The following is a 57,671-nucleotide window of genomic DNA, read 5'->3' as shown; positions in this document are numbered from 1 at the left end:
GATTTATAAAGAAAACACCCCGCGACAAAGCGCAGGGCGTGGTGAAATTAACTAACTTTTGGTGAAAACTTAACGCTTGTCTGCCACCAGCTTCAGCGCATGCTCCAGAACGTTAATATCTGCCCCGGCTTTATGTGCATTCTCGCTCAGATAGCGACGCCACTGACGGGCACCAGGGATGCCCTGAAACAGCCCCAACATATGGCGTGTCACATGTCCCAAATAGGTTCCCTTACTCAGTTCACGCTCAATATACGGGTACATGGCACGCACCACGGCGACTGGATCGGAATCTTTGGTGGTAGCTGCAAAAATCTCGCGGTCAACGGACGCCAGAATGCCTGGGTTTTGATACGCCTCACGCCCCACCATCACGCCATCCATATGTTGCAGATGAATGTTCGCTTCTTCCAACGATTTAATGCCGCCGTTGATCGACATCGTCAGATGCGGAAAATCACGCTTTAACTGATAAACACGGTCATAATCCAGCGGTGGAATTTCGCGGTTTTCTTTCGGGCTTAACCCGGACAGCCAGGCCTTGCGGGCGTGAATGATAAACATCTCACATTCGCCTTTGCCAGATACCGTGTTGATGAAATCGCAGAGGAATTCGTAGCTGTCCTGGTCATCAATGCCGATACGAGTTTTCACCGTTACCGGAATCGACACCACGTCGCGCATTGCTTTGATGCAATCGGCGACCAGTTGCGCATTCCCCATCAGGCAGGCGCCAAACATGCCATTCTGTACGCGATCGGAAGGACAACCCACGTTGAGGTTAATTTCGTCGTAGCCCCGCTGTTCAGCGAGCTTTGCGCACTGCGCCAGCGCCGCAGGATCGCTCCCGCCCAGTTGCAATGCGACCGGATGTTCTTCTTCGCTATACGCCAGATAATCGCCTTTACCATGAATGATTGCCCCAGTGGTTACCATCTCCGTATAGAGCAGCGTCTGGCTGGACAGTAAGCGCAAAAAGTAGCGGCAGTGTCTGTCCGTCCAGTCGAGCATCGGCGCGATAGAAAAACGATGAGCGGGAAAAGCGGTAGACTGAGATTCAGGCAGCATGGCGAATATTCAAGCATCCGGTTAAAAAAGGGGCGCTACTATAGCATAGACCGTTACGATAGTGAGCCACATCCTCGCGGCTCACTCCCCCTGACCCTAAACAAAAGCTATTTACGCCCCGGTTTTCCGTCGTGAGATCCAAAAAACTGCGGCGGATGGTCGACCCAGCGATCCTCACGTGTAGCGGCGTAGACCGGGTTAAGCGGATAATAAATGCGGTTGTATTTTTTGTTCGCCTCACCCACGACTAACAGGCGCACCTCTTCACTGGTGTTATTGATAAAGGTATGGCACACGCCTGTACCTGCCGGGAAACCGACGCTGTCGCCCGGTTCCAGCTTCCATAAATACCCGTTAATCCAGGCCTCAGGATAACCTTCCAGCACGTAGATAAATTCTTCTTCATCGCTTTCAGCGTGCGGGTACGACGTGCGCCGACCCGGCGGCAGGCGTTCATGATGAATGCCGAGTCGTCCTAACCCCAACTTGCGGGCAAGCGGCGCGCCAATAGCAAATAGCTCATCGCTGTCAGGATAAGTGGAGTCATCAGCCCCCTCAACCTCACGCCAGTGGCGAATACAATCGGGTCTTTTCATGGTTATTTTCCAGTATTGCGATGCGTCAGGTATAGCACACCACGGTGGATCTCGGCGTTTTAAGCAGAACATGTTAAAGTAAGGGATTAACCTTCCACGCAAATCGAGGCGCCAAATGGACAAAACCACTACGCAAGAGTTATTGGCTCAAGCTGAAAAACTCTGCGCGCAACGCAACGTGCGGCTTACGCCACAACGCCTCGAAGTACTGCGCCTGATGAGCCTGCAGGAAGGTGCGATCAGCGCCTATGACCTGCTCGACCTGTTGCGGGAAACTGAGCCACAGGCTAAACCACCTACCGTATATCGTGCGCTCGATTTTCTGCTGGAACAAGGTTTCGTGCACAAGGTGGAATCCACCAACAGCTATGTGCTTTGTCATCTGTTCGATCAGCCAACCCACAGTTCCGCAATGTTCATTTGCGACCGCTGTGGCGTGGTAAAAGAAGAGTGTGCGGAAGGCGTGGAAGACATTATGCATACGCTGGCGGCAAAAATGGGCTTTGCACTGCGGCATAACGTTATTGAAGCCCACGGGCTGTGTCCGGCCTGTGTGGAAGTTGAATCTTGCCGCCATCCTGGCGAGTGCCAGCATGACCATACGATTCAGGTGAAGAAGAAAGTTGGGCGCTAGGTAAGCGGGAGAGCGTACATCCTTGTACTCTCAGGAGGGAAGGGTTAATTACCAGCGGTAATCATTACGTTTTTCCCAATCGTTAACTTCTTTCTCCGCCTGATCTTTCGCGTAACCGTAACGCTCCTGGACTTTACCGACCAGTTGGTCACGTTTACCTTCAATGACCGTCATATCATCATCGGTCAGTTTGCCCCATTGCTCTTTCACTTTACCTTTAAACTGCTTCCAGTTGCCGCCGACTTCGTCTTTATTCATCATCAAGTCCTCATCGTTAGGTTGTGAATAGCGAGAGTGCCATGTCCAGACACATGCTGTTTTTGCTGGACGTGAGAATAAGTGTAGTCAGTGATTCTGGGTTTTATTTACTATTCGGAATTTTTAACCATCCCGCTCAGGCAAACCAGGTTCCATTACGCCAGTGACGTCGCCAGATAAAGGCCAGTGAAAGCCCGCGCAACGCCAGGAAAACGGTTAACGCCAACCACAAGCCATGGTTTCCCAGCCACGGCAAAGTCAGCAGCGTTAATGCGAATCCTGTGGCAGCAACGGCCATACTGTTGCGCATTTCTGCCGCGCGCGTCGCGCCAATAAACATTCCGTCTAGCAGATAACACCAGACACCCACCAGCGGTAACACCACCTGCCAGAAAAGATAGCGATCGGCCAGCTGTTGGATCTGCGGCAGCGAGGTCAGCAGCGCAACAATCTGCTCGCCAAACAGGGCATAAACCAGCGAAAACAAAATAGCCACAATACCGGACTGTCGGCAGGCCGCCCGCCAGACGTCCAGCAACTGGCTACCGTCTCGCGCCCCATAGGCCTGGCCCGAATGCGCTTCCACGGCATAGGCAAATCCATCCAGCGCGTAGGCGGTAAAGGTTAACAGGGTCATCAGAACGGCATTAACCGCAATGATATCGCCTCCCAGACGCGCACCCAGCACCGTGATTGCGCCAAAACAGAGCTGCAGCAGTAGCGAGCGCAACATGATGTCACGGTTAAGCGCCAGCAAACGGCGGAAGTTGCCACGCCACGCCTGCTTCAGCATTGCCAGCGAAATTCCGCGCATATGCAGGACTTTGCGCACCATCATCAGGCCGATCAGCAAGGTGGCATATTCAGCAATCACCGTTGCCAGTGCCGCACCCTGCACGTTCATATGCAGGCCCATCACCAGCCATATATCGAGCACAATGTTGAGAATATTACCGACAATCAACAAGATAACCGGCGCACGCGCATACTGAACGCCAAGCAGCCAGCCGAGCAGCACCAGATTCGCCAGCGAGGCGGGTGCGCTTAACCAGCGAATTTCGAGGAAACGTCGGGCCTGCTCCAATACCGCTTCACTTCCGCCAACAATGTGCAGAGCCAGATCGATAATCGGCGTACGAAAAAGTGCGATAAGCAACCCTGCTCCCAGCGCCAGCATGAGCGGCTGCACCAGTGCGCGCGCCAGCGCCTGCGGATTTTTCGCACCAAATGCCTGGGCGGTAAGACCGGTGGTGCTCATGCGCAAAAAAAGCAGCAGCATAAAAAGAAAACTGGTTGCCGTAGCACCAACCGCAACACCGCCAAGATAGACCGGACTATCCAGATGACCAATCACCGCGGTATCCACCAGTCCCAGCAGGGGAACGGTGATATTGGAAAAGATCATGGGTAAGGCGAGGTGCCAGAGTGCTTTATCAGAAGAGGTAAAGAAAGGCATACAGGAGGGCCTGAGAAGAAGTTAGACGTACTGGATAATGTGATGCAGGCCCGGCAAGCGCAGCGCTACCGGGCACGTTGCCGGATGGCGACGTCATCGTCTTATCCGGCCTACGGGGATTCAACAGAAAATTACAGCCATTCACCGTTACGGATGACGCCTACTGCCAGCCCTTCAATAGTGAAGTTTTGTTCGCGCAGGTCGACAACGATGGGTTTGAATTCGCTGTTTTCTGGCAGGAGTTCAACCTTGTTTCCCTGCTTTTTCAGGCGCTTAACCGTAACTTCGTCATCAATACGGGCAACAACAACCTGGCCGTTACGCACGTCCTGGGTTTTATGCACAGCGAGTAAGTCACCGTCCATAATCCCGATATCTTTCATCGACATACCGCTAACGCGCAGAAGAAAATCGGCGTTCGGTTTGAACAGTGAAGGATCGACCTGATAGTGGCCTTCGATGTGCTGCTGCGCCAGAAGTGGCTCACCGGCTGCCACGCGACCAACAAGCGGTAACCCTTCTTCTTCTTCCTGCAACAGTCGAATACCGCGCGATGCGCCGGATACAATTTCCAGCACACCTTTACGCGCCAGCGCTTTCAGGTGTTCTTCAGCTGCGTTTGGGGAACGGAACCCCAAACGCTGCGCGATCTCCGCACGCGTCGGTGGCATACCTGTCTGGCTGATGTGATCTCTAATGAGATCAAACACCTCTTGTTGCCTGGCCGTTAACGCTTTCATTCCGCCCCCTGGGTGTATATACAGTTATGCTGTGAGTATATACAGCTAAAGGCGAATTTGGAACCGCAAACTGCACAAAAAACAGGAGATTTATGCAGTTGTGGAAGCCTTATCGCAAATGCGACCACAACAGGATGCCCCAGGTGATTAGAGCGACAAAAATAGACAGCAATACCGCAGCCGACCCCATATCTTTCGCCCGACCGGAAAGTTCGTGGTACTCAGAACCAATACGATCAACTACCGCTTCAATCGCACTGTTGAGGATTTCAACGATCATCACCAGCATCACAGAACCGATCAACAACACGCGGGTAATTGCATCAACATCCAGCCAGCAGGCGATGGCGACGCCCAGCAGGACGGCAACACTTTCCTGACGGAATGCCGCCTCATTAATCCATGCGGCGCGAAAACCTTTCCAGGAATAACCTGCAGCTTTGATAATTCGGGTGAATCCAGTGGTATTATTGGCCATCAAAAAGAACCTTTTTACATTATTAGCGTCAATGTCATTGTAACGTTACCCCGTTTGTTCAGGGTGTGGCAAAGCAGCGCGAAGTATGACCGGATACCACAGAAATTCACTAAACTTTCTGATATCCTTGCAGCGCATTTGCATTATTAACCAGAGGCTTTACATCGTTTATGTCCGGCTGGCCACGAATTTACTACAAATTACTGAATTTACCATTAAGCGTCCTGGTAAAAAGCAAGTCTATTCCAGCAGAACCTGCTCCGGAATTGGGACTCGATACTTCGCGTCCCATTATGTACGTCCTACCGTACAATTCGAAAGCTGACTTGCTGACGCTGCGTGCCCAATGTCTGGTGCACGACCTCCCCGATCCCCTGGAACCACTAGAGATAGACGGAACGCTGTTACCGCGCTACGTGTTTATTCACGGCGGTCCGCGTGTATTCACCTATTACACGCCGAAAGAAGAGTCCATCAAGCTGTTCCACAACTATCTCGACTTGCATCGCAGCAATCCAGATCTGGATGTGCAGATGGTGCCAGTTTCGGTGATGTTTGGCCGTGCGCCAGGGCGTGAAAAAGGCGAGGTCAATCCGCCGTTACGTATGCTAAACGGCGTACAGAAATTCTTTGCGGTGTCCTGGTTGGGTCGCGACAGTTTTGTCCGCTTCTCCCCGTCGGTCTCTCTGCGCCGTATGGCGGATGAACACGGTACGGATAAGATCATCGCTCAGAAGCTGGCACGCGTGGCGCGTATGCACTTTGCTCGCCAGCGCCTGGCCGCTGTCGGCCCGCGCCTCCCTGCCCGCCAGGATCTGTTTAATAAGCTGTTAGCTTCAAAAGCGATCGCTCGTGCGGTAGAAGATGAAGCGCGCAGTAAAAAAATCTCCCACGAAAAAGCGCAGCAAAATGCCATTGCGCTGATGGAAGAGATTGCCGCCAACTTCTCCTACGAAATGATTCGTCTGACGGACCGTATTCTGGGCTTTACCTGGAACCGTCTGTATCAGGGGATTAACGTTCATAATGCTGAACGTGTACGCCAGTTGGCGCACGATGGGCATGAAATCGTGTACGTTCCGTGCCACCGCAGCCATATGGACTATATGCTGCTGTCGTACGTTCTGTACCATCAGGGTCTGGTGCCGCCGCACATCGCAGCCGGTATCAACCTGAACTTCTGGCCAGCGGGTCCGATTTTCCGCCGTCTGGGCGCGTTCTTTATTCGTCGTACCTTCAAGGGCAACAAGCTCTATTCCACCGTTTTCCGCGAATACCTGGGCGAGCTGTTCAGCCGCGGCTACTCGGTTGAGTACTTTGTCGAAGGGGGCCGTTCACGTACCGGTCGTCTGCTCGACCCGAAAACCGGCACGCTGTCGATGACTATTCAGGCGATGCTGCGCGGCGGTACACGTCCGATTACCCTCGTTCCTATTTACATCGGCTATGAGCACGTAATGGAAGTGGGCACCTACGCAAAAGAGCTGCGTGGCGCGACGAAAGAGAAAGAAAGTCTGCCGCAAATGCTGCGTGGCTTAAGCAAGCTGCGTAATCTGGGTCAGGGCTACGTCAACTTTGGTGAACCAATGCCATTGATGACTTACCTCAACCAGCATGTGCCGGAGTGGCGTGAATCTATTGACCCTATCGAGTCTATCCGCCCGGCCTGGCTGACGCCGACGGTGAATAACATTGCCGCCGATTTGATGGTGCGCATTAACAACGCAGGCGCGGCCAACGCCATGAACCTGTGCTGTACTGCTTTACTGGCCTCCCGCCAGCGCTCTCTGACCCGTGAACAGCTGACCGAACAACTCGACTGCTACCTGAGCCTGCTGCGCAATGTGCCTTATGCTGCGGATTCGACGGTGCCTGCACAGAGCGCCAGTGAACTGATCGACCACGCCTTGCAGATGAACAAGTTTGAGGTCGAGAAAGACACCATCGGTGACATCATTATTCTGCCGCGCGAGCAGGCGGTCTTGATGACTTACTACCGCAATAACATTGCGCATATGCTGGTTCTGCCTTCGTTGATGGCAGCCATTGTGACTCAGCATCGTCGTATTTCACGCGCCGCGTTGCAGCAGCATATTGATGCGCTGTACCCGATGTTAAAAGCGGAGCTGTTCTTACGCTGGGAGCGTGATGAGCTTGCCGGAGTGATTGACGAACTGGCCAGCGAAATGCAGCGCCAGGGACTCATCACCCTGACCGATGACGAACTGCATATCAATCCAGTCCGCTCCCGCACGCTACAGCTGCTGGCGGCAGGTGCTCGCGAGACGTTGCAGCGCTACGCCATTACCTTCTGGCTGCTGAGCGCGAACCCGTCCATCAACCGTGGCACGCTGGAGAAAGAAAGCCGCACCGTGGCGCAACGCCTCTCAGTGTTGCACGGCATTAACGCGCCGGAATTCTTCGATAAAGCCGTGTTCAGCTCTCTGGTGCTGACGCTGCGTGACGAGGGATTCATCAGCGATACCGGAGATGCCGAACCGGAAGAGACGATGAAGATCTATCAGATGCTGGCCGAACTGGTCACGTCAGATGTGCGTCTGACCATCGAGAGCGCCACTCAGGGCGAGTAAGCATAAAAAAACCGGTCGGAATGACCGGTTTTTTATTTTGCAGGCTAAGCCAAAATCAAAAATGCCAGTAGCTCATTGCCAGGCCTAAGAACAGCACCAGGCCGACGTAGTTATTGTTCATAAACGCTTTAAAGCAGGCATCACGTTCACGGTTAACGATCAGTTTCTGCTGATAGACAAACAGCGCGCCCGCCACCAGCAGAGACCAGTAATAGCCCAGTCCCAACCCGTTTAACCAGCCCACCAGCGCCATCAGCACCAGCACGCCTACCTGCAAAATACCAATAATCAGCTTGTCGTTCTGACCGAACAGGATCGCGGTCGATTTAATGCCGATCTTCAGGTCATCATCCCGGTCAACCATGGCGTACTGCGTATCATAGGCCACCGCCCAGAGAATATTCGCAAGGAACATCAGCCAGCAACTCAGCGGTACGGATTCACTCACGGCGGCGAACGCCATCGGGATCGACCAGCCAAACGCCGCCCCCAGCACCACCTGCGGCAGATGCGTATAGCGCTTCATAAACGGGTAAACCCACGCTAATGCTAATGCCGCAACGGACAACAAAATGGTCATCGTGTTGAGGGTCAAAACCAGCAGGAAGGCCAGCAGCACCAGTACCACAAACAGCGTTCGGGCTTCTTTCTCGGTGACAGCCCCGCTCGGCAGCGGTCGATTCGCGGTGCGTTTGACGTGCCCGTCAAATTTCCTGTCGGCATAATCATTCACCACGCATCCGGCGGCGCGCATTAACCAAACGCCAGCGACAAAAACCGCCAGGATCCACAGTTGCGGCATGCCTGGGGTCGCCACCCACAGAGCCCACAGCGTAGGCCAGAGCAGCAGTAAGGCGCCGATTGGCTTATCCGTACGCATCAAGCGGTGAAACGCCAGCAGCTTATTCTGCGTCAGACTCCACTCCATCTTTATCTTCCTCTCAGTACAACGGCGACGCAGGCAGAAAAAGCTCGGTAAGCATCAGTGGCTTACCGCTCAGCCGCAGGCGGGAACGACGCCCCCACAGCGCTGCATCGCGGCCAATCTCAATAAAATCTCGGGTCAATGTCGATGACGTAAACAGGTAGCGTCCGAGCGGGGTTTTCCCCAGGTTCTGTAAGGCCAGTTCAGGGCCGCACAAGGTTGATTCAGGCACCACAGTCCGTCCGGCAAGCCAGGGTTCACCATCCGCGCATAACAGGATTTCACGTAACCAATAACGAGACTCTTTAGGCAGCAGCGTCAGTTCTTCAGCCACCTCATTTTGCCCAACGAATTCTTCGCGAATCAACGTTACGGTGACCTTTTTCCCCTGCTGCTCAAAACGTTTGGTCATGGAATCTTCCAGTAACAACCAGTCGAGCAGTTGGGCGTCCAGCGCCGGGATCGCATCAAAATAACGCAGCGCACGCAGTTGCGTTAACGCAGGGTGTGGCATGCCTTACTCTCCGATTTATAACCTGAAGGCATTGTATCGCAGAAAAGGCATTACGGGGTGAGCAAACACGATTAAGTGATCGGCAGGGCAACATAAGTGTAACAATTAGCACCGAAGGATAAAAAAAGGTGCGCCAGGAGACGCACCAGTTGTTGCAAAATCAACAATGTGGGGAGATGTTTACCCCTTGCCTTTTACACTGCTGATAAAGGTGGATCGGGCAGATTTGGATCCCAGACGTTCCGCTTCATCAAGCAGCTTCAGCGCTTTATCAACATCGCCTTTTGCAACTGCATCCTTAATCGCCTGATTAAAATAGCTTTCCGTGTCGTTCAGCATTGGCTCGCTTTTCTTCACGGGTTGTGGTGCCGGAGCAGCAACGGCCACTGCAGGTGCGGCGGTATTACCAACCGTAACAGGGCCAGGGCCGGAAGAACCAAACAGCGGCCCGACCAGCACGCTGGAGGAGGAGCTGGTTTTAACTTTCAGATGCAGCAGACCGTCGGTGGTGTGGCGGGCGATCGGGTCCGGAATATCCGGAACAGCGTTACCTACCCCCTTGGCATAGGCTTTTGCCGGGTCGAGCAGGGTCGTGGTCTGCTGGAGATCTTTATCTGTGGTAAAGACCAGAACATACAGTTTTTGCTGGCCCAGCGCTGGCGTCAGACGCATTACGCCTTCCAGACGATCGGCACTCATCACGCCGGGCTCCTGGTAGGTGAAATAGCTGCTGGGGAAGAACGCAGATGGCGTCATGTTTTGGTCAAGAATTAAGACGTTTGGCGCAAATACGCTGGTTTGTTTGTTGACTTCACTGGACAGCGTCAGGGTCAGTTCGCCAATGTTCGCCGGTACGCTATAGGCCGCGACCGGGCCAGTAATACCAGCAACATCTAAACGCTGACCTGCATTGGCAAGCTGTGTGGACTGAGTTTTAGATTGATCAACCGGCGTCCAGGTTAACTGTTGCAGCGCAGCAGTGGGGATTGTTGGGGCCGCGGTGGTGTTCTGCGGAACAATATTTACATCAGCCAGGCTGATGCCAGGCGCGCTGGCAAATAACCCTGCAGATAAACAAAGGGCAACGAGACTTTTCTTCATTTTCATTGTTATCACCTCAGATAGCATGGGTTCAGCGGTGGCCAGGCAATAGCGCGCTAAACCGTAATCAAGAGGGGCTTGCGCCCCTCTTTCGGTCTTTACGTCAGGTTAGTGCTGAATTACCACCAGATTTCCATCTGAGCACCGAAGGACCACTCATCGCTGTCGCCACGGCTGGTTGTGCTGATACCAGAGTTCGTTGCAGCTGCGTATTTAGATACGTTGTTACCATTTTTGATGTAACCCCACTCTTCATCCCATTTTGCATAGGTTGCGAAGACACGGATTGCCGGACGAGACCAGATGCTGTCGCCAGCCTGCCATTGTTGAGCCAGGGTGATTTTGTACTGGCTGTTGCGATCGCTGGTCTGCTGAGATTTGACGTTGTCGTAGCCGACTTCCAGCAGGGTGCTCATGATTGGCGTCCATTTATACATCGGGCGAATACCGACGGTGTACCATTCGGTCCCCAGGTCGTTATCCATATCGAGGTTCTGGTACATACCGACGTACATCAGGTCCCATTTGTCGCCAAGGGAAATTGCACCGTGGTCAAGCACGCGGAACAGGCTACCGTTGTTATTCACAACATTGTTGGCATAGTTCACGCCATCAATAGTAATGCTAGATGAGCCGTAGGAACCTTGAGACAGGCCTTTGCCCTGAGTGGTCATGGAATCTGTCGCGTACTGAACCACAAACTTGTTGTAGCCCTTCAGCATGCTCTGGGTATGTTCAGCGGTGAACATCCAACCGTCTTTAGATGCGCCGTCTGCCAGGCTGTAGTCGTCGGTGGTGTTAGCACGACCGTAGTCGACGCCCAGCTCCAACATACCATCCGGGTTAGTAGCCATCTGCGCTAAACGAACGTCAAATACATCGTTCGCGGTGTCTTTGGTACGGTCATAGATATTCTGGCTGCTGAACGCGTATGAACCGCCCGCTTCCTGAGAACGGGTTGCTGCCAGAGATAGTTTACCGAAGCCCAGATCGATGTTTTCAATACCAGCACCAGGACCTGAAATATCCCAGTAGTAGAAGTCGATCATGTGGACGTCATGACGCTGATAGAAGCGCTTACCGGCCCAGATAGTGGAGCCTGGCAGCCATTCAATCAGGTTTTTACCCTGCACGTTGGCTTCACGGAAGGCCGGGTCAGTCCCTTCCCAGTCATTTTGCTGTGCAACGGAGTAGGCAACGTTAGTGTCGAAGTAGAAGCTCTTATCGCCCTCTTTCCACACTTCCTGACCTAATTTAATTTCCGCATAGGTTTCACATTCGTTACCAAGACGGTATTTACTTTGTGCACCTGTTGCCTGGAAACATTGTTGTTCACCGCCGCTACCTGTCCAGCCAATGCCGGAACGAGCATAACCATGGAAATCCACAGCCATTGCCTGAACAGACATAATGCCTGCTGCTACAGCAACCGCCAGAGGGAGTTTGCGCAGAGTAATCATCGTTCTATCTCCTGAGATCATTGCTTTTCTTTAAACGCTGCCACCTTCTAAAACTGCGAATGGTTTTGCGTTTCGTTTTTTTATGGGGGCCTTAAACGCCCGGCTCTTGGTGCAACCGACGACATGCAGTGCCATCCTCACGGAACAGATGGCAACGCTCTGGCGGCAGGCCGATAGCGAATGTGGCACCCTCTTCTACCAACACCACGTCGTTCTGGCGGTAAACCAGGTTTTGACGGATGGCGGGGATCTGGATATGAATTTGTGTTTCGTGACCAAGCTGCTCGACCACCTGCACTTCACCTTCGAGGGTGACATCGGCGATATCGCTGGGCAGCAGATGTTCCGGGCGGATACCTAAAGACATGTTGGCGCCAACCTGTACCGCATGGCTGTCTACCGGGAGCCAGACTTGCTGGCGGTTGGGCAGTTCAACCTGCACCTGATCAATCGCCGTTGCGGTAACTTTCACCGGCAGGAAGTTCATTTTTGGCGAACCGATAAAGCCCGCGACAAAGCGGTCAGCCGGGTAGTGATACAGTTCCAGAGGCCTACCAACCTGCGCGACGCGACCGGCATCCAGCACCACAATTTTGTCGGCCAGCGTCATCGCTTCGACCTGATCGTGGGTGACGTAAATCATCGTGCGGCCAAGACGTTTATGCAGGCGGGAGATTTCAATGCGCATCTGCACGCGCAGAGCGGCGTCGAGGTTCGACAGTGGTTCGTCCAGCAGGAATACGCGCGGTTCGGCGACCAGCGTACGGCCAATCGCCACACGCTGACGTTGTCCACCGGAAAGCGCTTTCGGTTTACGCTCCAGCAGGTGTGCCAGTTGCAGAACTTCCGCAACCTGATTCACGCGCTGGTTCATCACCTCTTTTTTCGCTCCGGCCAGTTTGAGGCCGAACGACATGTTCTCCGCGACGGACAAATGGGGATACAACGCGTAGGACTGAAAGACCATGCCCACACCGCGTTCGGCGGGCGGAATGTCGTTCATTCGGGTCTCCCCGATAAACAGGTCGCCACTGGTGATGGTTTCAAGTCCGGCGATCATACGCAGCAAGGTCGACTTACCGCAGCCTGACGGTCCGACAAACACCACGAATTCCCCTTCGTGAATGTCGAGATTGATATCTTTCGATACCACCACGTCACCCCAGGCTTTCGTTACATTTCGTAGCTGTACGCTCGCCATGCCCTTCTCCCTTCGTTACAACCTGTCATCGACAGCAACATTCATGATGGGCTGACTATGCGCGATCCCTTGACTGCGTGAATCCTCCACCCCCCGGCTTTTTTATGGGGGAGGAGGCGGGAGGATGAGAGAGCAGCGTCTGAGACCCGGGCCACCAGCCTCAGAGGAATTTCGTGATGCAGCCTGCAAAAATCGGTGGGTTTTTATGTGCGCCAGTACGCAATACTCACATTTATGTAACACAGATCACATAAAGAGCGGGTGGGGCGTAGGGGTAAGGAGGATGGAAAGAGGTTGTCGTATAAAGAAACTAGTAACCGTTAAGCCACCTCTGCAAAATCACCAAACAGGATGGGAACTATGAAAATCAAAACTGGCGCACGCATCCTCGCATTGTCTGCATTAACGACGATGATGTTTTCCGCCTCGGCTCTCGCCAAGATTGAAGAAGGTAAGCTGGTTATCTGGATTAACGGCGACAAAGGCTATAACGGCCTCGCTGAAGTGGGCAAAAAATTCGAGAAAGACACCGGGATCAAAGTCACTATTGAGCACCCTGACAAACTGGAAGAGAAATTCCCGCAGGTTGCCGCGACTGGCGACGGTCCGGACATCATCTTCTGGGCACATGACCGTTTTGGCGGCTACGCTCAGTCTGGCCTGCTGGCTGAAATCACGCCTGACAAAGCGTTCCAGGACAAGCTCTATCCGTTCACCTGGGATGCCGTACGCTATAACGGCAAACTGATTGCCTACCCGATCGCGGTTGAAGCGCTGTCGCTGATTTACAACAAAGACCTCGTTCCAAATCCACCGAAAACCTGGGAAGAAATTCCTGCACTGGATAAAGAGCTGAAGGCGAAAGGTAAATCCGCGCTGATGTTCAACCTGCAAGAACCGTACTTCACCTGGCCGCTGATTGCCGCCGACGGCGGTTACGCGTTCAAGTTTGAAAACGGCAAGTACGACGTGAAAGATGTTGGCGTGGATAGCGCTGGCGCGAAAGCGGGTCTGACCTTCCTGGTTGATCTGATCAAGAACAAACACATGAACGCGGATACCGATTACTCCATCGCCGAAGCGGCCTTTAACAAAGGCGATACCGCGATGACCATCAACGGTCCGTGGGCGTGGTCCAACATCGATAAGAGCAAAATCAACTACGGCGTCACGCTACTGCCAACCTTCAAAGGCAAAGCGTCTAAACCGTTTGTTGGCGTTCTGAGCGCCGGTATCAACGCCGCCAGCCCGAACAAAGAACTGGCGAAAGAGTTCCTCGAAAACTACCTGCTGACCGATCAAGGTCTGGATGAAGTGAACAAGGACAAACCGCTGGGCGCCGTTGCGCTGAAATCCTTCCAGGATCAGTTAGCGAAAGACCCACGTATCGCCGCCACCATGGATAACGCCCAGAAAGGCGAAATCATGCCGAACATCCCACAGATGTCCGCATTCTGGTATGCCGTTCGTACCGCAGTGATCAACGCAGCCAGCGGCCGTCAGACCGTCGATGCCGCACTGAAGGACGCGCAGGGTCGTATCACCAAGTAATGCAGTTGTGAACGTGCCGGATGGCGGCATAAATGCCTTATCCGGCCTACAGGGTATGTAGGCCTGATAAGCGCAGCGCCATCAGGCACGCTGACCAACAGGTTTTCATTGTTGTTGAGGATTGAACCCCATGGATGTCATTAAAAAGAAACACTGGTGGCAAAGCGACACGCTGAAATGGTCAGTGATGGGTCTGCTTGGGCTGCTGGTCGGTTACCTTGTTGTTTTGATGTACGCTCAGGGGGAGTACCTGTTTGCCATCATGACGCTGATTTTAAGCTCTGCTGGCCTGTATATTTTCGCTAACCGTAAAGCCTATGCCTGGCGCTATGTTTACCCGGGCGTTGCCGGTATGGGGCTGTTTGTCCTGTTTCCGCTGGTTTGTACGATCGCCATTGCTTTTACCAACTACAGCAGTACCAACCAGCTGACATTTGAACGTGCTCAGGAAGTCCTGATGGATCGTTCGTACCAGGCTGGCAAAACCTACAACTTTGGCCTGTATCCGGCGGGTGATGAGTGGCAACTGGCCCTCACCGACGGTGAAACCGGCAAGAATTACCTTTCTGACGCCTTTAAATTTGGCGGCGAGCAGAAACTGCAACTGAAAGAAGCCGAGGCGCTACCGGCAGGCGAACGTGCAACGCTGCGTATCATCACGCAGAATCGCCAGGCGCTTACCCAATTGACCGCCATCCTGCCGGATGAAAGCAAAGTTACCATGAGTTCGCTGCGCCAGTTTTCCGGCACGCAGCCACTTTATACACTCACTGAAGACGGCACTCTCACCAACAGCCAGAGCGGCGTAAAATACCGCGCCAACAACGATATTGGTTATTATCAGGCGATTAACGCTGACGGTAGCTGGGGTAGCGAAAAACTCAGCCCGGGCTACACCGTTGCCATCGGCTGGGATAACTTCACCCGCGTGTTTACCGACGAAGGCATCCAGAAACCATTCTTCGCCATCTTCGTCTGGACGGTGGTCTTCTCGGTACTGACCGTTATTTTGACCGTTGCCGTGGGCATGGTGCTGGCCTGTCTCGTACAGTGGGAGTCTCTCAAAGGCAAAGCGATTTACCGCGTCCTGCTGATTCTTCCGTATGCCGTACCGTCGTTTATCTCGATTCTGATTTTCAAGGGCTTATTCAACCAGAGCTTTGGTGAAATCAACATGATGCTGAGCGCGCTGTTTGGCATCAAACCGGCCTGGTTCAGCGACCCAACCACCGCGCGTTCGATGATTATTATCGTCAACACCTGGCTCGGTTATCCATACATGATGATCCTGTGCATGGGTCTGCTGAAAGCGATTCCTGACGACCTATATGAAGCCTCGGCGATGGATGGCGCAGGTCCGTTCCAGAACTTCTTTAAGATTACGCTACCGCTGCTGATTAAGCCGCTGACGCCGCTGATGATCGCCAGCTTCGCCTTTAACTTTAACAACTTCGTGCTGATTCAGCTGTTGACCAACGGTGGTCCGGACCGTCTTGGTACCACCACACCAGCCGGTTATACCGACCTGCTCGTGAGCTACACCTACCGTATCGCCTTTGAAGGCGGCGGTGGTCAGGACTTCGGTCTGGCGGCGGCGATTGCCACGCTGATCTTCCTGCTGGTTGGTGCGCTGGCGATTGTGAACCTGAAAGCCACACGTATGAAGTTTGATTAAGGGAGATAACGACAATGGCTATGGTCCAACCGAAATCACAAAAGTTACGTTTATTCGCAACGCACTTAGGGCTGCTGATTTTTATCGCGGCGATCATGTTCCCGCTGCTGATGGTTATCGCTATCTCGCTGCGCGAAGGTAACTTTGCCACCGGCAGCCTGATCCCGGAAAACATCTCCTGGGAACACTGGAAACTGGCGCTGGGCTTTAGCGTTGAACACGCGGATGGCCGCGTGACGCCACCGCCGTTCCCGGTACTGTTATGGCTGTGGAACTCGGTGAAAGTGGCCAGCATTACCGCGATCGGTATCGTGACGCTTTCCACTACCTGTGCTTACGCCTTTGCTCGTATGCGTTTCCCGGGCAAAGCAACCCTGCTGAAAGGGATGCTGATTTTCCAGATGTTCCCGGCGGTGCTGTCTCTGGTCGCGTTGTATGCTTTGTTTGATCGCCTGGGCCAGTACATTCCGTTTATCGGCCTGAACACGCACGGCGGCGTGATCTTCGCCTACCTCGGCGGTATTGCGCTGCATGTATGGACGATTAAGGGCTATTTCGAAACTATCGACGGCTCACTGGAAGAAGCGGCCGCGCTGGATGGCGCTACGCCGTGGCAGGCATTCCGCCTGGTGCTGCTGCCGCTTTCCGTTCCGATTCTGGCGGTCGTGTTTATTCTGTCTTTCATTGCCGCTATTACCGAAGTACCGGTCGCGTCACTGCTGCTGCGTGATGTGAACAGCTATACCCTTGCGGTAGGTATGCAGCAGTACCTCAACCCACAGAACTATTTGTGGGGCGACTTTGCCGCCGCGGCTGTACTTTCAGCCATTCCGATCACTCTGGTGTTCTTGCTGGCGCAGCGCTGGCTAGTCAACGGTCTGACCGCGGGTGGTGTGAAAGGTTAAGTTTTACCGAAGTACCTGCCCGGCAACGGGCAATGCCACTGCAACCCTCAACTTATGTTATCCCAACCTGTGACTGTTATTCGGCGCTCTACGGAGCGCCCTTTTTTTATGTTATTTTGCATCACTGTTACGATTATTTCCTTTCGTGCTCTCCATCACTGCAATTCTATTTCCTGTCTGAATATAGATAAATTAAACAGAATTAAGATCACAGAAAAGACAAAACGTAATTGCAATGTAAAAAATGATAATTGTCTTCCCTGCCTGTTAAATTCACCATCACGACACTGATCAAAAGAGCTGTATCCTCTAAGGCAGGTCTGAATGAACTCTCAATATAATTCCAGTTATATTTTTTCGATTACATTAGTGGCAACGTTAGGAGGGCTATTATTCGGCTACGACACTGCGGTCATATCCGGTACGGTAGAATCCCTGAATACCGTGTTTGTCGCGCCACAACATTTAAGTGAATCCGCCGCCAACTCGCTGTTGGGCTTTTGCGTCGCCAGTGCGTTGATAGGCTGCATCATCGGCGGTGCACTGGGCGGCTATTGCAGTAACCGGTTTGGCCGCCGGGACTCGCTGAAAATCGCGGCTCTGCTGTTCTTTATTTCCGGTATTGGTTCCGCCTGGCCAGAATTAGGTTTTACAACTATTAATCCAGATAACGCCGTACCTGTTTATTTGGCCGGATACGTTCCCGAATTTGTTATTTATCGTATCATTGGTGGTATTGGCGTAGGTTTAGCCTCAATGCTCTCACCAATGTATATTGCTGAACTGGCACCCGCACATATTCGTGGAAAATTGGTGTCATTTAACCAATTCGCCATTATTTTTGGTCAACTGTTGGTGTATTGCGTTAACTATTTTATCGCCCGTTCTGGCGACGCTAACTGGTTGAATACCGATGGCTGGCGCTATATGTTTGCGTCCGAAAGTATTCCCGCCCTGCTGTTTTTACTGCTGCTGTACACCGTGCCAGAAAGCCCGCGCTGGCTAATGGCGCGTGGCAGACACGAGCAGGCGGAAGGTATTCTGCGCAAAATTATGGGCAGCACCCTCGCCACCCAGGCCATGCAGGAGATCAATCAGTCTCTGGACCATGGTCGTAAAACCGGTGGTCGCCTGCTGATGTTTGGCGCAGGCGTTATCGTCATCGGCGTAATGCTGTCTATCTTCCAGCAATTCGTCGGTATTAACGTCGTGCTCTACTACGCCCCGGAGGTGTTTAAAACGCTGGGAGCCAGCACCGATGTGGCGCTGTTACAGACCATCATTGTTGGCGTGATCAACCTGAGCTTTACCGTGCTGGCGATTATGACGGTGGATAAATTTGGTCGCAAACCGCTGCAGATTATTGGCGCTCTGGGCATGGCCATCGGTATGTTCAGCCTCGGTACCGCGTTTTATACCCAAGCTTCCGGGCTGGTTGCTCTGCTGTCGATGCTGTTTTACGTCGCCGCATTCGCCATGTCCTGGGGACCGGTTTGCTGGGTGCTGCTGGCAGAAATCTTCCCCAATGCGATTCGCGGCAAAGCGCTCGCCATTGCGGTGGCCGCACAATGGCTGGCGAACTATTTCGTCTCCTGGACCTTCCCGATGATGGACAAAAATTCGTGGCTGGTTTCCCATTTCCACAACGGTTTCTCCTACTGGATTTACGGTTGTATGGGTATTCTGGCGGCGCTGTTTATGTGGAAGTTTGTACCGGAAACCAAAGGCAAAACGCTGGAAGAACTTGAAGAACTGTGGGAACCCGCCGCAGAGAAAACCCAGCCTGCCTCTGCGCAGTAATCCTGACCTGCAACACGCCGCAGCCCGATTGCGGCGTGTTGTCTGTTACTCTCGCTTCAGCCGTTTTGAATTACACAGCCACAAGGTGATCACCAGCAGCAGGATCGCCGCGGAATAGATCAGCACATCCATCGGTGCTTTATGATCGACAATGATCAACCGCACAATCGCGGTGATCCCGATATAGACAAAATAGCGCAACGGAAAGTGAAACCCCGACTGAAAGTACTTCACAATCAGCGCGATAAATTCAAAATAGAGGAAGTAAACCACCAGCCCTTCCACCAGCTCATACTTGCTGGTTTGTTCCGGCGCGAACAGCACATCCGCCAGATGCAGCGTTTCTTTCCCGAGGAATACAACCAGGATCAGGCCCAAACTCAGCAGTCCCAGATTCAACACGGTCTGTAAGATGGTGGAGATAAACTCCACGCGCGGACGAGATAGCGACGTCATAACAGCACCTCTTACTCAGTGGCGAGGTTCCTGTATAACGCAAAAATGTGACAGAGATCTACATTTTTTGTTTATGTTTTGTGCAAGAAAGGTCAGCGGGGAATGATGAATGTCACGACACATTTCACAGGATGAAGTATGCAGCTAAGACAATCCGCTGTCCGCAACGTTACCTGCGGTGAGAACGTGGTGATTTATGAACCCGCAAATCTCTACAATTGCACATTGGGTGACAACGTTTTTGTCGGGCCATTTGTTGAAATCCAGGGTAATACGCAAATTGGCGCAGACAGCAAAATTCAGTCGCACACTTTCATCTGCGAATATGTCACCCTGGGCGCCCGCTGTTTTATCGGTCATGGCGTGATGTTCGCCAACGATATGTTTCGCGAAGGAAAACCCAACGCCGACCGCAACAGTTGGGGAAGAATTTCGATTGGCAACGATGTCTCAATCGGCAGTGGAGCGACCATTCTGGCGGTCACCATCTGCGATGGCGCGGTCATCGGTGCGGGGAGCGTGGTGACCAAATCGATCACCGAGAAAGGCGTGTATGCAGGAAACCCGGCAAAATTATTGCGTCGCCTGTAACTTGCCTGCTGACGGCGCAAATGCCTTATCCGGCCTTCAGTACAGGCAGTTTGTAGGCCGGATAAGCGTAGCGCCATCCGGCTGGCAAACGGCTCGATTACCGGAAGTTCTCACTTCTGTCGCTGGTCATGTCGTACAGACCAAACTTACGTCCAAGCTGCTGGCCGCCATCACGCGTTAACGGCGTCCAGCCAATCGCCGCACGGCTGCGGGTCGGGCCTGACGAGAACAGATCCAGCGGCACGGATACGTACACCCCTTTGGTAAAATCACCCTCTCCGTACTCATCCGGCGAGGCGTCGGTGATGGTCGCATAGCCGCCTACCACAACGCCACTGTCAAAGCGCTTCGCCACTTCCAGCGTTCCGCCCTTATCTCCCGCCAGATACTGACCCACGCTGGCTTTCACCAGTACATCCTGAGCGAATGACGGATTCCAGTACGCCGTCAAATGCCCGGTCTTCACGCTGTAGTCGGTGAATTTCATCATGTCCTGCGCGCTACGCCAGTCACGCTGTTTCACGTAGTTGGCATCAACACCAAACGCCCAGTTGCTGTCCAGCGGACGATACAGCACTTCTGCCCCCGCTCCGCCGTACATGGTTTCCAGATAGCCAGCGTAAACCTGTCCGTAGAACCCGTTTCCGAGTGACTGGAAGTAGTTGGCCTGTAGGTTATTCACGTAGACATCGTTTTGCACATACTCGCGCACATGGGTACGCACTCGTGGCAAATGCGAATCCTGCGGCGGGTTGGTGTAGTTAAATTTGTCATAGTTATTGGCGAGGTTGGCGAACAAACTCCCGGTGGTCAGCAGGTGATCGGTAACCCACCAATCCGCCGTTCCCATCACGCCCAACTGATACATATAGAAGTTTTCCGGGCCGCCCACCGACTGGTTAAGCACCGGATCGATGTGGAAATCGAAGCGTGACTTATCGATATACCAGCCCTGCTCGGTCGTTTTCGGCACCACGGGCTCAACGCGTTTTTGCGCCAGCTGGGTTTCATGGCCCAACGGTTCGCCTTCCAGATGACGCTTGAGGCTGGAAACCTCCGTTTCGGTCGTCACCTGCGGCAAGTTAAGACGATTTTCCGTAATACGGATCGTGCGGATCCCATCGGGAAGATCGTTCATCACGATCCGGTTGGCACGTTCGATCCCTTCGCGCGAATCACGGTATTTCACCTGTTCACCGGTCACATACAGCGTATCGCCCTGCACCTGAATTTTAGGATCGGCCAGTCCGGCGTTATATTTCAGCAGCGTTAGCTGATTCGCCACCACCGAGTGTTGCAGGATGGCATCCTGCGGCTGTGGCTGATATTTCGGGCGGGCGTTGTCGTTATAGTTTGGCCGCAGATCGTTGAAGTTTGTCCGCAGCGTGACCCCAAACATAAAGGTGTTCCCGCGCTCATAGCTGAGGTTAACGTCGGCCCAATCGGTGACGCGATAAATAGCGCCGACGTTAAACTTGCTCTTCTGATCCAGCTTGCCCGCAAAATCCTGCTGGTAATTGTTTCCCTCATACTCCAGTTTCAGACGCAACGGCTGCCAGGGCGTCTGATACTCGACGCCGCCAAACAGCGATGCCGGGCCGTGGAACATCTGGCTGCCGTCAATAGAACCGGCCTGCTTGTAACTGTTATCGCGATAGCAGAATTTATCGCTGTATGAGCAAAACGGATTGCTGACGTTACCGCTGGTCCCGAGATATCCCCAGCCCAGGCCAAGCGAGAAATCAAACGGCCCCCAGGCTTTATTCGCCACAATATACTCCGCATCGAACAAGCCAGTTCCGCCAATATCTCGCGCGCCAACCGCCACCTGCGGCATCCAGTAGCTCTCTTCCCATAGCCGTAGTTTGAGATCAAAAGCTTTATCCTTGTAAGTCTGATCGCCAGAAAACGACTCCACGCTACTGTATTTTTTGGTACGCACATCGGTATAACGTAGCGTGGTTTCCAGCCACGGGAAGAGCTGCACCGACGCAGAGTAGTAGCGGTACTGATCGTTATCGCGGTAATTGAGGCTCATTTCGCCCTCGCGCGCCATGCGTGCGGTTGGGGTTTGCAGCAGCCCCACGCCGCCAAAATCGGACTGCGAAGGTCCAATGGGCGCGGGCCAGGTTTCACCGTGGCAGGCAACGCTTACGCCCAGCGCCAGTAAGCTGAGCAGGTAAGTTTTTCTCATTATTCGGGTATCCGCTGGGTCAGGGTGCGAAGAATGTCGGCATTAATTTCATCCGGGGTGCTGCTCCAGACAGCATCAGAGAGTCCGACATAAATGATGCTGCCGGGCATCGGCTCAACGTGACGTTTGTTCCAGTAAGCGACCGGTACTTTTTGCGTGCGCCCGTCAGGATAGATAACCCAGGCGAAGCTACGATCCGCGCCGCTGAGCCGACTTTGCCCATCGAGATAACTGGCAACATCACGCCCGGGCATAAACGGTTGTTTACCCGGATGGCTTAGCAGGCCAAACAGCGTGATATGCGTTGGCTGCGCTCCGACCCACAGCGTGTAATTGCCCTGCAACGGCGGGTTACCTCGCTCGCTGACGCGCACCACATCCGGGTCAAGGTTAATTTTCTGTCTGCCGGTCACCTTCAGCGCCTGAATTTGCTGGCGTAAGGTGTTGATAGCCTCGGCATCGTCACCGCTTTCTTCAGCGCCCAGTGTCGCCAGGCGAGCCAGTAATGCCTGCTGCTGACGTCCCGCCTCCATCGTTGCCCGCTCTTCGCTGATAACCGCGCCTGGCCACCAGCTATTGCTCAACCGCGGCTGTCCAACCAGGTCGAGCAGATGTTCGGCCCCGGTCAGCGTTTTTGGCTCTTCGCTGGCGGAGGTAAAGACCTTAACGCTGCCCGCAGCAAAAACAGACGCTGCGCTCAGGCTCAACAGCAGCACCATAACGGCTCGTTTGATCATGATTTTGCCGCCTTAATCAGCGTGGTTTTCACCGGGAAGTAATGCGCGCCAAGATACTGTTCCGACTGGCGAATCTGCCCTTCACTGTCTATCCAGTAGCGGTTATGCCAGCGCGTTTGATCGGTCGTTACCTCTTCATCAAGGATGCGTACCGGCGTTTCATCGCTACCGACCTTAATGCTGTCGGTGCCATCCCATTTGAAAACCGAGCGCGCGGTGGCATAGCGTACCTGCTGATGTTCAGTCCAGCCCATTGTGCGGGTCCACGTTGCGCCATCGACTATCTGATTGGGTTTGATGAGTGGGTCTGCCGCCAGATTATTCACCTCAATTAGGTTGTCCCCGCCGAGATGCGTTTTCACAATGCGCCCATGCTGCATGACGAGAATAGCCCGATCCTGAGTCACCCATTTCTGCTGTCCGTTTTCCGCAAACGCGAGTACCACAAACAACTGGGGACCGCCATTTAGCTGCATATACTGGCTGGCGTAGGGCATATTTTGGATTTCATCGTCCGTCATCTGTACGCCGGGAGTACCAAACACGCTATCCCACAGCGAATGCCCCAACCCTTCGGTGGTGGCTGAGCACGCCTGCAGTAACAGGCAAACCATTATGAGCGCTGGTCGCTTCACGACGTTTCTCCGCATTATTGCCGGGTGGCGCGACGCTTATCCGGCCTACAAATCCCACATACTTTTGGCAATTCAAAATAACCACACCGAAGTGTGGTTAGAATTAAACGTACCTTTGTTACTGGGTACTGGTGGTTGTGGTGGTTGTAGTTCCGGTATTAGAACCATCGCCGCCACCGGTCGCCGCCAGGGCGACCCCCACTGCAGAACTTACGGTGCTCACGCTGGTTGCGGAGGAACTTCCTGCCGAAACCGACGCGGCAGCCGACCCTGCCGCCTCACCCACCTGAACGGGGGCGGCATAGACAGAAGTCGCCGCAAGCGCAGATATAGCCCACAGGCCATACAGAACTTTTTTCATCACAAATTCCCTTCATTGTATGAATGGAGATTTACCCAAAAGAATTTCGGGCGAGATCGAGTATACACAAGCCAAAGTGTGCAAATTACGCCACGCGGGAATTTAGGATAATTAGATAACGAAATGTAAAATGATTGAAAAATATAACAAAGGCAAATAAATCAATAAATTAAAATATAAAAATTAAAATGCAATATCCGGTAAATCCGAAAACATCAGAAATTGAATAACATTAATAAAATTATTTTAGGATTAAGCTCAATTAAGGTATGAAGTTAGAACGTAGATATCCTGGAGCATTCTTATAAAAAAGCCGATATTAATATCGGCTTTTTATTTCATTAATGCCGGATGCGGCTAAACGCCTTATCCGGCCTACAAGTGTGTGCTATCAGGCACGCCAGGACTTATAACGGTTAATCAAACCGTTGGTAGAACTGTCGTGGCTGCTCACTTCGGAACCATCTTTCAGCTCTGGCAGAATGCGGTTCGCCAGCTGTTTGCCCAGCTCAACGCCCCACTGGTCAAAGGTGAAGATGTTCAGGATAGCGCCCTGAGTGAAGATTTTGTGTTCGTACAGTGCAATCAGCGCACCCAGGCTGAACGGCGTGATTTCGCGCAGCAGGATAGAGTTCGTTGGGCGGTTACCTTCGAACACTTTGAACGGCACAACGTGGTCTAGCGTTGCCGGATCTTTACCCTGGTCGCGGTATTCCTGCTCAACCACTTCACGAGATTTACCGAATGCCAGCGCTTCGGTTTGCGCGAAGAAGTTAGACAGCAGTTTCGGATGGTGATCCGACAGCGGGTTGTGGGTGATGGCCGGCGCGATGAAATCGCATGGAACCATTTTGGTGCCCTGGTGGATCAGCTGGTAGAACGCATGCTGGCCGTTAGTACCCGGCTCACCCCAGATGATTGGGCCAGTCTGGTAATCCACCGCATTGCCGTTACGGTCAACGTATTTACCGTTGGATTCCATGTTGCCCTGCTGGAAGTAAGCCGCGAAACGGTGCATATACTGGTCATACGGCAGAATCGCTTCGGTTTCGGCACCGAAGAAGTTGTTGTACCAGATACCGATCAGCGCCAGCAGCACCGGCAGGTTTTTCTCAGCCGGAGTGGTGGAGAAGTGTTTGTCCATCGCATGCGCGCCGGAGAGCAGCTCAACAAAGTTGTCGAAGCCTACGGACAGGATGATGGACAGACCGATTGCAGACCACAGGGAGTAACGACCGCCAACCCAGTCCCAGAACTCGAACATATTGGCAGTATCAATACCGAACTCGCCAACCGCTTTACCGTTAGTGGAGAGCGCAGCGAAGTGTTTGGCAACGTGCTTGTTGTCGCCTGCAGTCGCCAGGAACCAATCACGCGCGCTGTGGGCGTTGGTCATGGTTTCCTGGGTGGTGAAGGTTTTGGAAGCGACCAGGAACAGCGTGGTTTCCGGGTTCACTTTCTTCAGCACTTCGGCAATGTGCGTACCATCGACGTTAGACACAAAGTGCATGTTCAGGTGATTTTTGTACGGACGCAGCGCTTCGGTCACCATGAACGGGCCGAGATCAGAACCGCCGATACCGATGTTTACTACATCAGTGATGGCTTTACCGGTATAGCCTTTCCAGCTTCCGGAGATGATCGCTTCAGAGAAGGATTTCATCTTCTCCAGCACAGCATTCACTTCCGGCATGACATCTTTGCCGTCAACGATGATAGGCGTATTGCTACGGTTGCGTAGCGCCACGTGCAGCACGGCACGGTCTTCAGTGCGGTTGATTTTCTCACCGGAGAACATGGACTTGATGGCACCCGCCAAATCGGTTTCTTTCGCCAGATCCTGCAGTTTAGCCAGCGTCTCTTCAGTGATGCGGTTTTTGGAGAAATCCACCAGCATCAAATCGTCAAACGTCGCGGAAAACTTAGTGAAACGATCGCTATCTTTCGCGAAAAGATCCGCGATAGTAACGTCTTTCATTTCTTCAAAGTGTTTTTGTAGTGCCTGCCAGGCTGAGGTCTGCGTTGGATTGATGTTTTTCATTAGCAATACTCTTCTGATTTTGAGAATTGTGACTGAGATCGATTGTAACGCCAGTCACAGAAAAGTGTGATTGTTTTAATGCCATTGCCAGGGCATCCGCCAAACGTGGCTAAAAAGTATAGCGGTTATCAGCGTTGTTATTAGTACCGTTACTCAACGCAGTTGCAGCATGAAAAATCCGCATAATCCCAGCGTTGACAGTGCAAGCTACACATTTTATTTATAAATACGGTATTTGCATTTGCGCCTGCACCGGTTTCTGTTCTGCCTTATGTGCCATGGTCGCTCTATTCATTCCCTGACACGAGGTAGTTATGACTGATGTAGTTGTCTCCAAATTTGGCGGTACCAGCGTGGCGGATTTTGATGCCATGAATCGCAGCGCTGATGTAGTACTTTCTGATGCTAACGTCCGTGTAGTGGTACTTTCCGCTTCTGCGGGAATCACCAACCTGCTGGTCGCACTGGCTGAAGGGCTGGAGCCAACCGCGCGCTTCGAAAAACTCGATGCCATTCGTCAAATTCAGTTCAATATTCTGGAACGCCTGCGTTATCCAAACGTGATCCGTGAAGAGATCGACCGTCTGCTGGAAAACATCACCACGCTGGCTGAAGCGGCGTCACTGGCGACCTCAACTGCGCTGACCGACGAACTGGTCAGCCACGGTGAACTGATGTCTACCCTGCTGTTCGTCGAGATCCTGCGTGAACGCAACGTGCAGGCGCAGTGGTTTGACGTACGTAAAGTGATGCGCACCAACGATCGTTTTGGCCGCGCAGAACCTGACGTCGCGGCGCTGGCCGAACTGGCAACGCTCCAGTTGGCCCCGCGTCTGAGCGAAGGTCTGGTGATTACTCAGGGCTTTATCGGCAGTGAAGGTAAAGGCCGCACCACCACGTTGGGGCGCGGCGGGAGCGATTATACGGCTGCCCTGCTAGCCGAAGCGCTGCACGCCACGCGCGTCGATATCTGGACCGATGTTCCTGGCATTTACACGACCGATCCCCGCGTTGTTCCGGCGGCGCAGCGTATTGATGAAATCGCCTTTGAAGAGGCAGCAGAAATGGCGACCTTTGGCGCGAAAGTGCTGCACCCGGCAACGTTGTTACCTGCCGTACGTAGCGATATCCCGGTGTTTGTTGGCTCCAGTAAGGATCCAAAAGCAGGCGGTACGCTGGTATGCAATAAAACCGCGAATCCACCACTGTTCCGGGCGCTGGCACTGCGTCGTAAGCAAACGCTGCTGACGCTGCATAGCCTGAATATGCTGCACTCTCGCGGCTTTTTGGCGGAAGTGTTCGGCATCCTCGCACGCCATAACATTTCGGTCGATTTAATTACCACATCCGAAGTCAGCGTGGCGCTGACGCTGGATACCACCGGTTCGACCTCCACCGGCGATACACTGTTAACACAGTCTCTGCTGATGGAACTGTCTGCCCTGTGTCGGGTTGAAGTGGAAGAAGGCCTGGCGCTGGTGGCACTGATTGGCAACGACCTGTCCAAAGCCTGTGGAGTGGGTAAAGAGGTGTTCGGCGTACTGGAGCCATTCAACATCCGCATGATTTGCTACGGCGCGTCCAGCCATAACCTGTGCTTCCTGGTGCCCGGTACTGAAGCCGAAGAGGTGGTACAGAAGCTGCACCATAATTTGTTTGAATAAAATTTCATCACGCAATAAACAATAACGATAGCCGGGCTCGAACCCGGCTTTTTTATAACAACACATTTCAATCGCAAGGAATATAACATGCTCGCTACTCTCACGCGGCTGTTCCCGTTATGGGCACTGCTGCTCTCTGTTGTTGCGTATTACACGCCCACCACCTTTACGCCTGTCGGGCCATTCGTGCCGTCGTTACTGATGCTGATCATGTTCGGTATGGGCGTTCACCTGAAGGTAGACGACTTTAAACGCGTACTCTCACGTCCTGCACCAGTCGCGGCGGGTATTTTCCTGCACTATCTGGTAATGCCGCTCGCCGCATGGATTTTAGCGCTGGCATTTAATATGCCGCCGGAATTGTCCGCAGGGATGGTGCTGGTCGGTAGCGTCGCCAGCGGAACAGCATCAAACGTAATGATCTATCTGGCAAAAGGCGATGTGGCGCTCTCTGTGACTATTTCATCGGTTTCAACGTTGGTCGGCGTTGTCGCCACACCGCTGCTGACACGGCTGTATGTCGACGCGCATATCCAGGTGGATGTGATGGGTATGCTGCTGAGTATCCTGCAGATCGTGGTCATTCCAATTGCGTTGGGGTTGGTCATTCACCACCTGTTCCCACGCGTCGTAAAAGTCGTGGAACCGTATCTGCCCGCATTTTCAATGGTGTGCATTCTGGCAATCATCAGCGCCGTCGTGGCGGGTTCTGCCTCGCACATTGCATCCGTCGGCTTTGTGGTGATTATCGCCGTAATCCTACATAACACCATTGGCCTGCTCAGCGGCTACTGGGGCGGAAAATTGTTTGGTTTCGACGAGTCAACCTGCCGTACGTTGGCAATTGAAGTGGGCATGCAGAATTCAGGACTTGCCGCTGCGCTGGGCAAGATCTACTTTGGCCCGCTTGCCGCCCTGCCTGGCGCGTTATTCTCCGTCTGGCACAACCTTTCCGGTTCGCTGTTGGCAGGCTACTGGTCCGGTAAGTCGATTGAAGAGAAACCACACTCAGTAAAACAACACTAATCTTCATAAATGGAGGAGGCATCCTCCATTTCTCCCTACCCGCATTTGAACCCCATCACAAAACAACAAACATCAACATAAAACAAAATAATTATTTAATTGTTATTTTTCAATAAAATATACAAACAAACCTGTTTTTAATTCAAATTTAATCATTTTTCTAATGTTGATTTAGTTTGTTTTAATTGGGAATATGATTTCACTACAACACAGATAAACCCTTACCCTATCTTCGAGGCCGCTATGAAAAAAATTGCGATTATTGGAAGCAGTGGAGGCAACCTCTACAACCTGGGTGGTGCTGAACCAGAAAAGCTACTCCAGGAAATTTACCAGCAGTGCGAAGCCGCAGGAGTGGAAATTGCCGCTGTGCAGTTCATTGCGGCAGAAGCCTCAATGGACGTTGCCAAAGCTCACACGCCAGCGTCGGTATTTGCACTAACCACAGAAAACCAACAAAAACCACAAAGGATATTTCAGGGCAAACTTTCAGATGTGAACGACTCGGTAGTTGAGAGCGATTGCAGGATTGCTGAAATGATCCGTAACGGTGAGATCGACGGGATCATCGTGATGAGCGCCGATCCGGTGAAGGCCAACCAGGCGGTCTTTGCCGCAGCTGTTGAAATGAAAACACCGATTGTTGGCACCGGCGGAACCTCAATGGCGCTAGTGGCGGCAAAAGGGGCAAATGTCGTCGCAACCTCGGGCACGACGGGTACCACCAGCCGAACCCGCGCAGTCTCCTTCATCGCATCACTGTGTAAGCACTGGGGCGTTAAATACAAACCACAGTTGGGCAGTGCCTCTCCTTCACAGGGCGGTTCTGGAAAAAGTCTGCTTAAGCGCTTCAATATTCGCAGCATAATGATCCCTGCGCTGCCGGGCTTTATTGCCATGGCAATCGTGCTCGCACTCAGTCACATTCCGGGCCTGGAAAAACTCAACGATATCTTTGAAATTCTACTGAAGGGCCTACCGGTTTTAGTTGCGGTTCTCGCAGCAAAACAGATTTCGGAACTGGATGAAGTCTCAATTGTTGCCGGGGTGGTCGCCGGAGTACTTTCCGTCGAAGGCGGTCTGATTGGAGGGATCATCGGTGGTTTGATGGCCGGGATTTTCGTTCGTTGGCTGTTCGAATTATGCCTGAATTGGCGCTTTCCGATGACCACCGTCAACATTGTAGCGGGTGGGATCTCAGGCCTGGCCGCTGGGTTAATCATGCACTATCTGCTGAGTCCGCTGGCGCTGTCAGCAGGTAATTACATCAAACTGGCTATCGAAAGCACGCTGGCCTTCAGCCCTATTCTTGCTGGCCTGCTGGCTGGGTTGGTTATCTGGCCAGCTATTCTGGGGGGAGTCTATCACGCAGTCATTCTGCCGCTGGTGCTCCTGGAAATGGAAAAATCCGGAGTCAGCTTCCTCGGCGCTGTCGATATGGTAGGCCTGGTGATGGTTGCAGCAGGAATCAACCTGGCTAACGTCATCGCACCACGAGAAAAAAGCGAAGCAGCCGTCGCGACGCCCGGCCTGCTTATCAACCTCGGCTTTGGGACCTTCGTTGAATCGGCCTATCCGTTCATGTTTGCCAACAAAATTGTCTTTGGTTCAGCGATCGTTTGGGCCGGTCTGGGCGGCATGATGCTGGGTTTATTTAACGTCAAAGGCGTGGCTTATGTCCCCGCATTTGCCTCTCCGTTCTTATCCAGCAATGCGCTGCAAATGGCGATTGTGATGGTTACCGTCATGGGCCTGACCTGTATTTCCACCATTATTGCCAACCGTTTTAAGGCTGTCGCACAGAAAGAATCTACCGCGTCAGCCCATTAATTAATACACCAACACCAGAGGTACACCATGTTTAAAGGCGATATGAATAAAAAACGCGCTAAAGCGTTACAGAAAGTGAAAGATGCCATCACGCTGCACGGCGGGCAGACCATCCTCAGCACAGGGATAACCGGCGACGATGCGCGTCTGGCAAAAGCAGTATGTGAGGCGGGCGTTAAGCTGCTCGAACCGAACCATCCCGCACTGGCGCTGGCGCGTGGGCATAAGGGGGTAAGCAACATGCACGCGGCAGAACAAATCCGCCACGAAATCACCAACAGCCAGATGGCCGAAGCAGTACATGGCGTACGTAATGTGGTTCCTGACGATATCTTCATTACCGTCGGTATCGCAGGTGGCTTTACCGAAACGTTACCGGTCCCGCTCACGGAAACAGAGATACTGGAGATTGCTCGTGCTGGTGCCGATGGCTTACACACTCATAAATCCGACTGGGACGATCTACAGGACATCGTTAATCTCGCCCATCAGTATGGCCTGACCGTTGATGCTTATATTGGTCACCCGGATGACCTGCATACCTTCGGTATTCCTGCGCGCACTCCAGAAGAGGTCGCCAGCGTAGCAAAACGGATGCAGGAGATTGGCGTCGACATGATTGGTTTAATGACCGGTATGAGCTACGAAGGCGTAGCCGCAGGTGATATTCCGCAAGCCATTAAAGATCGCCTGTGGGCGCTGGTCGGCGCGGTAAGCGTGCCGACGCTGGCGGAAGGCGGAATTAACCTCGCCAATGCCAAAGCGTTTAAGGATACCGGGGTCAATATTCTGGTCGTCGGTACGGCAATCGACAATATGGTCTGCAACGCCGCCAAAGAGGCTGTCACACCGTTTATTGCGCATTGATATTAAGGGAAAAGAAGCATGTTACTGGTCACCGATCTGGATGGAACACTACTGACTTCGCAAAAGACAATCAGTCCACGCACGCGTCAGGCACTCGTAGAATTCCACCAGCGCGGTGGCCTGTTGGCCGCCTGTTCCGCCAGACCGGTCTCCTCTATGATGCGCCTGCTACAGCAGCAGCAGGTTAATGCGCTGTTTGGCTGGTGCGCAGGCTTTAACGGAGGTCAGATCCTCGAGATGGCGCAGCAGCGCAATATTCATACTGCAGCGCTCTCTTGTATGAATCTTCGGGATATTGACCGACATATTGCACTTTCCCTCTGCCCTCATCACTTTTTTAGCGCCGATGCTATTTATCATCGTTGCGACCTACAGGTAGCGCCATGGACAACTTATGAAGCCCGTTTATTTGAATTACCACTTATTCCTGCAGCACTCGGTAATATTTTAAACCGACAAGATATTTATAAAATCACACTCGTTACTGAGCAGTTAAAAATAAATGCGTTGTGTGCAGACGTGAATAATAAATTGCCTTATGGTTATACAGCGACTATCACTGGGGAGAATTACATTGATATCCAACGTAGCGAAATAAATAAAGGTTATGCTATTAGCATGTTAATGCACCAGCTAAATATAACAGCCGATAAAGTTGCGGCGATTGGCGACCAGCAAAACGATATCAGTATGTTTTCCGCCGCCGGCATTGGTATTGCAATGGGGAATGCGCCTGAGGTAGTAAAACGACAAGCCAGCTATGTGACGGCCTCTAATGATGATGAGGGTATTGTCTGTGCGCTGGAGTGGTTGCGTTGCTCTGCACATCCAGTTACCATGCGCCAAAGCACGACGTTGGCGGAAAATAATGAACCCGATTAAAAGAAGAAAACATATCCTCGATGAATTAAATAAATTCGGTGAAGTGACGGTTATCAAATTATCGGAAACGCTAAAAGTCACATCAGAGACCATTCGCCGCGATCTCTCCATCCTGGAGTCTGAAGGGCAAATTACCAAGATTCACGGCGGAGCCGTCAAAAAGCAGGTTGTTCAGGAAGATGAATTTGGCGCGCGGATTGATATACACCGCGAAGAAAAAATGGCAATTGGTAAACTTGCCGCCGGGATGGTCAGCGAGCACGACACTCTATTCATTGACTCCTGTACAACAAATCTTATTCTGGCCGAACAATTACCTCCTCTGGCCTACTCCGTTATTACTAACTCAGCCTTAATTGCCGATAAAATAAAAGAACATAATCTTAAAGCGCGCGTTTATGTATTAGGTGGTGAATATGACTACCATTTCCGTGCCAATCTCGGCGTCTCCGTTTGTCAGCAAATAAACACTATTCACGCAGATATCTGCTTCATCGGCGCGGGTGGTATTTCACCTCAACATGGTGTGCTGGTGAAAAGCTTCGATGAAGCCTATGTTGCCAAATCAATGATTGCTATGAGTAAAAAGTCGGTAATTCTTGCCGACCATACAAAATTTGGCCAGGACGGAGTGATGTGTATCGCCACATTAAAAGAGATCGATAACATCATCACAGACAAACGATTCAGAACAACGGGCTATACACAGCAGGACTTCGCCGGAAAATTACGTATTGCTGAATAATACAATACATGACGCTATCAGCAGGTTCTGGATTACCGTACACTGAGGATATCGGCTAACAGAGGGCACCCTTATGGCACTCCCCCGCATTACCCAAAAAGAGATGACCGAGCGCGAACAGCGTGAACTGAAAACGCTGCTCGACCGCGCGCGCATTGCGCATGGTCGCCTGCTGACCAACGCAGAGACCAACAGCATCAAGAAAGAGTACATCGATAAACTGATGGCCTTGCGCGAAGCAGAAGCTAAAAAAGCCCGCCAGTTGAAGAAAAAGCAGGCCTATAAACCGGATGCGGAAGCATCGTTTTCCTGGTCAGCAAATACGCCGACGCGCGGCAGACGTTAACGTCCCTTCTTCTTACGTCCCGGCGAAGTAAAACGCTTACCGTTTGCCGCCGGGCGCGATTTCTCTTTCTCCGCTGATTTTTCGATTTTCACCACCGGACGCTTAATGCCTGCGGTTTTTGGCTTCGCTTTCGCCTTCGGTTTGGCTTCTGAGGACGAGTTCTCAATCAGCTTGAACAGATCGATCAGTTCGTCATCTGTCAGGTCGCGCCATTCACCAAGCGGCAGACCAGACAAACCAACGTTCATGATACGCGTACGCTCAAGCTTGGTAACTTCATAGCCAAAGTGTTCGCACATACGACGGATCTGACGGTTAAGCCCCTGAATCAGCGTAATGCGAAACACAAACGGCGCTTCTTTCTTCACCTTACATTTTTTGGTGACGGTGCCGAGGATTGGCACACCGGCCCCCATACCACGGATAAAGTCATCAGTGACCGGCTTATCGACCGTCACCAGATATTCTTTTTCGTGATCGTTACCGGCACGCAGGATTTTATTCACCAGGTCGCCGTGGTTGGTCAGAAAGATAAGTCCCTGAGAATCTTTGTCCAGACGACCAATTGGAAACACGCGCTTGCTGTGATTCACGAAATCAACAATGTTGTCGCGTTCGCTGTCTTCGGTGGTGCTGACAATCCCTACCGGCTTATTCAGCGCGATAAAAACCAGATCTTCCGCTTCACGCGGCTCAATCAACCGACCATTTACTTTTACGACGTCGCCAGGCATCACCTGATCGCCGATGGTGGCGCGTTTACCATTCAGGAAGACATTCCCTTGTTCGATAAAGCGATCCGCCTCGCGACGCGAGCAGATTCCGCTTTCACTGATGTATTTATTTAATCGGATAGATGAGTCGGGCAGCATAGTTTCTCCTGTATACACTTCATCCTTCAAGCTGTCTCTGCGTTGGCTGCCCTCACTCACCCAGGTCACATAGCAATCTATGCTCCCGGGGATTCGCTCCCTTGCCGCCTTGATACAACTTGAATGACTTTGTGTATTAAAAGCGAAATATACCCTACCTTGCGGACGATAAAAAATAATCGTGTTCGACTGTCCACGCGCTATTTGTGATCCGTCACACCTTTTGACACAAAAGTGTCAGCGATCCATCCCTGCAATTTTGTTGAGTGAAAACAAGCAGAATCAATACATTAGAGAGGCATGCACATCTGTGCCGACAACGCGCCATCACCACATCAAATGTGCAACACAATCGGTCATTTCAGGGCGCTGAAATAAGTGAAAATAGCTTTGAGATGGAGAACAGATGGGGTTATATCAGATCAAGAAGGCAATTTCGTGATTTGCACAAATGTGCAGGAGTCCAAAAATGGCGACGGAAAACAGCGATGATATCCGCCTGATCGTAAAAATAGCGCAGCTGTATTACGAACAGGATATGACACAAGCGCAAATCGCCCGCGAGCTGGGTATTTATCGCACCACGATCAGCCGGTTACTAAAACGTGGACGCGAGCAGGGTATCGTCACCATCGCCATTAATTACGACTACAACGAAAATCTGTGGCTGGAACAGCAGCTAAAACAGAAATTTGGCCTGAAAGAGGCGGTCGTAGTCTCCTGCGATAGCGAGCAGGAAGATGAACAACTTAATATGATGGGCGTACATGGCGCACAGTTGCTGGAACGCTTACTGGAACCTGGGGACATTATCGGGTTCTCATGGGGCCGCGCGGTACGGGGACTGGTGGAAGGATTATCTCCTGCCAGCCAGTCGCGCCAGCTGATCTGCGTACCGATTATCGGCGGACCATCCGGCAAACTTGAAAGCCGCTACCATGTCAATACGCTGACCTACGGCGCTGCGGCAAAGCTCAAAGGGGAATCACACCTGGCAGATTTCCCGGCACTGCTGGAAAACCCGCTGATCCGTAACGGGATCATGCAGTCACGACATTTTAAATCGATTTCTGCGTACTGGGATAATCTGGACATCGCGCTGGTCGGGATTGGATCTCCGGCGATACGTGATGGCGCCAACTGGCACGCTTTTTACGGCAGTGAAGAGAGTGATGACCTGCATGCCCGCCAGGTTGCCGGAGACATTTGCTCGCGCTTTTACGATATCAACGGTGTAACCGTAGAGACCAATATGAATGAAAAGACGCTCTCCATCGAAACCAATAAATTAAAACAGGCGCGTTACTCCATTGGCATTGCAATGGGTGAAGAAAAATACAGTGGGATATTAGGCGCATTACGTGGGAATTATATTAACTGTTTAGTTACCAACAGCCATACCGCTGAATTATTGTTGAAGTAAATAAATTCTAATTGGTCCTGCCATAATTAATTTTATGTGGGATCCCCTTATCTGAATCGGGAGTTTATTATGCAAACGTGGTTAAACTTGCAGGGCAAAGTCATTATTGTTACCGGTGGTGCATCCGGAATTGGTCTGGCGATTGTCGAGGAGTTATTAGCGCAAGGCGCTAATGTACAAATGGCAGATATTCATGGCGGAGAAGGTAAATACGATAGCCATGACGGGTATCATTTCTGGCCAACGGATATTTCCAGTGCCAAAGAGGTTAATCATACTGTCGCTGAAATTATCCAACGCTACGGACGTATTGATGGGCTGGTAAATAATGCTGGCGTTAATTTTCCGCGTCTGCTGGTCGATGAAAAAGCACCCGCCGGGCAATACGAACTCAACGAAGCTGCTTTCGAAAAAATGTTTAATATCAACCAGAAAGGTGTGTTCTTAATGTCGCAGGCAGCGGCACGCCAAATGATAAAACAGCGTAACGGCGTGATTGTGAATGTCTCTTCCGAAAGCGGACTGGAAGGTTCTGAAGGTCAAAGCTGTTACGCCGCGACCAAAGCCGCATTGAATAGTTTTACCCGTTCCTGGTCGAAAGAGTTGGGCAAACACGGCATCCGCGTGGTTGGTATTGCACCTGGCATTCTGGAAAAAACCGGACTGCGGACCCCCGAGTATGAAGAAGCGCTGGCCTGGACCCGCAACATCACCGTCGAACAACTGCGCGAGGGCTACACCAAGAACGCGATCCCGATTGGTCGATCAGGGCGCTTAAGCGAAGTCGCTGATTTTGTTTGTTATCTTTTATCTGAGCGCGCCAGTTACATCACCGGAGTAACCACTAACATTGCGGGCGGAAAAACGCGCGGCTAAGGAGGTTTTATGGTCAATGCAATCTTCTGTGCTCACGGCAAACTGGCCTGCGCCATGCTGGAATCGGTACAGATGGTCTACGGTGATGCCAACGTTGAAGCCGTGGCATTTGTTCCCGGAGAGAACGCCAGCGACATTGTGGAAAAGCTAAAAAAGTTAGTAAGCATTCACACTGGCGATGAATGGCTGATTGCCGTCGATTTACAGTGTGGCAGTCCCTGGAATGCTGCCGCGACGCTGGCGATGCACAATCCGGCGATACGGGTCATTAGCGGGTTATCACTGCCGTTGGCGCTGGAGCTGGTAGACAACCAAAGCAGTATGAATGTAGATGAACTGTGCGAACACCTGACGACCATTGCTCAACAAACCTGTGTCGTCTGGAAGCATCTGGAAACGGCCGAAGAGGATTTCTGATGAACATTACCCTTGCTCGTATTGATGACCGCCTGATCCACGGTCAGGTCACCACCGTCTGGTCGAAGGTGGCGAATGCCCAACGGATTATTATCTGTAATGACGACGTTTATAACGATGAAGTACGTCGCACATTATTACGTCAGGCTGCCCCACCGGGAATGAAAGTGAACGTCGTTAATATCGAAAAGGCGGTCGCGGTTTACCATAATCCGCAATACCAGAACGAAACCGTTTTTTATCTATTTACCCGCCCACAGGATGCCTTAGCAATGGTCAAGCAAGGCGTGAAAATCGCCACGTTAAATATTGGTGGCATGGCCTGGCGGCCTGGTAAAAAACAATTAACCAAAGCCGTTTCTTTAGATAACGACGATATTCATGCGTTTCGTGAGTTAGATAAACTGGGTGTTACGTTGGATTTACGCGTTGTCGCATCCGATCCATCTATTAATATTCTCGAAAAAATAGAAGAACAATCGTTCGCTGAATAAATAAAAATGCCTGTGTACTTATGCTTTAACAGGCAGGGATGATCACATTCACAAGGTGACATATTATGGAAATAAGTACCCTACAAATTATCGCCATATTCCTATTTTCCTGTATTGCCGGAATGGGCAGCGTGCTGGATGAGTTCCAGACCCATCGTCCGCTAATTGCTTGTACCGTTATCGGCCTAATCCTTGGTGATTTAAAAACCGGGATTATGCTCGGCGGCACGCTGGAGTTAATCGCTCTTGGCTGGATGAACGTCGGCGCAGCGCAGTCTCCCGATGCGGCGCTCGCCAGTATTATCTCCGCCATTCTGGTTATCGTCGGTCAGCAAAGCATTGCTACCGGTATCGCCATCGCCCTGCCGGTGGCGGCGGCAGGTCAGGTGCTGACGGTATTCGCCCGTACCATCACCGTGGTGTTCCAGCACGCGGCGGATAAAGCAGCCGAAGACGCCCGCTTTCGCACCATCGACATGCTGCACGTTTCCGCTCTCGGCGTACAGGCGCTGCGCGTTGCCATCCCTGCATTAATCGTCTCGCTGTTTGTCAGCGCCGATATGGTCAGCAATATGCTCAACGCCATTCCGGAATTCGTCACCCGCGGATTGCAGATTGCCGGTGGCTTTATCGTGGTGGTCGGCTACGCCATGGTGCTGCGCATGATGGGCGTGAAGTACCTGATGCCCTTCTTCTTCCTCGGGTTTATCGCTGGGGGTTATCTCGATTTGAGCCTGCTGGCTTTCGGTGGGGTTGGTGTGATTATCGCGCTGGTCTACATCCAGTTGAACCCACAGTGGCGTAAAGCCGAACCGCAGGTGCAACCCGCCTCTTCTCAAGCTCTCGATCAGCTTGATGACTAATGGAGCCAGCCATGGAACAGAAAAAACTGACCAAATCCGACCTGTTTAGCATGTTTGTTCGCTCCAACCTGCAACAGGCGTCATTTAACTTTGAACGCATTCATGGGCTGGGCTTTTGCTACGACATGATCCCTGCCATCAAGCGCCTGTATCCGCTGAAAGAGGACCAGGTTGCGGCACTCAAACGCCACCTGGTGTTTTTCAATACCACGCCTGCCGTTTGCGGCCCGGTGATTGGCGTGACCGCCGCGATGGAAGAAGCTCGTGCCAATGGTGCGGAAATTGACGACGGTGCCATCAACGGCATCAAAGTTGGGCTGATGGGCCCGCTGGCCGGTGTTGGCGACCCGTTGGTCTGGGGAACATTGCGCCCGATTACCGCCGCGCTCGGCGCATCGCTGGCGCTGTCCGGAAACATTCTCGGCCCACTATTGTTCTTCTTTATTTTCAATGCAGTACGTCTTGCCATGAAGTGGTACGGCTTACAGCTTGGTTTTCGTAAAGGGGTCAATATCGTCAGCGACATGGGCGGCAACCTGCTGCAGAAACTGACCGAAGGCGCATCGATTCTCGGCCTGTTTGTCATGGGGGTGTTGGTCACTAAATGGACCAGCATCAACGTGCCGCTGGTGGTATCGCAAACGCCTGGCGCAGACGGCACCACCGTCACCATGACCGTGCAGAACATTCTCGACCAACTCTGCCCCGGCCTGCTGGCGCTGGGTCTGACGCTGCTGATGGTGCGTCTGCTCAACAAGAAAATTAACCCGGTATGGCTGATCTTCGCCCTGTTTGCGCTGGGAATTATCGGTAACGCGCTGGGCTTCCTGTCCTGATTTTTTCGCCCCGGCGATGCCGGGGCTACTTCAACAAATAGTCCTCGAAAGAGGAAGAGGTGGTAACAATGCAAACAACAACAGCTTTACGCCTTTATGGTAAACGCGATCTGCGCCTGGAAACCTTCGATCTTCCTGAAATGCAGGACAATGAAATTCTGGCCTCAGTCGTAACCGACAGCCTGTGCCTTTCTTCCTGGAAAGAGGCTAACCAGGGCGAGAACCACAAAAAGGTGCCGGACGATGTGGCTACAAACCCGATCATCATCGGCCACGAGTTTTGCGGCGATATTATTGCCGTAGGGAAAAAATGGCAGCATAAGTTTCAGCCCGGCCAGCGCTATGTCATTCAGGCTAACCTGCAACTGCCGGATCGCCCGGACTGCCCCGGCTACTCCTTCCCGTGGGTAGGCGGTGAAGCCACGCACGTCATCATTCCTGATGAAGTCATGGAGCAGGACTGCCTGTTAGCCTACGAAGGTGAAACCTATTTTGAAGGCTCGTTGGTTGAGCCGCTGTCCTGTGTGATTGGCGCATTCAACGCCAACTATCACCTACAGGAAGGCACGTATAACCACAAGATGGGCATTCGTCCGCAGGGGCGTACACTGATACTCGGCGGCACCGGGCCGATGGGACTACTGGCGATCGACTACGCGCTGCATGGTCCGGTTAACCCGGCGCTGCTGGTGGTGACCGACACCAATAACGACAAACTGAGCTACGCCCGCAAGCACTATCCATCAGAACCACAAACGTTGATCCATTATCTCCACGCCCAGGATGCAGGTTATGACACCTTGATGGCGCTGAGCGGCGGGCACGGGTTTGATGACATCTTTGTGTTTGTGCCCAACGAACAGTTGGTTACGCTGGCCTCTTCACTGCTGGCTGCCGATGGTTGCATGAACTTCTTTGCCGGTCCGCAGGATAAGCAGTTTAGCGCGCCGATTAACTTCTACGACGTGCACTATGCCTTCACCCATTATGTTGGGACATCTGGCGGCAATACCGACGACATGCGCACGGCGGTAAAACTGATCGAAGAGAAGAAAGTTCAGGCGGCAAAAGTGGTGACGCACATTCTGGGATTGAATGCGGCAGGTGAAACAACGCTGGAACTGCCGCAGGTCGGTGGAGGTAAAAAACTGGTTTACACCGGAAAATCATTGCCGTTAACTGCGCTCACCCAGATTGACGATCCGGCCTTGCGCGCTATCCTGGAGCGTCATCAGGGGATCTGGTCGCAGGAAGCCGAACAGTACATATTGTCTCACGCCGAGGAAATTTAACATGATTAACCGCGACACCCAGTTGTGCATGTCGCTTGCCGGTCGTCCCGGCAACTTTGGCACACGCTTTCATAACTATCTGTATGAAAAATTAGGGTTAAATTTTATCTACAAAGCCTTTACTACGCAGGATATTGAGGCCGCAGTCAAAGGCGTTCGCGCACTCGGGATTCGCGGCTGTGCGGTCTCTATGCCGTTTAAAGAGAGCTGCATGCCGTTTCTGGATGCCATCGATCCTTCCGCAAAAGTCATTGACTCCGTTAATACCATCGTCAATGACAACGGTACGCTGACAGGATTTAACACCGACTACATTGCGGTAAAAAGCCTGATTACCAGCCACCAGCTTGATAACCACGCACGCGTCATGATCCGCGGCAGCGGTGGAATGGGTAAAGCGGTCATTGCCGCATTTCGCGATGCCGGTTTTCGCGATGTGATCGTCGCCGCCCGTAACCGGGAGAGCGGCCCGACGCTGGCAAAACAGTACGGTTTCCAGTGGCAACCGCAGCCGGAAGGGATTACCTGCGATATTCTGGTCAACGTGACGCCCGTCGGCATGGCTGGCGGTAAAGAGAGCGATGAGCTGGCCTACAGCGAAGCAATGGTCGCTGCCGCCAGCGTGGTGTTTGACGTCGTCGCCCTGCCGCCGGAAACACCGGTAATCAAACTGGCACAGCAATTAGGTAAAAAGACCATCAGCGGCGCAGAGGTGATTGCCTTACAGGCCGTAGAGCAGTTCGCCATGTACACCGGCGTACGCCCGGATGACGCGCTAATCGCCGAAGCGGCAGAATTTGCTCGGGCGGGGTAAAGAAGCAGGAACAGAGCGCCAGGGATGGGCGCTCTGTCTATTTTAGGTACTATGCAACAGCGAACAGTTGCTGGTCAGCTTTCGCTTCTAACTGCACCAGTGCGGGAATCAACTGGCTGATGTTGACCAGACTGTGTCCTAACTGGCATATGCTCTCATACGCAAAATGTTCCTGACCTTCACCCGCCATGGTCAGCAGGCTTTCGCCCATAAAATTCAGCGTCTGGTACAACCCTGCCAGCGCCTCTTCACAGCCAAACGATAGCGCCAGATTTTCTTCAGTAGTGAGATGGCTACAATCAAGATGGCGGAACGCCTCGGCGAGTGAGAAATAAAGTAGATCGGCCTGTGAAATGAGAGAATAGCGGACATTAAAATGGGGATAAAACGTAGTTAGTCATGCCATCAGCAGGTAATATGACGATACGCAAAAAGTACGCCATCAATTGCTAAATCATCGCGTCTAAGAAGGTTTGGGAGAGTTCAATGTCTTCAGCGTTTCAGCATCGATTCATTCTGACTGGTGGCCCAGGGTCAGGCAAAAGCACGATAATTGATACGATTATAAAACGAGGGTTTTGGTGTTCTAAAGAAGCTGGAAGAGGTGTGATCCAAGACCAGGTTAACATCGGCGGCGATGCATTACCGTGGGCCAACCAGACTGCATTTGCAGATCTGATGCTATCCTGAGAAATGCGTTCGTGGCATGAAGCGGAAGGGCATACACAACCCTGCTTCTTTGATCGTGGTGTTCCTGATGTTGTAGGTTATTTACGTCTTTCTGAACTTACCATACCGAGGCATCTGGAAAACGCCATCGAGAAATTTCGCTATAACCGAATCGTATTTATTGCACCACCCTGGCGTGAAATATATGTACAGGACACAGAGCGCAAACAATCTTTCGATGTTGCCATCGCGACATATCACGCAATGGTAAAAACATACCGTATGTATGACTATCAGTTGATTGAATTACCATGTGTTTCTGTAGAAGAGCGAGTGGATTTTATTCTTTCCAGGATAAAACCCTGCTAAGACGGCAACTACGTGTAGTGGTGAATCACCATGCATGAATCTGTCATATTCTAGTGGACATATAGCTTCCGCTCCTGGCACAAAGCCCTCCCAATCCCCTATCATCGATTCTCGTATCAACCGCAGCATCCTGAAAAACTACGTATTATTGCGAGGCGCTTTCCTGTTTCCTCCTGCCAGCATTTCCCCTTACTCCCCATTTTTTTACTCTCTAGTCTCAACTTGTCAATTCATAATGTAGTTTATAAAATACATGGAACGTCATCATGGAAATTCTTCAGACAATGGTTTTCCGGCGTTGGGAGCAAAACCTACGGGACAGGAGAGCTAAAACGCTCATTGCCACACGCCTTTTTCGTCTGGCTAATGGTTTAGCTGGTGATGTTAAACCTGTTGGGGAAGGCGTCAGCGAAATGCGCATTTCTTACGGTCCTGGCTACAGGATTTACTTTAAACAGCAAGGTTGCCGCATCATCATTTTGTTATGTGGGGGCGATAAAAGCTCACAAGCCAACGATATTACTCTTGCAAAAATGCTCGCCCGTACACTGGATTCACAGGAGATCTTCTGCCATGAATAAACTTACTCACTACGATCCCGCGACTGCGCTGGTTGATGATGAAGAAATTGCCGTGTTTATGGCCGATGCCCTCGAAACAGGCGATGCAGCATACATTGCAAAAGCACTGGGCGTGGTAGCTCGCGCTAAGGGAATGGCGAACATTGCGGCAGAAACGGGATTATCCCGCGAGCAGCTTTATCGCTCTTTTAGTGAGAAAGGTAACCCGACGCTGAAAACCACCCTTGCAGTGATGAAGGTACTCGGCATTGAATTGACACTTAAAAAATAGCCTCAGCTTCTATCTCCCCCTTCCAACATCGTGAGCCATATCAGTAAGGCGTTAGCCTGATAGTGGTAGCATTAGCGCGGTTTGTAATTTTCTGATTACATGGAGAAATGATGGAACTGCTTTTATTGAGTAACTCGACGCTGCCGGGCAAAGGTTGGATGGAACATGCGCTGCCGCTGATTGCTGAACAACTGAATGGTCGCCGTACGGCGGTGTTTATTCCGTTCGCTGGCGTGACGCAAACCTGGGATGAATACACGGCGAAAACGGCAGCCATCTTTGCGCCAATGGGCGTCAACGTTACGGGTATTCATACCGTTGCCGATCCGATTGCCGCTATTGAAAACGCAGAGCTGGTGATTGTCGGCGGGGGTAATACCTTCCAGTTACTGAAAGAAAGCCGCGAGCGCGGTCTGTTGGCCCCGATTGTGGATGTCGTCAAACGCGGTGCGCTGTACATCGGCTGGAGCGCAGGTTCCAACCTTGCCTGCCAGACCATCCGCACTACCAACGACATGCCGATTGTCGATCCAAAAGGTTTTGATGCGCTGGGTCTGTTCCCGCTGCAGATTAACCCACACTTCACCAACGCGCTGCCGGAAGGCCATAAAGGCGAAACGCGTGAACAGCGTATCCGCGAGCTGCTGGTTGTGGCACCGGAGCTGACGGTGATTGGCCTGCCGGAAGGGAACTGGATTAAGGTAAGTAACGGTCAATCCGTGCTCGGCGGCCCGAACACCACGTATATCTTTAAAGCGGGTGAAGAAGCGGTTGCCGTTGAAGCAGGCCACTGCTTTTAGCTGATTTGTTGTCTGATGCCGGATGGCGCCTTCACCTTATCCGGGCTACAACTGTAGGCCTGATAAGCGCAGCGCCATCAGGCAGTTCAGCGCACATTGCCGGATGCGGCTTCGCCTTATCCGGCCTACCGGACTGCGCCATCGGGCAATATTTCACCTGTCCTCATTAGTAATCATCCCGCCCATCGTCTTCATCCGGCTGTTCCAGCACGCTGTAAGCCACGGAGCAAAACAGCGAGTTCAGACGCTGCATATCGCCCAACAGCGCCAGGTGCAAGGAGCTGGTTTCGATGCTCTGCACATTCTGCTGATGCAGACGGTCAACGTGCGCATGCGAATAACGACGATTGAGAATACGGAAGCGGTGCTTGCTGCGGCGCAGACGACGGGCACTGGTCACATCTCCTGAGAAGAACACCGACATCGCCAGCTGCAGATTGCTGAGCAACTGATCGTAGAGCGCATCCAGTTCTTTCAGCCCTTCGACAGAGAATGCCCGGCGAGCGGCCAGCGACTTATCGGCTATCTCGCTGCCCATACGTTCGACAATATCGGAAGCCTGCTCAAGGTTGAGCGACATTTCGATAATCTCCGCCCAACGGCGTGACTCTTCTTCCGCCAGCTCATCCTTTGGCATCCGCGCCAGATAGAGCTTAATTGCCGTATACAGCACGTTAATGTCATCGGCCATCCTGCGCAGCTCTTTCTCTTCACGCGGTTCGCCGTGCATTACTTTCTTCAGCCCGTCCATCATCTGCTCCATCGCGTCGCCGATACGCAGGGCTTCACGGGCGGCATTGGCCAGAGCGAGCGTCGGCGTATCCAGCGCGCTGACGTCCAGATGTTTGGGTTTCAGATGTGCATCCAGCTCCGGCTCATCGCGGATGATGCGCTTACAAAAACGCGCCATCGGTTCGGCGAACGGCACCATCGCCACGCAGCGCACCAGGTTGTAGAAGACGTGGAAGTAGATAACCAGTTCAGATTTCGGCAGCGGCAGTTCATCCATCAGATTGGCCAGCGGATGAACAAACGGCAGGATAATCAGGCTCCCCACCAGCTTAAACAGCAGGCTGCCGAGCGCCACACGGCGTGCTGCGGCGTTAGCGGCGCTGTTATTCAACATCGCCAGCAGGCCGGACCCGAGGTTGGCGCCAATCACCAGACACAACGCCACCGGGAACGAGATAATACCTGCCGCGGTCAGCGTGGCCGTCAGCAGCACCGCCGCCAGGCTGGAGTAACTGATAATCGCAAACATGGCGCCAATCAGCGCATCGAGCATAATATCGCCAGTGAGCGAGGCGAAAATAACCTGTACGCCGTTAGCCTGGGTGATCGGCGTTACCGCCTGCACAATCAGCTCCAGCGCCAGCAAAATCAACCCCAGCCCAATACCGACCCGCCCCAGTTGCCCCACACGGGACTGCTTACGCCCGAGAAAGAAGATCACGCCGATGAAAATCAGCAGTGGGGATAGCCATGAGAGATCGAAGGTCAGGATACGCGCCATCAGCGCGGTCCCCACGTCGGCGCCGAGCACTATGACCAGCGCAGGGGTAAGCGCCACGAGATCTTGTGCAACAAACGAGGTCACCAGCATGGTGGTGGCGTTGCTGCTTTGCACCAGCGCCGTTACGCCGATACCCGCACAAAAGGCGAGCGGCTTCTTTTCAACACTACGGCTGAGCACGGTACGCAAACGGGCGCCGAAGACGCGCATCACGCCGGTACGCACAATATGCGTACCCCAAACCAGCATCGCGACGGCAGAAAGCAGGTGTAACAGAGTTAACACGGAATCAGGTTCTCCTTATTTTTATGGTTTTTTGAGGCTCATTTGCCTGATGGCGCTGCGCTTATCAGGCCTACAAATCATCCCTATGTAGGCCGGATAAGGCGTTTACGCCGCCATCCGGCAACGGCCCCCTTTCAGTATAAGGGTTTAAACGTAATAAAGAGACAGGGCACTCATTGAGCGCCCTGTTTGTTGTAAAGAAAGATGACAGTTTTGTGAATCAGTCGGCGTCGTAGCCGAGATTCGGCGCTAACCAGCGCTCCACTTCCGCCACGCTCATCCCTTTACGGAAGGCATAATCTTCAACCTGATCGCGCTGGATTTGCGCCACGGCGTAGTACTTGCTGTCCGGATGACTGAAATACCAGCCGGAAACCGACGCGCCTGGCCACATGGCGAAGGATTCGGTGAGCTTCATCCCGGTGTGCGCTTCCACATCCAGCAGTTCCCAGATGGTGGCCTTTTCAGTGTGTTCCGGGCACGCCGGATAGCCCGGCGCCGGGCGAATCCCCTGGTAGTTTTCGCGGATAAGCTCCTCGTTACTGAGGTTCTCATTCGCCGCATAGCCCCAGTAAACTTTACGCACGCGCTCATGCAGATACTCCGCGAATGCTTCCGCCAGACGGTCAGCGATCGCTTTCACCATGATCTTGTTGTAGTCGTCATGCTGGGCTTCGAAGGCATCCGCCAGCGCATCTTCCTCCAGACCGCCGGTAACCGCGAAAGCACCGATGTAATCCGCTTTGCCGCTCAGTTTCGGCGCAACAAAGTCAGACAGGCAGTAGTTGGCGAAACCGACTTTTTCCGTCTGCTGGCGCAGATGATGGCTCACGTTGATGACGTGCGTACGCGTCTCGTCACGGTAAATCTCGATGTCGTCACCCACGCGGTTGGCCGGGAATAACCCCACCACGCCGCGCGGATTCAGGGTCTTCTCGGTGCTGAGTTTATCCAGCATGTCGTTAGCGTCTTTGAACAGGCGCTTCGCCTCTTCTCCTACTACCTCATCTTCGAGAATGCGCGGGTATTTCCCGGCCAGCGACCAGGTCATAAAGAACGGCGTCCAGTCGATGTAATTGCGCAGAGTTTCGATGCTGGCTTCCACTTCCTGCACGCCCAGACGGTGCGCCACCGGCGGGGTGTAGTTTTCCCAGTCGAAGGCCAGATCGTTGTCGCGGGCAGCCTGTAACGTTACTGGCGGGGTACGCGGTTTCTTACGCGCATGCTGGATACGCACGGTTTCGTACTCTTTACGCGTACGGGCGACAAAGTCATCACGCTGGGTGTCAGAGAGCAGCGCAGCCACCACGCCAACAGTACGCGAGGCGTTCTGCACGTACACCGTCGGGCCGCTGTAGTTCTGCTCGATTTTCACCGCCGTGTGCGCTTTTGAGGTGGTCGCGCCGCCAATCAGCAGCGGAATAGTGAATCCCTGACGCTCCATCTCTTTCGCCACGTTGACCATTTCGTCCAGCGATGGGGTAATCAGCCCGGAAAGGCCAATCAGATCGGCATTCACTTCACGCGCCGTTCTGAGGATTTTCTCCGCGGGCACCATCACGCCAAGATCGACGATTTCGTAGTTGTTACATTGCAGCACCACGCCGACAATGTTTTTGCCGATATCGTGCACATCGCCCTTCACGGTCGCGATGACCATTTTGCCGTTGCTGGAGCCTTTCTCTTTGCTGGCCTCAATGTACGGTTCGAGGTACGCCACCGCCTGCTTCATCACGCGGGCGGATTTCACCACCTGCGGCAGGAACATTTTGCCCTCGCCGAACAGATCGCCAACGACGTTCATGCCGTCCATCAGCGGTCCTTCAATAACTTCGATCGGACGCGCAGCCTGCTGGCGCGCTTCCTCGGTATCCAGCTCAATAAACTCGGTAATGCCTTTCACCAGCGAGTATTCGAGGCGCTTTTTCACGTCCCAGGTGCGCCACTCCGCCATCTGGGCATTCGCCGTGTCGTCGGTTTTACTGCCGCGATATTTCTCCGCCAGCTCCAGCAGTCGTTCGGTGCCATCGTCACGACGGTTGAGGATCACATCTTCAACAGCATCGCGCAGCTCGGCGGGCAAGTCGTCGTAAATAGCCAGCTGTCCGGCGTTGACGATCCCCATGTCCATGCCGTTGCGAATGGCGTAGTAGAGGAATACCGCGTGAATGGCTTCACGTACCGGGTCGTTGCCACGGAACGAGAATGAAACGTTAGAAACGCCGCCGGAGATCAGTGCGTGCGGCAGCTCGCGTTTGATGTCTTCACACGCGCCGATAAAGTCCTGCGCGTAATTGTTGTGCTCATCAATACCGGTCGCGACAGCAAAGATGTTTGGGTCGAAGATGATGTCTTCCGGCGGGAAGCCCACCTCTTCGGTAAGAATTTTGTACGCCCGACGGCAGATTTCGATTTTACGTGCGCGGGTGTCGGCCTGCCCTTGCTCGTCAAAGGCCATCACCACCACCGCGGCACCGTAGCGACGCAGCAGCTTCGCGTGATGGATAAAGGTCTCAACCCCCTCTTTCATCGAGATGGAGTTAACGATGCCTTTACCCTGAATGCACTTCAGCCCTTTCTCGATAACGTCCCATTTCGAGGAGTCGATCATAATCGGCACGCGGGCGATATCCGGCTCACCGGCGATCAGGTTGAGAAAACGCACCATTGCCGCTTCGGCGTCGAGCATCCCCTCATCCATGTTGATATCGATGATCTGCGCGCCGCTTTCCACCTGCTGACGGGCGACATCCAGCGCTTCGCTGTATTTCTCTTCTTTGATCAGGCGTTTAAACTTCGCCGAACCGGTGACGTTGGTACGCTCGCCAACGTTCACAAACAGGCTGTCGTCGCCGATGTTCAGCGGCTCAAGGCCGGAAAGGCGGCAGGCAACCGGGATTTCCGGCAAGCGGCGCGGCGGTAAGCCATCCACCGCGCGGCTCATGGCGGCGATATGTTCCGGCGTGGTGCCGCAGCAGCCGCCGACGATATTCAGGAAACCGGCCTCAGCCCACTCGCGAATCTGCGCTGCCATGGTGTCGGCGTCGAGATCGTATTCACCAAAGGCGTTCGGCAGTCCGGCGTTCGGGTGCGCGGTGACGTAGCATTCAGCAATGCGCGACAGTTCCTGCACGTACTGGCGCAATTCGTCCGGACCTAACGCGCAGTTCAGACCGAAGGTCAGCGCATCGGCGTGGCGCAGGGAGTTGTAGAATGCTTCGGTAGTCTGGCCGGAGAGCGTACGCCCGGAAGCATCGGTGATGGTGCCGGAGAGCATAATCGGCAGCTCAACGCCCAGCGCTTCAAATTCGGTTTTAACCGCGAAAATAGCGGCTTTGGCGTTCAGAGTATCGAAGACGGTTTCAATCAGGATCAGGTCACTGCCGCCTTCCACCAGCGCTTTGGTGGATTCACGGTAGGCGGCCACCAGCTGATCAAAGGTAATGTTGCGGTAAGCCGGGTCGTTAACATCAGGCGAGATAGACGCCGTACGGTTCGTTGGGCCGAGCACGCCTGCGACGTAGCGCGGTTTTTCCGGCGTGCGCGCCGTCCATTCGTCAGCCGCCGCACGCGCCAGTTTGGCTGCCGCAAAGTTGATTTCCGCCGACAGGGATTCCATCTGGTAATCCGCCATGGCGATAGTCGTCGAGTTAAAGGTGTTGGTTTCGATGATATCCGCGCCCGCCTCAAAGTAGGCGTTATGGATGGCGGCGATGACCTCCGGTTTGCTGAGCACCAACAAGTCGTTGTTACCTTTCAGATCGCACGGCCAGTCGGCAAAGCGTTCGCCGCGGAAATCCTCTTCGCTCAGACGATATCCCTGGATCATGGTGCCCATACCGCCGTCCAGCACCAGAATACGTTCATTTAACTGCTGACGTAATTGTTCTACTTTGCTGCTCACACTCGCTCCCGACAACGCTCAACCAGACCGAAAAAAACTCAACAGGTCATACTGGCACAAACCTGAGAGGCGGAAAAGAGAACAACGGCCAACATGAGACATGTTCAGCTTCACTCATCCGATCAGTACAGGAATTCTTGCATTATAATTGAATAAAACGAAAATGATTTCCACGATACAGAAAAGGAGTCTGCCATGGTAGCCACTGTCCCCGCGAAACGCGGTAGAAAACCCGCCGCCGCTACTGCGCCTGCAACCGGGCAGGTTCAGTCTCTGACCCGCGGTCTGAAGCTGCTGGAGTGGATTGCGGAATCCAACGGCAGCGTGGCGTTGACCGAGCTGGCGCAGCAGGCTGGCCTGCCAAACTCCACGACTCACCGTTTGCTGACCACCATGCAGCAGCAGGGTTTTGTCCGTCAGGTGGGTGAATTAGGCCACTGGGCCGTAGGTGCGCATGCGTTCATCGTCGGCAGCAGCTTTTTGCAAAGCCGTAATCTGCTGGCGATTGTCCATCCGATCCTGCGCAAGCTGATGGAAGATTCCGGTGAGACGGTAAACCTGGCCGTGCTGGATCAAAGCGATCATCAGGCCATTATTATCGACCAGGTGCAGTGCACCCAACTGATGCGCATGTCCGCGCCTATCGGCGGCAAGCTGCCGATGCACGCCTCCGGTGCGGGTAAGGCGTTTTTATCCCAACTGAGCGAAGAACAAGTGACTGGCCTGCTGCACCGTAAAGGCCTGCATGCTTATACACACGCCACGCTGGTGTCGCCAGTGCATCTGAAAGAGGATTTGGCCCAGACGCGCAAGCGCGGCTATTCCTTTGATGATGAGGAACATGCGCTGGGTCTGCGCTGCGTGGCGTCGTGCATTTATGACGAGCACCGCGAGCCGTTCGCTGCGATTTCCATTTCCGGACCCATTTCGCGTATTACCGACGATCGCGTGACCGAGTTTGGCGCCATGGCGATCAAAGCGGCGAAAGAAGTGACTCTGGCATACGGCGGATTTCGCTAGGATGGGGTTGCCGGGTGGCGGCTACGCCTTACCCGGCCTGCTATCTAAGGTTAGGGCAGATTTGTAGGCCTGATAAGCGTAGCGCATCAGGCACGGCGCACATTGCCGGATGGCGGCGCAAGTACCTTATCCGGCCTACGGTCGGTTTCATAACGCACGCTGAACCGCTGCCGACGTCGGTAGGCGTAAACATCTTCCACGTGACCGTTTTTGATGCGCGTCTGTAGGCCGCGCCAGTAGTCAGCGCTGAACAGGTCAGCGTGCATCTCTTCAAATAGCGGCCCTATACGCGGGTCGGCACATAGCCAGTGACGAAATTCTTCCGGGAAGACATCTCCCGGCGATACGCTGTACCACGGCTCAGCGCTCATCTCATCTTCCGGGTAGCGTGGCGGCGGGATATGGCGGAAATTCACCTCCGTCATGTAGCAGATTTCATCGTAATCGTAGAACACCACACGCCCGTGACGGGTCACGCCGAAGTTCTTAAACAGCATATCGCCGGGGAAAATATTGGCGGCGGCCAGCTGACGAATGGCGTTGCCGTACTCTTCAATGGCATCGCGCAGTTGCTGACCTTCGACCTGCTCCAGCCAGATATTCAGCGGCACCATCCGTCGTTCAATATACAGATGGCGAATGACGATCTGATCGCCGAGATCGGTAATTTTTTCCGGGGCTTCCTGCAATAACAGCGCCATCAACGCCGGATCGATTTGCCGTTTCTCCAGCACAAAATTCTCGAATTCCTGGGTGTCAGCCATCCGCCCAACACGATCGTGTTCTTTAACCAGTTGATAGCAGGCGCGGACGTGGGCGGCAGACATCTCTTTTTGCGGGGCAAATTTGTCTTTGATGATTTTAAACACCCGGTCAAAACCCGGCAGCGTAAACACCAACATCACCATGCCGCGGATCCCTGGCGCTTCAATAAATTGCTCATCGCAATGGGCAAGATAGAGCAGATATTCGCGGTAACTTTCGGTCTTCGCGTGTTTCTGACAGCCAATCGCCATGTACAGTTCGGCGGTGGTTTTACCGGGCAGGATCTCGCGCAGCCACTCCACCAGCGCCGCGGGCAAAGGGGCGTAAACCATAAAATAGGAGCGGGCGAAGCCAAACACAATGCTCGCCTCCGCCGTCGTGGTCAGACAGGTATCGACAAACAATTCGCCTTCATCAGTCCGGTGGATTGGCAGTAAAAACGGTAGCGTCCCCGAAGGAGTAATCAGCTTACCGACCAGCCAGGCGGCCTTGTTGCGATAAAACAGTTCGTTCGCCACCTGTAAATGGCAGCCCGACAAAACATCCGCTCCCAGGGTTTCGGTCAGGTGTTCGATGATGTAGTGGATATCACGATGTTTGTTCTGCCACGGCAGACGCAGGGGCAGATCGCTAAGGACGCGCGTCAGCAGCCACTCCCAGCTGGTATCCGGAAAAAAGTCTTTCGCCAGCGGACGTGGGATCGTGCGAAAACGGCGCTCTGGCTGAGAACTGAAAATAAACAGCCGCTCGGGAGTCAGCGAGCGGTGGTCAAATAACCGACAGTAAACGGAGTTAAAGAAACTCTCCGCAATCTCGAAGCGCGGGTAATCCGGCAGTAGCCGGGTGTAATGCTCTTTCACGCGAAGTAAAAAATCCGCGTCGGTACTTTTGCCGTCAGTAATGCAGCGCAACTGCTCCACCACCAGACCCACGTGATGATCGTAAAGGTGAATACGGCTTTTCATCGCCTGCTGAACCGCATGCCAGTCGGCATGTTCAAAACGCTGCTGCGCGCCGGAGGTAACTTCCAGAAAACGCCCGTACTGGGCGTCGAAACCTTGCAAAATAGTCTGAGCAATCAGTAATTCCAGGCCACGCGTCATCAATGTCTCCCATCCGGCACAACGTCATGCCGGATGGCGCGTTCGCTTATCCGGCCTACATCCCTTCGTAGGCCCGGTAAGCGCAGCGCCACCGGGCATTAATCAAAACTGCGATTCTTCGGTCGAGCCGGTCAGCGCGGTCACCGAGGAAGCTCCGCCCTGAATGATGGTGGTGACTTTGTCGAAGTAACCTGTGCCCACTTCCTGCTGATGGGAGACGAAGGTGTAACCGTCTTTAGCTGCCGCAAATTCTGGCTGCTGAACCTTCTCAACATAGTGGCGCATGCCTTCACCCTGCGCATAGGAGTGCGCGAGGTCGAACATGTTGAACCACATGCTGTGGATACCCGCCAGGGTAATGAACTGGTATTTGTAACCCATATCCGACAGCTGCTGCTGGAAGCTGGCGATAGTTTTGTCATCCAGGTTTTTCTGCCAGTTAAACGACGGCGAACAGTTGTAAGCCAGCAGTTTGCCAGGGTATTTCGCGTGGATCGCATCGGCAAAGCGCTTCGCCAGCTCAAGGTCCGGCGTGGAGGTTTCACACCACACCAGATCCGCATACGGTGCGTAGGCCAGACCACGGCTGATCGCCTGCTCAATACCCGCATGCGTACGGTAGAACCCTTCGCTGGTACGTTCGCCAGTGATGAACTCGCTGTCGTATGGGTCGCAATCAGACGTAATCAGATCGGCTGCGTCAGCATCGGTACGTGCAATCACCAGCGTCGGCACACCCATGACGTCGGCTGCCAGACGGGCGGCCACCAGTTTCTGGATAGCTTCCTGCGTCGGAACCAGCACTTTGCCGCCCATGTGACCACATTTTTTCACCGATGCGAGCTGATCTTCGAAGTGAACGGCCGCTGCACCAGCCTCAATCATCGATTTCATCAGTTCAAACGCGTTCAGTACGCCGCCAAACCCTGCTTCCGCATCGGCAACGATCGGCAGGAAGTAATCGACATAGCGAGGATCGTTCGGCTCAATACCGGTTGACCATTGGATCTGATCGGCGCGACGGAATGTGTTGTTGATCCGATCAACCACCGCCGGGACGGAGTTCGCCGGATACAGCGATTGGTCCGGGTACATGCTGGATGCCAGGTTGGCATCTGCCGCCACCTGCCAGCCTGAAAGGTAGACCGCTTCAATACCGGCTTTCGCCTGCTGCAGCGCCTGACCGCCGGTCAGCGCGCCGAGGCTGTTGATATAACCTTTCTTCGATTCGCCGTGCAGCAGACGCCACATTTTCGCCGCGCCAAGCTGCGCCAGCGTGCATTCCGGGTTGACCGAGCCACGTAATTTCACCACTTCCTCCGCGCTATATGGACGGGTGATGCCTTCCCAGCGCGGTTGAGTCCATTCTTTCTGTAATTCTTCGATTTGTTGAGTACGGGTTTTCATGTGCAGATGCTCCATATTGTTATGTGGTGGATTACGCCAGCAGGCGGTAGCCTGGCAGGGTCAAGAAATCGATCAGTTCATCAGAGGTAGTGATTTGCTCCATCAGGCGCGCGGCATCGTCAAAACGCCCGCTGCTGTAGCGGTGTTCGCCCAGCTCGTCCTGAATCACCAGCATCTCTTCGGCCAGCATCTGACGGAACAGCGGTTTGGTAACCGGCTTGCCGTTGCTGAGCGTCTTCTCGTGGTGGATCCACTGCCAGATGGAGGTACGGGAGATTTCGGCGGTGGCCGCGTCTTCCATCAGACCGTAAATCGGTACGCAGCCGTTACCGGAGATCCACGCTTCGATGTACTGCACCGCGACACGGATATTGGCGCGCATGCCTTCTTCGGTACGCTCACCTTCACAAGGTGCCAGCAGTTGCTCTGCGGTAATCGGGGCATCTTCTTCACGGGTCACGAACAGCTGATTTTTGTTTTCACCGAGTACGTCGTTGAACACCGCCATGGCGGTATCTGCCAGTCCCGGATGGGCAATCCATGTGCCGTCATGACCGTTATTTGCTTCCAGTGCTTTGTCCGCTTTTACCTTGGTCAAAACCTGGTTGTTACGTTCCGCATCTTTGCTGGGAATGAACGCTGCCATGCCGCCCATCGCGAATGCGCCACGTTTATGACAGGTTTTAATCAGCAGACGCGAATAGGCGCTGAGGAATGGTTTATCCATCGTCACCACCTGACGGTCCGGCAGCACGCGATCCGGATGGTTCTTCAGCGTTTTGATATAGCTAAAAATGTAGTCCCAACGACCGCAGTTCAGACCCACAATGTGGTCACGCAGGGCGTGCAGAATTTCGTCCATCTGGAAGACGGCAGGCAGCGTTTCAATCAGCAGGGTCGCTTTAATGGTGCCGCGCGGCAGGTTAAAGCGGTCCTCAGCATAGCTGAACACTTCGCTCCACCATGCCGCTTCTTGCCATGCCTGCGTTTTTGGCAGATAGAAATAAGGGCCGCTGCCTTTCGCCAGCAACGTTTTGTAGTTGTGGAAGAAATAGAGGGCAAAGTCGAACAGGCTGCCCGGGATAGATTCGCCACGCCAGGTGACGTGTTTTTCCGGCAGGTGCAGACCACGAACGCGACATACCAACAGAGCCGGATTAGGTTTGAGCTGATAAATTTTACCCGCTTCGTTGGTGTAGCTAATGGTGCCATTGACCGCATCGCGCAGGTTGATCTGCCCGTCGATAACTTTGCTCCACTCAGGAGCCAGTGAATCTTCGAAGTCAGCCATAAAGACTTTGACGTTCGCGTTCAGCGCGTTGATGACCATCTTGCGCTCAACGGGTCCGGTGATCTCTACGCGGCGATCCAGTAAATCATCAGGAATTCCGCGAATTTTCCAGTTACCTTCACGAATGGAAGCTGTTTCCGAAATAAAATCAGGCAACTTACCGTCATCAATATCCTGCTGCTGCTGGATACGTGCAGCCAGAAGTTTATTCCGCTTTGGCGTAAATCTTGTCACCAGTTCAGTCAGAAACTCCACTGCTTCAGCGGTCAGAATTTGCTGTTCCTGTTCGCCACGCGGCCTGGTGAAGACCAGTTCATCGGTTGTCGTTGCCTGTTGATTCATTGCGTAGTTCCTCGTCATTGATCCAAACACATCCCCAATGCGAACGAAGGATCGTTGTGCGCTTTTCGTTCAGCACAACTAAGACTACTCATTTAAATTTCAAAATCAAAAACAATTTCCATTTTTAATTTAATTATCAATTAACCTATTGATAACAATATAAATAAAATTTAATTACACGATGAGGTGTGTTTCGGAAATAAAAAAGGCACCCGAAGGTGCCTGATTCAATATGCTGAAACGCTTAAGGATCGTCTGCTACAGAAGATTAATCCAGCGTTGGATTCATGTGACGCAGATCATATGGCGTGATCTGGTAGACGTAATAGTTGAGCCAGTTGGTAAACAACAAATTACCGTGGCTACGCCAGGTTGCCCGCGGTTTGTTTTGCGGGTCATCTTTCGGGAAATAGTTATAGGGTACTTCCGGCGATAAGCCCGCTTCGACGTCACGAAAATATTCGCTGCCGAGTGTGTGGTCGTCATACTCAGGATGACCCGTCACGAAGGCGATACGTTTGTCTTTGCTGGCAAACAGGTAGGCATCTCCCTCTTCGGTTTCAGCAAAGATCTCGAGATCGGTGTAGTCGCGGATAAGCGCTGCAGGGAAATCAGCATAGCGGGAATGCGGGGCCAGGAACGCATCATCGAATCCACGCGTCAGTAGCGCATGAGGGTGCAGAATATGGTGCTCATAGACGCCTGAGAGTTTGTCCGTGCGGGTTTGCTTGGGAATTCCGTACAGGATATTCAACGCGGCCTGCACCGCCCAACAGACAAATAGCGTCGAGGTAACGTGATCTTTGGCCCATTCAAGCACTTGTTTAATCTGCGGCCAGTAAGCCACATCATTAAATTCAACCAGGCCCAACGGCGCGCCGGTCACGATCAATCCGTCAAAGTTCTGATCGCAGATATCCTCGAAATTACAGTAGAAGTTATTCAGATGCTCCGTTGGGGTGTTGCGTGACTCGCGGGCATCGATGCGCAATAGCTGAACATCTACCTGCAGCGGTGAGTTAGAGAGTAAACGCAGGAATTGGTTTTCCGTTTCAATCTTCTTGGGCATCAGGTTAAGGATGAGCACCTTCAGTGGACGAATTTCCTGACCGGAAGCGCGGGATGTCGTCATCACGAAGACGTTTTCCTCACGCAAAAAATTGACGGCGGGTAGCTCGTCCTGCACGCGAATTGGCATAACCTGATAACCTCACAACATACGTTTAAACGTTTAGACATCCAGATAGCTGAAGATACCCAGGAATCATGCGAATGTCGAGCCTGCATCCTCAAGTTGAGAAAGTTTCACGGCTCCTTGCTGTAGAATAGTGCAGTAAAGAAAAAAAGGAGAATGCTATGAACCTTGCCATTCGTCGTTCGCGTCAGGACGAAGGAGATAAGTTAGTTTCTATTTGGTGTCGCTCAGTAGATGCCACGCACCATTTCCTCTCTGCGGATTATCGGATTGAGCTGGAGGAGCTGGTACGTTCATTTTTACCAGAAGCCCCTCTGTGGGTTGCAGTGACAGAACAGGATGAGCCCGTCGCCTTTATGCTCCTGACCGACCAGCATATAGATGCTTTGTTTGTCGATCCGGATGTGCGTGGTAGTGGCGTTGGTAAACTGCTGATTGAACATGCTTTATCAATGAGTTCAACGCTAACAACCAACGTTAACGAGCAGAATGAGCAGGCGGTTGGATTCTATAAGAAGATGGGATTTAGCGTGACGGGACGTACAGAGGTGGACGATCTCGGACGACCGTACCCGTTACTCAACCTCGTACGCGGGTAGCAGGACTAGCTTTTGTAGGCCGGATAAGGCGATACGCCGCATCCGGCAGTATGCAGACGTGTTGCCTGATGCGCTGCGCTTATCAGGCCTACAAAATACGTTCAGCCCGGCCCCTGTAGGCCGGATAAGGCGGTACGCCGCATCCGGCGGTTTTCATTCCACACAGACGCAAAAAAGCCCATCCGTCAGGATGGGCTTCTTCACTAAATTAATGCCTGGCAGTTCCCTACTCTCGCATGGGGAGACCCCACACTACCATCGGCGCTACGGCGTTTCACTTCTGAGTTCGGCATGGGGTCAGGTGGGACCACCGCGCTACAGCCGCCAGGCAAATTCTGTTTA

At 52.9% G+C, this 57,671-nt stretch carries 52 protein-coding genes, 1 rRNA gene and 1 pseudogene; 28 read left to right on the top strand and 26 right to left on the bottom strand.

The window, feature by feature from the left end; genetic code table 11:
• Positions 1 to 69 precede the first annotated feature (69 nt).
• On the bottom strand, positions 70 to 1,068 hold the full coding sequence (dusA, locus tag BZK40_RS17600) for a tRNA dihydrouridine(20/20a) synthase DusA (protein WP_079935027.1): 999 nt from the start codon (positions 1,066 to 1,068) through the stop codon (positions 70 to 72).
• Between the two features lie 107 nt (positions 1,069 to 1,175).
• Entirely contained in the window at positions 1,176 to 1,664 is a 489-nt protein-coding gene (locus BZK40_RS17595) for a cupin domain-containing protein (protein ID WP_003031710.1), read from the bottom strand.
• A 115-nt stretch (positions 1,665 to 1,779) separates the two neighbouring features.
• Here BZK40_RS17595 and zur point away from each other — a divergent pair, with 115 nt between their 5' ends.
• Positions 1,780 to 2,298: a zinc uptake transcriptional repressor Zur gene (gene zur / locus BZK40_RS17590; protein WP_003031709.1), complete on the top strand. Its 519-nt coding sequence runs from the start codon at positions 1,780 to 1,782 to the stop codon at positions 2,296 to 2,298.
• A 48-nt stretch (positions 2,299 to 2,346) separates the two neighbouring features.
• Here zur and BZK40_RS17585 read toward each other — a convergent pair whose 3' ends face one another.
• The 4 genes from BZK40_RS17585 to BZK40_RS17570 all read right to left on the bottom strand — a co-directional run bounded on the left by BZK40_RS17585 (position 2,347) and on the right by BZK40_RS17570 (position 5,230).
• Positions 2,347 to 2,556, bottom strand: coding sequence for a CsbD family protein (locus BZK40_RS17585; protein ID WP_003031706.1), 210 nt, complete (start codon positions 2,554 to 2,556; stop codon positions 2,347 to 2,349).
• Between the two features lie 136 nt (positions 2,557 to 2,692).
• Positions 2,693 to 4,012 (bottom strand): MATE family efflux transporter DinF, encoded by a 1,320-nt coding sequence (gene dinF, locus BZK40_RS17580; protein ID WP_079935026.1) that lies wholly within the window; start codon positions 4,010 to 4,012, stop codon positions 2,693 to 2,695.
• Positions 4,013 to 4,143: 131 nt separating this feature from the next.
• Positions 4,144 to 4,752, bottom strand: coding sequence for a transcriptional repressor LexA (gene lexA / locus BZK40_RS17575; protein WP_003826596.1), 609 nt, complete (start codon positions 4,750 to 4,752; stop codon positions 4,144 to 4,146).
• 109 nt (positions 4,753 to 4,861) lie between these two features.
• Positions 4,862 to 5,230 carry a diacylglycerol kinase gene (locus BZK40_RS17570; RefSeq protein ID WP_003826594.1) on the bottom strand — a complete coding sequence of 123 codons (369 nt, stop codon included), beginning with the start codon at positions 5,228 to 5,230 and terminating at the stop codon, positions 4,862 to 4,864.
• 170 nt (positions 5,231 to 5,400) lie between these two features.
• Here BZK40_RS17570 and plsB point away from each other — a divergent pair, with 170 nt between their 5' ends.
• The gene (plsB, locus tag BZK40_RS17565; RefSeq protein WP_079935025.1) at positions 5,401 to 7,821 is read left to right on the top strand and encodes a glycerol-3-phosphate 1-O-acyltransferase PlsB; all 2,421 of its coding nucleotides are present in this window, start codon (positions 5,401 to 5,403) and stop codon (positions 7,819 to 7,821) included.
• A 55-nt stretch (positions 7,822 to 7,876) separates the two neighbouring features.
• Here the strand turns inward: plsB and ubiA are convergent, their stop codons facing one another.
• The 5 genes from ubiA to malK form a co-directional block, all read right to left on the bottom strand.
• Positions 7,877 to 8,749: a 4-hydroxybenzoate octaprenyltransferase gene (gene ubiA, locus BZK40_RS17560; protein WP_003826589.1), complete on the bottom strand. Its 873-nt coding sequence runs from the start codon at positions 8,747 to 8,749 to the stop codon at positions 7,877 to 7,879.
• Positions 8,750 to 8,762: 13 nt separating this feature from the next.
• A complete protein-coding gene (gene ubiC, locus BZK40_RS17555; RefSeq protein ID WP_003826587.1) occupies positions 8,763 to 9,260 on the bottom strand; it encodes a chorismate lyase in 498 nt (165 codons plus the stop codon).
• 180 nt (positions 9,261 to 9,440) lie between these two features.
• The gene (malM, locus tag BZK40_RS17550) at positions 9,441 to 10,367 is read right to left on the bottom strand and encodes a maltose operon protein MalM (protein WP_079935024.1); all 927 of its coding nucleotides are present in this window, start codon (positions 10,365 to 10,367) and stop codon (positions 9,441 to 9,443) included.
• Between the two features lie 113 nt (positions 10,368 to 10,480).
• Complete coding sequence (locus tag BZK40_RS17545; RefSeq protein WP_048215133.1) at positions 10,481 to 11,821, bottom strand: maltoporin; 1,341 nt, start codon at positions 11,819 to 11,821, stop codon at positions 10,481 to 10,483.
• Positions 11,822 to 11,912: 91 nt separating this feature from the next.
• Positions 11,913 to 13,022, bottom strand: coding sequence for a maltose/maltodextrin ABC transporter ATP-binding protein MalK (gene malK / locus BZK40_RS17540; protein ID WP_079935023.1), 1,110 nt, complete (start codon positions 13,020 to 13,022; stop codon positions 11,913 to 11,915).
• A 360-nt stretch (positions 13,023 to 13,382) separates the two neighbouring features.
• Here malK and malE point away from each other — a divergent pair, with 360 nt between their 5' ends.
• From malE to xylE, 4 genes are all read left to right on the top strand, one after another.
• On the top strand, positions 13,383 to 14,573 hold the full coding sequence (gene malE / locus BZK40_RS17535) for a maltose/maltodextrin ABC transporter substrate-binding protein MalE (protein ID WP_048215135.1): 1,191 nt from the start codon (positions 13,383 to 13,385) through the stop codon (positions 14,571 to 14,573).
• A 130-nt stretch (positions 14,574 to 14,703) separates the two neighbouring features.
• Positions 14,704 to 16,248, top strand: coding sequence for a maltose ABC transporter permease MalF (malF, locus tag BZK40_RS17530; protein ID WP_048215136.1), 1,545 nt, complete (start codon positions 14,704 to 14,706; stop codon positions 16,246 to 16,248).
• 14 nt (positions 16,249 to 16,262) lie between these two features.
• Positions 16,263 to 17,153, top strand: a complete 891-nt coding sequence (malG, locus tag BZK40_RS17525; RefSeq protein ID WP_003826575.1) for a maltose ABC transporter permease MalG — start codon at positions 16,263 to 16,265, stop codon at positions 17,151 to 17,153.
• A 324-nt stretch (positions 17,154 to 17,477) separates the two neighbouring features.
• Entirely contained in the window at positions 17,478 to 18,953 is a 1,476-nt protein-coding gene (gene xylE / locus BZK40_RS17520; RefSeq protein WP_008786913.1) for a D-xylose transporter XylE, read from the top strand.
• Positions 18,954 to 18,998: 45 nt separating this feature from the next.
• On the opposite strand, the gene psiE is transcribed toward xylE, so the two are convergent.
• On the bottom strand, positions 18,999 to 19,409 hold the full coding sequence (psiE, locus tag BZK40_RS17515; protein ID WP_003031674.1) for a phosphate-starvation-inducible protein PsiE: 411 nt from the start codon (positions 19,407 to 19,409) through the stop codon (positions 18,999 to 19,001).
• A 138-nt stretch (positions 19,410 to 19,547) separates the two neighbouring features.
• Between psiE and BZK40_RS17510 the strand changes: the two genes are divergently transcribed.
• Positions 19,548 to 20,000 carry an acyltransferase gene (locus BZK40_RS17510; protein ID WP_008786912.1) on the top strand — a complete coding sequence of 151 codons (453 nt, stop codon included), beginning with the start codon at positions 19,548 to 19,550 and terminating at the stop codon, positions 19,998 to 20,000.
• Positions 20,001 to 20,097: 97 nt separating this feature from the next.
• Here BZK40_RS17510 and BZK40_RS17505 read toward each other — a convergent pair whose 3' ends face one another.
• From BZK40_RS17505 to pgi, 5 genes are all read right to left on the bottom strand, one after another.
• Positions 20,098 to 22,194, bottom strand: a complete 2,097-nt coding sequence (locus tag BZK40_RS17505) for a YjbH domain-containing protein (RefSeq protein WP_048236355.1) — start codon at positions 22,192 to 22,194, stop codon at positions 20,098 to 20,100.
• Positions 22,194 to 22,931 carry a capsule biosynthesis GfcC family protein gene (locus BZK40_RS17500; RefSeq protein WP_079935022.1) on the bottom strand — a complete coding sequence of 246 codons (738 nt, stop codon included), beginning with the start codon at positions 22,929 to 22,931 and terminating at the stop codon, positions 22,194 to 22,196. Before BZK40_RS17500 ends, BZK40_RS17505 begins: the two co-directional genes overlap by 1 nt.
• Positions 22,928 to 23,566 (bottom strand): YjbF family lipoprotein, encoded by a 639-nt coding sequence (locus BZK40_RS17495; RefSeq protein WP_079935021.1) that lies wholly within the window; start codon positions 23,564 to 23,566, stop codon positions 22,928 to 22,930. The genes BZK40_RS17500 and BZK40_RS17495 overlap by 4 nt, the downstream gene beginning before the upstream one ends.
• Positions 23,567 to 23,684: 118 nt before the next feature.
• Positions 23,685 to 23,927 carry an exopolysaccharide production protein YjbE gene (gene yjbE, locus BZK40_RS17490; RefSeq protein ID WP_003826562.1) on the bottom strand — a complete coding sequence of 81 codons (243 nt, stop codon included), beginning with the start codon at positions 23,925 to 23,927 and terminating at the stop codon, positions 23,685 to 23,687.
• Between the two features lie 391 nt (positions 23,928 to 24,318).
• Complete coding sequence (pgi, locus tag BZK40_RS17485) at positions 24,319 to 25,968, bottom strand: glucose-6-phosphate isomerase (RefSeq protein ID WP_003826559.1); 1,650 nt, start codon at positions 25,966 to 25,968, stop codon at positions 24,319 to 24,321.
• A 314-nt stretch (positions 25,969 to 26,282) separates the two neighbouring features.
• Here pgi and lysC point away from each other — a divergent pair, with 314 nt between their 5' ends.
• From lysC to BZK40_RS17445, 7 genes are all read left to right on the top strand, one after another.
• Positions 26,283 to 27,632, top strand: a complete 1,350-nt coding sequence (gene lysC, locus BZK40_RS17475; RefSeq protein WP_079935020.1) for a lysine-sensitive aspartokinase 3 — start codon at positions 26,283 to 26,285, stop codon at positions 27,630 to 27,632.
• 87 nt (positions 27,633 to 27,719) lie between these two features.
• On the top strand, positions 27,720 to 28,658 hold the full coding sequence (panS, locus tag BZK40_RS17470) for a ketopantoate/pantoate/pantothenate transporter PanS (protein ID WP_032942083.1): 939 nt from the start codon (positions 27,720 to 27,722) through the stop codon (positions 28,656 to 28,658).
• Between the two features lie 243 nt (positions 28,659 to 28,901).
• Positions 28,902 to 30,488 (top strand): PTS sugar transporter, encoded by a 1,587-nt coding sequence (locus tag BZK40_RS17465; RefSeq protein ID WP_079935019.1) that lies wholly within the window; start codon positions 28,902 to 28,904, stop codon positions 30,486 to 30,488.
• Between the two features lie 27 nt (positions 30,489 to 30,515).
• A complete protein-coding gene (locus tag BZK40_RS17460) occupies positions 30,516 to 31,355 on the top strand; it encodes a beta/alpha barrel domain-containing protein (RefSeq protein WP_032942081.1) in 840 nt (279 codons plus the stop codon).
• Positions 31,356 to 31,373: 18 nt separating this feature from the next.
• On the top strand, positions 31,374 to 32,237 hold the full coding sequence (locus BZK40_RS17455; RefSeq protein WP_079935018.1) for a Cof-type HAD-IIB family hydrolase: 864 nt from the start codon (positions 31,374 to 31,376) through the stop codon (positions 32,235 to 32,237).
• On the top strand, positions 32,224 to 32,982 hold the full coding sequence (locus BZK40_RS17450) for a DeoR/GlpR family DNA-binding transcription regulator (protein WP_032942078.1): 759 nt from the start codon (positions 32,224 to 32,226) through the stop codon (positions 32,980 to 32,982). Before BZK40_RS17455 ends, BZK40_RS17450 begins: the two co-directional genes overlap by 14 nt.
• 73 nt (positions 32,983 to 33,055) lie before the next feature.
• Positions 33,056 to 33,328, top strand: a complete 273-nt coding sequence (locus tag BZK40_RS17445; protein WP_003826541.1) for a YjbD family protein — start codon at positions 33,056 to 33,058, stop codon at positions 33,326 to 33,328.
• Here BZK40_RS17445 and rluF read toward each other — a convergent pair.
• Positions 33,325 to 34,200, bottom strand: a complete 876-nt coding sequence (rluF, locus tag BZK40_RS17440; RefSeq protein ID WP_008786901.1) for a 23S rRNA pseudouridine(2604) synthase RluF — start codon at positions 34,198 to 34,200, stop codon at positions 33,325 to 33,327. The two genes, BZK40_RS17445 and rluF, sit on opposite strands and share 4 nt — an antisense overlap.
• A gap of 469 nt (positions 34,201 to 34,669) precedes the next feature.
• On the opposite strand from rluF, the gene BZK40_RS17435 reads away from it, so the two are divergent.
• The 8 genes from BZK40_RS17435 to BZK40_RS17400 all read left to right on the top strand — a co-directional run bounded on the left by BZK40_RS17435 (position 34,670) and on the right by BZK40_RS17400 (position 41,215).
• Entirely contained in the window at positions 34,670 to 35,623 is a 954-nt protein-coding gene (locus tag BZK40_RS17435; RefSeq protein ID WP_079935017.1) for a sugar-binding transcriptional regulator, read from the top strand.
• A 69-nt stretch (positions 35,624 to 35,692) separates the two neighbouring features.
• Positions 35,693 to 36,499, top strand: a complete 807-nt coding sequence (locus BZK40_RS17430) for an SDR family oxidoreductase (protein WP_079935016.1) — start codon at positions 35,693 to 35,695, stop codon at positions 36,497 to 36,499.
• A gap of 9 nt (positions 36,500 to 36,508) precedes the next feature.
• Complete coding sequence (locus BZK40_RS17425; protein ID WP_003031647.1) at positions 36,509 to 36,916, top strand: mannose/fructose/sorbose PTS transporter subunit IIA; 408 nt, start codon at positions 36,509 to 36,511, stop codon at positions 36,914 to 36,916.
• On the top strand, positions 36,916 to 37,410 hold the full coding sequence (locus tag BZK40_RS17420) for a PTS sugar transporter subunit IIB (RefSeq protein ID WP_048236368.1): 495 nt from the start codon (positions 36,916 to 36,918) through the stop codon (positions 37,408 to 37,410). The genes BZK40_RS17425 and BZK40_RS17420 overlap by 1 nt, the downstream gene beginning before the upstream one ends.
• A gap of 65 nt (positions 37,411 to 37,475) precedes the next feature.
• Entirely contained in the window at positions 37,476 to 38,273 is a 798-nt protein-coding gene (locus BZK40_RS17415; RefSeq protein ID WP_079935015.1) for a PTS mannose/fructose/sorbose transporter subunit IIC, read from the top strand.
• 11 nt (positions 38,274 to 38,284) lie between these two features.
• A complete protein-coding gene (locus tag BZK40_RS17410; protein WP_003031641.1) occupies positions 38,285 to 39,109 on the top strand; it encodes a PTS system mannose/fructose/sorbose family transporter subunit IID in 825 nt (274 codons plus the stop codon).
• A 68-nt stretch (positions 39,110 to 39,177) separates the two neighbouring features.
• Positions 39,178 to 40,401: an L-sorbose 1-phosphate reductase gene (sorE, locus tag BZK40_RS17405; RefSeq protein WP_079935014.1), complete on the top strand. Its 1,224-nt coding sequence runs from the start codon at positions 39,178 to 39,180 to the stop codon at positions 40,399 to 40,401.
• Between the two features lies 1 nt (position 40,402).
• Positions 40,403 to 41,215 (top strand): shikimate 5-dehydrogenase, encoded by an 813-nt coding sequence (locus BZK40_RS17400; RefSeq protein WP_079935013.1) that lies wholly within the window; start codon positions 40,403 to 40,405, stop codon positions 41,213 to 41,215.
• A gap of 49 nt (positions 41,216 to 41,264) precedes the next feature.
• Here BZK40_RS17400 and BZK40_RS24840 read toward each other — a convergent pair whose 3' ends face one another.
• Positions 41,265 to 41,426, bottom strand: a complete 162-nt coding sequence (locus BZK40_RS24840; protein WP_233097552.1) for a hypothetical protein — start codon at positions 41,424 to 41,426, stop codon at positions 41,265 to 41,267.
• Positions 41,427 to 41,701: 275 nt separating this feature from the next.
• On the opposite strand from BZK40_RS24840, the pseudogene BZK40_RS17390 reads away from it, so the two are divergent.
• The 4 genes and pseudogenes from BZK40_RS17390 to pepE all read left to right on the top strand — a co-directional run bounded on the left by BZK40_RS17390 (position 41,702) and on the right by pepE (position 43,905).
• Positions 41,702 to 42,253: pseudogene (locus BZK40_RS17390) on the top strand (AAA family ATPase).
• A 263-nt stretch (positions 42,254 to 42,516) separates the two neighbouring features.
• Positions 42,517 to 42,834: a type II toxin-antitoxin system RelE/ParE family toxin gene (locus BZK40_RS17385; protein ID WP_032942059.1), complete on the top strand. Its 318-nt coding sequence runs from the start codon at positions 42,517 to 42,519 to the stop codon at positions 42,832 to 42,834.
• Entirely contained in the window at positions 42,827 to 43,105 is a 279-nt protein-coding gene (locus tag BZK40_RS17380) for an addiction module antidote protein (protein ID WP_032942057.1), read from the top strand. Before BZK40_RS17385 ends, BZK40_RS17380 begins: the two co-directional genes overlap by 8 nt.
• A gap of 110 nt (positions 43,106 to 43,215) precedes the next feature.
• Positions 43,216 to 43,905, top strand: coding sequence for a dipeptidase PepE (gene pepE, locus BZK40_RS17375; RefSeq protein ID WP_032942056.1), 690 nt, complete (start codon positions 43,216 to 43,218; stop codon positions 43,903 to 43,905).
• A gap of 166 nt (positions 43,906 to 44,071) precedes the next feature.
• Here pepE and BZK40_RS17370 read toward each other — a convergent pair whose 3' ends face one another.
• The gene (locus tag BZK40_RS17370) at positions 44,072 to 45,703 is read right to left on the bottom strand and encodes a Na/Pi cotransporter family protein (RefSeq protein ID WP_079935012.1); all 1,632 of its coding nucleotides are present in this window, start codon (positions 45,701 to 45,703) and stop codon (positions 44,072 to 44,074) included.
• Between the two features lie 220 nt (positions 45,704 to 45,923).
• Positions 45,924 to 49,607, bottom strand: coding sequence for a methionine synthase (gene metH, locus BZK40_RS17365; RefSeq protein ID WP_057068603.1), 3,684 nt, complete (start codon positions 49,605 to 49,607; stop codon positions 45,924 to 45,926).
• Between the two features lie 195 nt (positions 49,608 to 49,802).
• Between metH and iclR the strand changes: the two genes are divergently transcribed.
• Positions 49,803 to 50,627 carry a glyoxylate bypass operon transcriptional repressor IclR gene (gene iclR, locus BZK40_RS17360; RefSeq protein ID WP_003826510.1) on the top strand — a complete coding sequence of 275 codons (825 nt, stop codon included), beginning with the start codon at positions 49,803 to 49,805 and terminating at the stop codon, positions 50,625 to 50,627.
• Between the two features lie 86 nt (positions 50,628 to 50,713).
• Here the strand turns inward: iclR and aceK are convergent, their stop codons facing one another.
• The 4 genes from aceK to metA form a co-directional block, all read right to left on the bottom strand.
• On the bottom strand, positions 50,714 to 52,495 hold the full coding sequence (gene aceK, locus BZK40_RS17355) for a bifunctional isocitrate dehydrogenase kinase/phosphatase (RefSeq protein ID WP_079935011.1): 1,782 nt from the start codon (positions 52,493 to 52,495) through the stop codon (positions 50,714 to 50,716).
• A 102-nt stretch (positions 52,496 to 52,597) separates the two neighbouring features.
• On the bottom strand, positions 52,598 to 53,902 hold the full coding sequence (gene aceA / locus BZK40_RS17350) for an isocitrate lyase (RefSeq protein WP_003826506.1): 1,305 nt from the start codon (positions 53,900 to 53,902) through the stop codon (positions 52,598 to 52,600).
• A 31-nt stretch (positions 53,903 to 53,933) separates the two neighbouring features.
• Positions 53,934 to 55,535 carry a malate synthase A gene (aceB, locus tag BZK40_RS17345; RefSeq protein ID WP_032942053.1) on the bottom strand — a complete coding sequence of 534 codons (1,602 nt, stop codon included), beginning with the start codon at positions 55,533 to 55,535 and terminating at the stop codon, positions 53,934 to 53,936.
• A gap of 268 nt (positions 55,536 to 55,803) precedes the next feature.
• Entirely contained in the window at positions 55,804 to 56,733 is a 930-nt protein-coding gene (gene metA / locus BZK40_RS17340) for a homoserine O-acetyltransferase MetA (RefSeq protein WP_003826503.1), read from the bottom strand.
• Positions 56,734 to 56,891: 158 nt separating this feature from the next.
• Here metA and BZK40_RS17335 point away from each other — a divergent pair, with 158 nt between their 5' ends.
• Positions 56,892 to 57,329: an acetyltransferase gene (locus BZK40_RS17335; protein ID WP_079935010.1), complete on the top strand. Its 438-nt coding sequence runs from the start codon at positions 56,892 to 56,894 to the stop codon at positions 57,327 to 57,329.
• Positions 57,330 to 57,542: 213 nt separating this feature from the next.
• Here BZK40_RS17335 and rrf read toward each other — a convergent pair.
• Positions 57,543 to 57,658 (bottom strand): 5S ribosomal RNA (gene rrf / locus BZK40_RS17330).
• Positions 57,659 to 57,671 lie beyond the last annotated feature (13 nt).

It is taken from the genome of Citrobacter portucalensis (genome assembly GCF_002042885.1).
GTDB classification, from domain to species: Bacteria; Pseudomonadota; Gammaproteobacteria; order Enterobacterales; family Enterobacteriaceae; genus Citrobacter; species Citrobacter portucalensis.
This window is presented reverse-complemented; position numbering and strand designations above follow the sequence as displayed.

What these genes read in the sequence shown, in the direction of transcription:
- BZK40_RS17455 (WP_079935018.1), top strand. Translation starts at nt 31,374, where the DNA reads ATGTTACTGGTCACCGATCTGGATGGAACACTACTGACTTCGCAAAAG.
- BZK40_RS17545 (WP_048215133.1), bottom strand. Translation starts at nt 11,821, where the DNA reads ATGATTACTCTGCGCAAACTCCCTCTGGCGGTTGCTGTAGCAGCAGGC.
- BZK40_RS17595 (WP_003031710.1), bottom strand. Translation starts at nt 1,664, where the DNA reads ATGAAAAGACCCGATTGTATTCGCCACTGGCGTGAGGTTGAGGGGGCT.
- ubiA (WP_003826589.1), bottom strand. Translation starts at nt 8,749, where the DNA reads ATGGAGTGGAGTCTGACGCAGAATAAGCTGCTGGCGTTTCACCGCTTG.
- malK (WP_079935023.1), bottom strand. Translation starts at nt 13,022, where the DNA reads ATGGCGAGCGTACAGCTACGAAATGTAACGAAAGCCTGGGGTGACGTG.
- metA (WP_003826503.1), bottom strand. Translation starts at nt 56,733, where the DNA reads ATGCCAATTCGCGTGCAGGACGAGCTACCCGCCGTCAATTTTTTGCGT.
- lexA (WP_003826596.1), bottom strand. Translation starts at nt 4,752, where the DNA reads ATGAAAGCGTTAACGGCCAGGCAACAAGAGGTGTTTGATCTCATTAGA.
- dinF (WP_079935026.1), bottom strand. Translation starts at nt 4,012, where the DNA reads ATGCCTTTCTTTACCTCTTCTGATAAAGCACTCTGGCACCTCGCCTTA.
- BZK40_RS17415 (WP_079935015.1), top strand. Translation starts at nt 37,476, where the DNA reads ATGGAAATAAGTACCCTACAAATTATCGCCATATTCCTATTTTCCTGT.
- zur (WP_003031709.1), top strand. Translation starts at nt 1,780, where the DNA reads ATGGACAAAACCACTACGCAAGAGTTATTGGCTCAAGCTGAAAAACTC.
- malM (WP_079935024.1), bottom strand. Translation starts at nt 10,367, where the DNA reads ATGAAAATGAAGAAAAGTCTCGTTGCCCTTTGTTTATCTGCAGGGTTA.
- aceA (WP_003826506.1), bottom strand. Translation starts at nt 53,902, where the DNA reads ATGAAAACCCGTACTCAACAAATCGAAGAATTACAGAAAGAATGGACT.
- plsB (WP_079935025.1), top strand. Translation starts at nt 5,401, where the DNA reads ATGTCCGGCTGGCCACGAATTTACTACAAATTACTGAATTTACCATTA.
- BZK40_RS17450 (WP_032942078.1), top strand. Translation starts at nt 32,224, where the DNA reads ATGAACCCGATTAAAAGAAGAAAACATATCCTCGATGAATTAAATAAA.
- BZK40_RS17380 (WP_032942057.1), top strand. Translation starts at nt 42,827, where the DNA reads ATGAATAAACTTACTCACTACGATCCCGCGACTGCGCTGGTTGATGAT.
- BZK40_RS17425 (WP_003031647.1), top strand. Translation starts at nt 36,509, where the DNA reads ATGGTCAATGCAATCTTCTGTGCTCACGGCAAACTGGCCTGCGCCATG.
- panS (WP_032942083.1), top strand. Translation starts at nt 27,720, where the DNA reads ATGCTCGCTACTCTCACGCGGCTGTTCCCGTTATGGGCACTGCTGCTC.
- psiE (WP_003031674.1), bottom strand. Translation starts at nt 19,409, where the DNA reads ATGACGTCGCTATCTCGTCCGCGCGTGGAGTTTATCTCCACCATCTTA.
- yjbE (WP_003826562.1), bottom strand. Translation starts at nt 23,927, where the DNA reads ATGAAAAAAGTTCTGTATGGCCTGTGGGCTATATCTGCGCTTGCGGCG.
- BZK40_RS17420 (WP_048236368.1), top strand. Translation starts at nt 36,916, where the DNA reads ATGAACATTACCCTTGCTCGTATTGATGACCGCCTGATCCACGGTCAG.
- BZK40_RS17410 (WP_003031641.1), top strand. Translation starts at nt 38,285, where the DNA reads ATGGAACAGAAAAAACTGACCAAATCCGACCTGTTTAGCATGTTTGTT.
- BZK40_RS24840 (WP_233097552.1), bottom strand. Translation starts at nt 41,426, where the DNA reads ATGGGCGAAAGCCTGCTGACCATGGCGGGTGAAGGTCAGGAACATTTT.
- pepE (WP_032942056.1), top strand. Translation starts at nt 43,216, where the DNA reads ATGGAACTGCTTTTATTGAGTAACTCGACGCTGCCGGGCAAAGGTTGG.
- BZK40_RS17570 (WP_003826594.1), bottom strand. Translation starts at nt 5,230, where the DNA reads ATGGCCAATAATACCACTGGATTCACCCGAATTATCAAAGCTGCAGGT.
- lysC (WP_079935020.1), top strand. Translation starts at nt 26,283, where the DNA reads ATGACTGATGTAGTTGTCTCCAAATTTGGCGGTACCAGCGTGGCGGAT.
- BZK40_RS17335 (WP_079935010.1), top strand. Translation starts at nt 56,892, where the DNA reads ATGAACCTTGCCATTCGTCGTTCGCGTCAGGACGAAGGAGATAAGTTA.
- dusA (WP_079935027.1), bottom strand. Translation starts at nt 1,068, where the DNA reads ATGCTGCCTGAATCTCAGTCTACCGCTTTTCCCGCTCATCGTTTTTCT.
- BZK40_RS17465 (WP_079935019.1), top strand. Translation starts at nt 28,902, where the DNA reads ATGAAAAAAATTGCGATTATTGGAAGCAGTGGAGGCAACCTCTACAAC.
- pgi (WP_003826559.1), bottom strand. Translation starts at nt 25,968, where the DNA reads ATGAAAAACATCAATCCAACGCAGACCTCAGCCTGGCAGGCACTACAA.
- xylE (WP_008786913.1), top strand. Translation starts at nt 17,478, where the DNA reads ATGAACTCTCAATATAATTCCAGTTATATTTTTTCGATTACATTAGTG.
- malG (WP_003826575.1), top strand. Translation starts at nt 16,263, where the DNA reads ATGGCTATGGTCCAACCGAAATCACAAAAGTTACGTTTATTCGCAACG.
- malE (WP_048215135.1), top strand. Translation starts at nt 13,383, where the DNA reads ATGAAAATCAAAACTGGCGCACGCATCCTCGCATTGTCTGCATTAACG.
- aceB (WP_032942053.1), bottom strand. Translation starts at nt 55,535, where the DNA reads ATGAATCAACAGGCAACGACAACCGATGAACTGGTCTTCACCAGGCCG.
- sorE (WP_079935014.1), top strand. Translation starts at nt 39,178, where the DNA reads ATGCAAACAACAACAGCTTTACGCCTTTATGGTAAACGCGATCTGCGC.
- BZK40_RS17505 (WP_048236355.1), bottom strand. Translation starts at nt 22,194, where the DNA reads ATGAGAAAAACTTACCTGCTCAGCTTACTGGCGCTGGGCGTAAGCGTT.
- malF (WP_048215136.1), top strand. Translation starts at nt 14,704, where the DNA reads ATGGATGTCATTAAAAAGAAACACTGGTGGCAAAGCGACACGCTGAAA.
- aceK (WP_079935011.1), bottom strand. Translation starts at nt 52,495, where the DNA reads ATGACGCGTGGCCTGGAATTACTGATTGCTCAGACTATTTTGCAAGGT.
- BZK40_RS17460 (WP_032942081.1), top strand. Translation starts at nt 30,516, where the DNA reads ATGTTTAAAGGCGATATGAATAAAAAACGCGCTAAAGCGTTACAGAAA.
- BZK40_RS17435 (WP_079935017.1), top strand. Translation starts at nt 34,670, where the DNA reads ATGGCGACGGAAAACAGCGATGATATCCGCCTGATCGTAAAAATAGCG.
- BZK40_RS17585 (WP_003031706.1), bottom strand. Translation starts at nt 2,556, where the DNA reads ATGAATAAAGACGAAGTCGGCGGCAACTGGAAGCAGTTTAAAGGTAAA.
- BZK40_RS17445 (WP_003826541.1), top strand. Translation starts at nt 33,056, where the DNA reads ATGGCACTCCCCCGCATTACCCAAAAAGAGATGACCGAGCGCGAACAG.
- BZK40_RS17500 (WP_079935022.1), bottom strand. Translation starts at nt 22,931, where the DNA reads ATGATCAAACGAGCCGTTATGGTGCTGCTGTTGAGCCTGAGCGCAGCG.
- BZK40_RS17430 (WP_079935016.1), top strand. Translation starts at nt 35,693, where the DNA reads ATGCAAACGTGGTTAAACTTGCAGGGCAAAGTCATTATTGTTACCGGT.
- BZK40_RS17400 (WP_079935013.1), top strand. Translation starts at nt 40,403, where the DNA reads ATGATTAACCGCGACACCCAGTTGTGCATGTCGCTTGCCGGTCGTCCC.
- rluF (WP_008786901.1), bottom strand. Translation starts at nt 34,200, where the DNA reads ATGCTGCCCGACTCATCTATCCGATTAAATAAATACATCAGTGAAAGC.
- BZK40_RS17510 (WP_008786912.1), top strand. Translation starts at nt 19,548, where the DNA reads ATGCAGCTAAGACAATCCGCTGTCCGCAACGTTACCTGCGGTGAGAAC.
- iclR (WP_003826510.1), top strand. Translation starts at nt 49,803, where the DNA reads ATGGTAGCCACTGTCCCCGCGAAACGCGGTAGAAAACCCGCCGCCGCT.
- ubiC (WP_003826587.1), bottom strand. Translation starts at nt 9,260, where the DNA reads ATGCCACACCCTGCGTTAACGCAACTGCGTGCGCTGCGTTATTTTGAT.